43 protein-coding genes, 1 tRNA gene and 1 pseudogene (2 of these 45 only partly in view) are annotated in these 57,671 nt (G+C 46.4%); 22 read left to right on the top strand and 23 right to left on the bottom strand.

Translation table 11 applies throughout. The features are described from left to right. Window positions 1-1,091, bottom strand: partial view of an FAD-binding oxidoreductase gene (locus QZ327_RS03020; RefSeq protein ID WP_294616997.1) — the 5' portion only. Its footprint begins 133 nt before the window's first position; 1,091 of the gene's 1,224 nt are visible here — the first part of the coding sequence; the start codon lies at window positions 1,089-1,091; its stop codon lies off the left edge, out of view. A gap of 132 nt (window positions 1,092-1,223) precedes the next feature. After that, entirely contained in the window at window positions 1,224-2,366 is a 1,143-nt protein-coding gene (locus QZ327_RS03015) for an OmpA family protein (protein WP_294616995.1), read from the bottom strand. A 408-nt stretch (window positions 2,367-2,774) separates the two neighbouring features. Between QZ327_RS03015 and QZ327_RS03010 the strand changes: the two genes are divergently transcribed. From QZ327_RS03010 to cbiB, 8 genes are all read left to right on the top strand, one after another. Further along, the gene (locus tag QZ327_RS03010) at window positions 2,775-3,797 is read left to right on the top strand and encodes a hypothetical protein (RefSeq protein ID WP_294616993.1); all 1,023 of its coding nucleotides are present in this window, start codon (window positions 2,775-2,777) and stop codon (window positions 3,795-3,797) included. Between the two features lie 224 nt (window positions 3,798-4,021). After that, entirely contained in the window at window positions 4,022-5,131 is a 1,110-nt protein-coding gene (locus QZ327_RS03005; protein ID WP_294616991.1) for an isochorismate synthase, read from the top strand. 7 nt (window positions 5,132-5,138) lie between these two features. Continuing rightward, window positions 5,139-6,806, top strand: a complete 1,668-nt coding sequence (menD, locus tag QZ327_RS03000) for a 2-succinyl-5-enolpyruvyl-6-hydroxy-3-cyclohexene-1-carboxylic-acid synthase (protein ID WP_294616990.1) — start codon at window positions 5,139-5,141, stop codon at window positions 6,804-6,806. Between the two features lie 3 nt (window positions 6,807-6,809). Further along, on the top strand, window positions 6,810-7,634 hold the full coding sequence (menB, locus tag QZ327_RS02995) for a 1,4-dihydroxy-2-naphthoyl-CoA synthase (RefSeq protein ID WP_294616988.1): 825 nt from the start codon (window positions 6,810-6,812) through the stop codon (window positions 7,632-7,634). A gap of 7 nt (window positions 7,635-7,641) precedes the next feature. After that, window positions 7,642-8,676 carry an o-succinylbenzoate synthase gene (locus QZ327_RS02990; protein ID WP_294616986.1) on the top strand — a complete coding sequence of 345 codons (1,035 nt, stop codon included), beginning with the start codon at window positions 7,642-7,644 and terminating at the stop codon, window positions 8,674-8,676. 9 nt (window positions 8,677-8,685) lie between these two features. Further along, on the top strand, window positions 8,686-11,262 hold the full coding sequence (locus QZ327_RS02985; RefSeq protein WP_294616984.1) for a cobyric acid synthase: 2,577 nt from the start codon (window positions 8,686-8,688) through the stop codon (window positions 11,260-11,262). Window positions 11,263-11,275: 13 nt separating this feature from the next. After that, entirely contained in the window at window positions 11,276-12,307 is a 1,032-nt protein-coding gene (locus QZ327_RS02980; RefSeq protein WP_294616982.1) for a threonine-phosphate decarboxylase, read from the top strand. A 43-nt stretch (window positions 12,308-12,350) separates the two neighbouring features. After that, window positions 12,351-13,322 (top strand): adenosylcobinamide-phosphate synthase CbiB, encoded by a 972-nt coding sequence (cbiB, locus tag QZ327_RS02975; RefSeq protein ID WP_294616980.1) that lies wholly within the window; start codon window positions 12,351-12,353, stop codon window positions 13,320-13,322. A 15-nt stretch (window positions 13,323-13,337) separates the two neighbouring features. On the opposite strand, the gene cobC is transcribed toward cbiB, so the two are convergent. From cobC to cobU, 4 genes are read right to left on the bottom strand one after another with little or no spacing between them, the layout of a single operon-like run. Then, window positions 13,338-13,868 carry an alpha-ribazole phosphatase gene (cobC, locus tag QZ327_RS02970; protein ID WP_294616979.1) on the bottom strand — a complete coding sequence of 177 codons (531 nt, stop codon included), beginning with the start codon at window positions 13,866-13,868 and terminating at the stop codon, window positions 13,338-13,340. Between the two features lie 18 nt (window positions 13,869-13,886). Continuing rightward, window positions 13,887-14,687 (bottom strand): adenosylcobinamide-GDP ribazoletransferase, encoded by an 801-nt coding sequence (gene cobS / locus QZ327_RS02965; RefSeq protein WP_294616977.1) that lies wholly within the window; start codon window positions 14,685-14,687, stop codon window positions 13,887-13,889. A gap of 47 nt (window positions 14,688-14,734) precedes the next feature. Further along, window positions 14,735-15,772: a nicotinate-nucleotide--dimethylbenzimidazole phosphoribosyltransferase gene (gene cobT, locus QZ327_RS02960; RefSeq protein WP_294616975.1), complete on the bottom strand. Its 1,038-nt coding sequence runs from the start codon at window positions 15,770-15,772 to the stop codon at window positions 14,735-14,737. A 25-nt stretch (window positions 15,773-15,797) separates the two neighbouring features. Then, window positions 15,798-16,310 carry a bifunctional adenosylcobinamide kinase/adenosylcobinamide-phosphate guanylyltransferase gene (gene cobU / locus QZ327_RS02955; RefSeq protein ID WP_294616973.1) on the bottom strand — a complete coding sequence of 171 codons (513 nt, stop codon included), beginning with the start codon at window positions 16,308-16,310 and terminating at the stop codon, window positions 15,798-15,800. A gap of 147 nt (window positions 16,311-16,457) precedes the next feature. Here cobU and QZ327_RS02950 point away from each other — a divergent pair. The 7 genes from QZ327_RS02950 (at window position 16,458) to QZ327_RS02920 (ending at window position 27,375) form a co-directional block, all read left to right on the top strand. Next, window positions 16,458-16,530 (top strand) — tRNA-Gly (locus QZ327_RS02950). A 349-nt stretch (window positions 16,531-16,879) separates the two neighbouring features. Then, complete coding sequence (locus QZ327_RS02945) at window positions 16,880-17,476, top strand: RNA polymerase sigma-70 factor (RefSeq protein ID WP_294616971.1); 597 nt, start codon at window positions 16,880-16,882, stop codon at window positions 17,474-17,476. A 68-nt stretch (window positions 17,477-17,544) separates the two neighbouring features. Next, the gene (locus QZ327_RS02940; RefSeq protein WP_294616970.1) at window positions 17,545-18,552 is read left to right on the top strand and encodes a FecR family protein; all 1,008 of its coding nucleotides are present in this window, start codon (window positions 17,545-17,547) and stop codon (window positions 18,550-18,552) included. Window positions 18,553-18,801: 249 nt separating this feature from the next. Beyond that, window positions 18,802-22,191 (top strand): TonB-dependent receptor, encoded by a 3,390-nt coding sequence (locus QZ327_RS02935; protein ID WP_294616968.1) that lies wholly within the window; start codon window positions 18,802-18,804, stop codon window positions 22,189-22,191. A gap of 12 nt (window positions 22,192-22,203) precedes the next feature. Next, entirely contained in the window at window positions 22,204-24,204 is a 2,001-nt protein-coding gene (locus tag QZ327_RS02930) for a RagB/SusD family nutrient uptake outer membrane protein (protein WP_294616966.1), read from the top strand. Between the two features lie 13 nt (window positions 24,205-24,217). Then, on the top strand, window positions 24,218-25,939 hold the full coding sequence (locus QZ327_RS02925) for a DUF5123 domain-containing protein (RefSeq protein ID WP_294616964.1): 1,722 nt from the start codon (window positions 24,218-24,220) through the stop codon (window positions 25,937-25,939). A gap of 50 nt (window positions 25,940-25,989) precedes the next feature. Continuing rightward, on the top strand, window positions 25,990-27,375 hold the full coding sequence (locus QZ327_RS02920) for a pectate lyase (protein ID WP_294616962.1): 1,386 nt from the start codon (window positions 25,990-25,992) through the stop codon (window positions 27,373-27,375). A 146-nt stretch (window positions 27,376-27,521) separates the two neighbouring features. Here QZ327_RS02920 and QZ327_RS02915 read toward each other — a convergent pair whose 3' ends face one another. From QZ327_RS02915 to cdd, 6 genes are all read right to left on the bottom strand, one after another. After that, a complete protein-coding gene (locus QZ327_RS02915; protein WP_294616960.1) occupies window positions 27,522-28,034 on the bottom strand; it encodes an ECF transporter S component in 513 nt (170 codons plus the stop codon). A 42-nt stretch (window positions 28,035-28,076) separates the two neighbouring features. Then, window positions 28,077-29,969 (bottom strand): TonB-dependent receptor, encoded by a 1,893-nt coding sequence (locus QZ327_RS02910; RefSeq protein WP_294616958.1) that lies wholly within the window; start codon window positions 29,967-29,969, stop codon window positions 28,077-28,079. A gap of 64 nt (window positions 29,970-30,033) precedes the next feature. Then, window positions 30,034-31,422, bottom strand: a complete 1,389-nt coding sequence (locus QZ327_RS02905) for an aldo/keto reductase (RefSeq protein WP_294616957.1) — start codon at window positions 31,420-31,422, stop codon at window positions 30,034-30,036. 82 nt (window positions 31,423-31,504) lie between these two features. Further along, entirely contained in the window at window positions 31,505-33,034 is a 1,530-nt protein-coding gene (locus QZ327_RS02900; protein ID WP_294616955.1) for a 4Fe-4S binding protein, read from the bottom strand. Between the two features lie 81 nt (window positions 33,035-33,115). Beyond that, on the bottom strand, window positions 33,116-34,717 hold the full coding sequence (locus tag QZ327_RS02895; protein WP_294616953.1) for an ABC-F family ATP-binding cassette domain-containing protein: 1,602 nt from the start codon (window positions 34,715-34,717) through the stop codon (window positions 33,116-33,118). A 243-nt stretch (window positions 34,718-34,960) separates the two neighbouring features. Then, a complete protein-coding gene (gene cdd / locus QZ327_RS02890) occupies window positions 34,961-35,443 on the bottom strand; it encodes a cytidine deaminase (protein ID WP_294616951.1) in 483 nt (160 codons plus the stop codon). Window positions 35,444-35,542: 99 nt separating this feature from the next. Here cdd and QZ327_RS02885 point away from each other — a divergent pair, with 99 nt between their 5' ends. The 5 genes from QZ327_RS02885 to QZ327_RS02865 all read left to right on the top strand — a co-directional run bounded on the left by QZ327_RS02885 (window position 35,543) and on the right by QZ327_RS02865 (window position 41,691). Next, window positions 35,543-36,463: a glucosaminidase domain-containing protein gene (locus QZ327_RS02885; protein WP_294616950.1), complete on the top strand. Its 921-nt coding sequence runs from the start codon at window positions 35,543-35,545 to the stop codon at window positions 36,461-36,463. A 469-nt stretch (window positions 36,464-36,932) separates the two neighbouring features. After that, a complete protein-coding gene (locus tag QZ327_RS02880; RefSeq protein ID WP_294616948.1) occupies window positions 36,933-38,180 on the top strand; it encodes an HlyD family efflux transporter periplasmic adaptor subunit in 1,248 nt (415 codons plus the stop codon). Window positions 38,181-38,380: 200 nt separating this feature from the next. Beyond that, entirely contained in the window at window positions 38,381-39,046 is a 666-nt protein-coding gene (locus QZ327_RS02875; protein ID WP_294616946.1) for an ABC transporter ATP-binding protein, read from the top strand. Window positions 39,047-39,127: 81 nt separating this feature from the next. Then, the gene (locus tag QZ327_RS02870) at window positions 39,128-40,420 is read left to right on the top strand and encodes an ABC transporter permease (RefSeq protein ID WP_294616945.1); all 1,293 of its coding nucleotides are present in this window, start codon (window positions 39,128-39,130) and stop codon (window positions 40,418-40,420) included. A 32-nt stretch (window positions 40,421-40,452) separates the two neighbouring features. Beyond that, window positions 40,453-41,691 carry an ABC transporter permease gene (locus tag QZ327_RS02865; protein WP_294616944.1) on the top strand — a complete coding sequence of 413 codons (1,239 nt, stop codon included), beginning with the start codon at window positions 40,453-40,455 and terminating at the stop codon, window positions 41,689-41,691. A gap of 68 nt (window positions 41,692-41,759) precedes the next feature. Here the strand turns inward: QZ327_RS02865 and QZ327_RS02860 are convergent, their stop codons facing one another. Beyond that, entirely contained in the window at window positions 41,760-42,995 is a 1,236-nt protein-coding gene (locus tag QZ327_RS02860; protein WP_294616942.1) for a fucose isomerase, read from the bottom strand. A gap of 211 nt (window positions 42,996-43,206) precedes the next feature. Here QZ327_RS02860 and QZ327_RS02855 point away from each other — a divergent pair, with 211 nt between their 5' ends. Together QZ327_RS02855 and QZ327_RS02850 are read left to right on the top strand one after the other, a co-directional pair. After that, the gene (locus QZ327_RS02855) at window positions 43,207-44,406 is read left to right on the top strand and encodes a pyridoxal phosphate-dependent aminotransferase (protein WP_294616940.1); all 1,200 of its coding nucleotides are present in this window, start codon (window positions 43,207-43,209) and stop codon (window positions 44,404-44,406) included. Between the two features lie 48 nt (window positions 44,407-44,454). After that, on the top strand, window positions 44,455-45,699 hold the full coding sequence (locus QZ327_RS02850; protein WP_294616938.1) for an ABC transporter permease: 1,245 nt from the start codon (window positions 44,455-44,457) through the stop codon (window positions 45,697-45,699). A gap of 16 nt (window positions 45,700-45,715) precedes the next feature. On the opposite strand, the gene QZ327_RS02845 is transcribed toward QZ327_RS02850, so the two are convergent. The 10 genes and pseudogenes from QZ327_RS02845 to QZ327_RS02800 all read right to left on the bottom strand — a co-directional run. Further along, on the bottom strand, window positions 45,716-46,888 hold the full coding sequence (locus QZ327_RS02845) for a glycosyltransferase (protein WP_294616936.1): 1,173 nt from the start codon (window positions 46,886-46,888) through the stop codon (window positions 45,716-45,718). A gap of 46 nt (window positions 46,889-46,934) precedes the next feature. Further along, window positions 46,935-47,606: a dethiobiotin synthase gene (gene bioD, locus QZ327_RS02840; protein ID WP_294616935.1), complete on the bottom strand. Its 672-nt coding sequence runs from the start codon at window positions 47,604-47,606 to the stop codon at window positions 46,935-46,937. 12 nt (window positions 47,607-47,618) lie between these two features. Further along, window positions 47,619-48,431 (bottom strand): malonyl-ACP O-methyltransferase BioC, encoded by an 813-nt coding sequence (gene bioC, locus QZ327_RS02835; RefSeq protein ID WP_294616933.1) that lies wholly within the window; start codon window positions 48,429-48,431, stop codon window positions 47,619-47,621. Next, window positions 48,431-49,201 (bottom strand): pimeloyl-ACP methyl esterase BioG family protein, encoded by a 771-nt coding sequence (locus tag QZ327_RS02830; RefSeq protein ID WP_294616931.1) that lies wholly within the window; start codon window positions 49,199-49,201, stop codon window positions 48,431-48,433. Before QZ327_RS02830 ends, bioC begins: the two co-directional genes overlap by 1 nt. Before the next feature lie 54 nt (window positions 49,202-49,255). Further along, window positions 49,256-50,419 (bottom strand): 8-amino-7-oxononanoate synthase, encoded by a 1,164-nt coding sequence (locus QZ327_RS02825; protein WP_294617013.1) that lies wholly within the window; start codon window positions 50,417-50,419, stop codon window positions 49,256-49,258. Between the two features lie 20 nt (window positions 50,420-50,439). Next, window positions 50,440-52,704, bottom strand: a complete 2,265-nt coding sequence (bioA, locus tag QZ327_RS02820; RefSeq protein ID WP_294617011.1) for an adenosylmethionine--8-amino-7-oxononanoate transaminase — start codon at window positions 52,702-52,704, stop codon at window positions 50,440-50,442. Window positions 52,705-53,161: 457 nt separating this feature from the next. Next, a complete protein-coding gene (gene nrdG, locus QZ327_RS02815) occupies window positions 53,162-53,662 on the bottom strand; it encodes an anaerobic ribonucleoside-triphosphate reductase activating protein (protein WP_294616929.1) in 501 nt (166 codons plus the stop codon). Between the two features lie 50 nt (window positions 53,663-53,712). After that, a complete protein-coding gene (locus QZ327_RS02810; protein ID WP_294616928.1) occupies window positions 53,713-55,920 on the bottom strand; it encodes an anaerobic ribonucleoside triphosphate reductase in 2,208 nt (735 codons plus the stop codon). A gap of 408 nt (window positions 55,921-56,328) precedes the next feature. Then, window positions 56,329-57,429, bottom strand: coding sequence for a TlpA disulfide reductase family protein (locus QZ327_RS02805; RefSeq protein WP_294616926.1), 1,101 nt, complete (start codon window positions 57,427-57,429; stop codon window positions 56,329-56,331). A gap of 124 nt (window positions 57,430-57,553) precedes the next feature. Next, window positions 57,554-57,671 (bottom strand): annotated as a pseudogene (locus QZ327_RS02800) (30S ribosomal protein S16) (it continues 414 nt past the right edge of the window).

Raw genomic sequence — 57,671 nt, 5'->3', positions numbered from 1 at the left:
AAAAATGTCCGTTCTTTGCCGGGCCAGTTACCAATGAAGGGCAATCCATCTTTGGTGGTACTGAATGTGCCGCACCATGCCATTTCCGTCTTGAAAGGAATATCGGGCAGTAACTTTTTGAATTTCTTCTCCAAAATACCGATTTTCTTTCTGAGCAGTGAGTCACGGCGTTGCGGGTCACTCAACTTTTCATCCTCGCCGCCTACGATAATCCGGTTGCCGTCGGTGGTACGGATGTACAGATAAGGATCGGCTGTTTCCCAAATGAGGCAACGTGTCGGCCATAGATGTTCCGGAGTTACCGGATGTGATATGAGCGCATAAGTAGAGGTCAGGTCCATGATTTTCCGGGGTAGGAATTGTCCGGCCTCAAATCCTGCGGCTACGATTATATATCCGCACGTAATTTTGTTTCCTTTATTTGTTGTCATGACACAACCGCCAGACGTTTCGGTATACTCCTTTATACCGGTATGGGTGAAAACTTTCAGTCCGTTTTCTTTCATATTATAAGTAAGCAGTCCGGTTGCGGCTCTATAGGCATCCATTTGCGCGGATGCTTTGTTTACCAGAGCGTTGCCCGGTACTTTCACATGATATTGTTCTACGGTTTCCTTTTTTTTAAGCAGGCTGACCGGTAACCCATGCTTTTGCCGTATTTCATATTCTTGTTCCAGTAGTTTGTTGTCTGCCGCATTGCTGGCATAGAAGAGGCTGGGTAATTGTTCGTAGCCTGCATCGATACCTGTTTCTTTCAATACGGTTTTAATATCGGTAATGGATTGCAGGCATGCATGATAGGCTGTTGCTGCGTTTTCTTCACCGATAATTTCCGTCATCCGGCAGAGTGGAATGTCTATCTCATATTGCAGTAGGGCCGTACTTGCCGCAGAACTACCGGTAGCGATGCTGCGCTTGTCAATTATGCAACATTCTATTCCGGCACGACACAACTCATGCGCCATCAAGGCACCCGTTATACCGGAACCTATGATGACGACGTCTGTTGACAAATCATCCTCCAAGGGATGAAAATAGTCAAACAGGGAGTTTCTGATAATCCAATAAGGTAATCCTGAATGTAAGTCCATAATATATATTGATGTTTAGAGGGTGTATCCAAACACTGAATGACAATATATTAGGTCTTTCAGAGTTTCGATACACCCTCGTGAAAAATAGAGTATTTATTCTGTAGGAATTTGTCTTCCTATGACAGTCGCTTATTTGCTTTCGTCGATAGTACAAATACTTACGCGGTTCCAATCCGGTTCGGAGAACATATCGCCAATTCCTTGTCCTTCGGCAGTGATGCGGGTATCGTCAATTTTATACTTTCTTACAAGTATGCTTTTTACGGCTTCGGCACGCGCTTTTGCCAATTTTTCATTGAAAGCAAGTTTACCTTCGGGAGAAGCATATCCTTTGATGATAACTTTGGCATCAGAATGTTTCTTCATGTAAGTTGCCACACGTTCCACATTAGGCAATTGAGAAGCGTCAACCGTTGATTTTCCTTGTCGGAAAGTAACAATGGATTCTGGAATCCGGTTGGTCTTTACTACGGTTTCTACATTGGCAGCTTGAGCTTTGCAATCAGCCAATTCTCTTTGTAAACTGTTTGCATGTTGCATGGCATTGCTCAGTTGCATGTCTTTGTCGCTCAGTTGTGAACGCAAGTCGTTGACTGCACCGTTCAGCTCTGCCACTTCTGCTGCATCGTAGGGTTTTGCATTTGTGAAATGATGTTTGCCGTTGCTACCCATGAAATGATAAGTCAGTCCGGCAGTCAGTTCGAAGCTTGCATGGTTGGCATTGAAACGGCTTTTGGCTTTGCTGAAGTCTCCTTGCATATCATATACGACAGCAGGTTTGATGCCGAATGTCCATGCTTTTTCTTCACCCAGATTGAAGTTCAGGTTTAGGCCAAGGCGCGTAGACCAGGAATTCGTGTCGCCGGGGCCATTCTGATAATAATGCAGCCAGCCTATACCCGTCACGGTTTCAATTTCAAAGACACGTGGCTCGCCCGTATATCCTCCGAAGAGATTCATCAGATTTGCCTTACCGAGTACGCTTACTTCGGAAGCATCGAATGCGGTTTTGCTGGCTGAGGTGTTTACATATCCCATACCTTGAATGCCCAAACCGAATATAGGCGTAAGTTGTTTACCAATCCCGAATCCGAATGCCGGTCGGGCATTTTTGAAAAAAGCGCTGTGAGTAAGAGGTGTCACGGCACCGGTTTTCAGTTCAATAGACCAATTGTCGCCAGGGCGTGTACCCTCAAGGACTGTACGGTCATTTTGCGCATGCAGGGTAAGAATGCCCATGCTTAGTGCTAAAGCAAAGATAGATTTTTTCATAATTAAAAAATAAATTAATAGTAATACAATAAAATGTCACACACAGTATATTGTCAGTTGTATAGTTATGATTGTATACAAGGCAATGAATTACTTTGTCACTGACCTTTGCCTAAAAAACAGTCCGTAAAAACAGATAGTTCGGAAAGAGGGAGAGGTTTTAACATCTATTTAAGAATTCAAAAGTATATAGACTTCGTATTGGTTATAAAAATATATTCCTGATGGCAGGGTGGATGTTCCCTGAAGTCATATATAACACCGCCCAATCTACTTTTATATATTCGTTCGTGCGCTTTTTAACACAAATATTTATGGTAATGACAAACATTAATCAAACAAATGCTCTTTCAACGCTGTTTGTTTTATGAAATATCAAACATAGTATTAATTAAAAACCTAACAATTATGAAAAAATTAAGTTTTATAGAACTGAGGGGCAGAGTGTCCTGGGGAAGTGTTTTAGGAGGTGTCATGACCGTCTTGGCGATATCCGTGTTGTTGTCCATTTTGAATTCGAGTATCGGATTATTTATGTTCGACCCGTTGTCCGAACATCCTGTTTCGGGCATAGGCGCTGCTGTCGGGATTGGTTCCGCAGTTATTTTGGTTGTCGGCATGGCTGCCGGTGGTTTTGTCGCCGGAAAGTTGGCCGGTATGGATGGCATAATACATGGATTTCTGGTTTGGGCCACTACATTGATTGTTGCCGTAATATTGGGAATTTTCTTAGCTGTAGGTACGGCAAAGATGACGGCGAACGCACTTGGGGCTGTTTCTTCTGTTACGGGTAGCGTTCTGTCCGGAGCAGGCAATGTTGTCGGAAGCGGAGTGTCCGCATTGTCTGGAGAAGCAGAGAAATTATTCGGTAAGGTTGATTTCAATGCAACCCTGAAAGATGGGGATATACCGCAGAATATCCGTACCGCACTTGTCAAAAGCAATGTAAAAGAATTACAACCGGACTATTTGAAGAAACAGTTGGAAGAGGTGAAAAATGACTTAAGTAAATCCATCAAGACAATTGTTGCTTCTCCTCAGGAAACGGATGAAACGCTCAATGGATTTTTGGGGCGCTTGAAACAACGTGCGGAAAATCTTAGCAAGAACATAGATCGGGAAGATTTGTCGAAAGCCATAGCCAACAATACCAATATGTCAAAGGCGGAAGCAGACAAAACGGTAGAACAGTATATGGATCTGATAGATGATGCCAAAGTACAGATAGATAACTTGGAAACCAATTTGCAAAAAGCGGTACAAGAGTGGGAAGAGGTCAAGCATAAAGCATTAGTGGCTGCCGATAAAGCGACGGACGCAGCCGCACGTTCTGCTTTGGTTTCATTCTTCGCTATTTTGTTCGGAGCTGTATTGTGTTGCGTTGCCGGTGCTTATGGCAGCAGAAAAACACAGGAAAGAGTAGAAATCTGATTTTGAATGGTTTCAATAAGGTAAATTCTTTATGCCGATATGGGGATATTCATCCATATCGGCATTTTTTTGTGCTTTCTTTGTTTTATTCATAAAAAGACAACGCAAACAATTTTTCGCTTTATATATTCTATGAAAAAGGATTTTGTATCTTTGTCATCCGAATTAAAATTATGTAGCGTACACCCGAATGTTGCAGTAATTTTATTCTTTTATGGAACAAGATGATTGACAAAGAGATAAGTAATCTGACAGTTATTGATAGATTGATTCGGAAAAAACAGCCTTTTGCTGTTTATCGTATTCCCGGAGAGACTGTTCCCCGTCTGTTGACACAAGAAACGGGAAGCGTCCGTTTATTGTATGAGTTTAAGGAACTGGATGGGGAAAGAGGTTTCGTCATAGCACCTTTCAGAGTAAACGAGGCGTGTCCGATTGTACTGATACAACCGGAGCAGTGGGGGCAACCTTTATCCCTTGGTGAGTACACGGAAGAAGAACGGGAGGTTTCCCGTTTGCTTCAGGAAGAGGAAACCTTTTCGGATACTTGTACGGAAGAATATGAAACGTGTTTCCGTACATTCATAGAAGCTTTACGCAATAAGAGGTTTGAAAAATTAGTTCTTTCCCGTAAGTCCGTCATTGGACAAATTTCGGGCTTTTCTCTTTCGGCAGTATTTCGTGCGGCATGTAAGCATTACATTCATTCTTATATATATTTATGTTACACTCCTCAAACCGGTATTTGGATGGGCAGTACCCCTGAGATTATTTTGTCCGGAGAGAAAAACGAGTGGAATACGGTTGCATTGGCAGGAACCCAGCCTTTGCAAGATGGTAAACTTCCGCAGGAATGGGGTGAGAAGAATCGGCAAGAACAGGATTATGTAGTATCCTATATCCGCCGTCAGCTCCTTTCTGCGGGTATTCACCCTACGGAAAACGGTCCGTATGCTGTTTATGCCGGAGCATTGTCTCACCTGAAAACAAGTTTTCATTTTACTTTGGAAGATAACAAAAGATTGGGAAGTCTTTTGGACACTCTGCATCCTACTCCTGCAGTGTGCGGATTACCGAAAAAGGAGGCATATCGGTTCATATTGGAAAACGAAGGATATGACCGATGTTATTATTCCGGTTTCATCGGATGGCTCGATCCTGATGGAAAGACGGATTTGTATGTGAATTTGCGGTGTATGCACATTGAAAACGGACAGTTGTCTTTTTATGCCGGCGGCGGGTTGTTGGCTTCTTCGGAATTGAATGATGAGTGGTTGGAAACGGAAAAGAAACTGCAAACTATGAAACGTCTGATTATTAATCTTAATCATTAACTTCACCATGTATACAGACAAAAAGAATATACTTCAACTGGTGGCGCTTCTCAAAGCGCATGGTGTAACCAAGGTTGTGTTGTGTCCGGGTAGCCGTAATGTTCCTATTGTGCATACTTTGTCTGAGCATCCGGATTTTGTATGTCATGCAATGACGGATGAGCGGAGTGCAGGATATTTTGCTCTTGGTTTGGCTTTGAATAGCGGTAGGCCCGTTGCGGTTTGTTGCACTTCGGGAACAGCCTTACTAAATCTTCATCCTGCTGTGGCAGAGGCTTTTTATCAGAAAGTCCCTTTAATAGTAATTTCCGCCGACCGTCCGTCTGCTTGGATTGGACAAATGGACGGACAGACGATTCCACAACCGGATGTGTTCCGGTCGTTGGTGAAGAAGTCTGTCAGTCTTCCCGAAATTCATACGGACGAAGATGAATGGTTCTGTAACCGATTGATAAATGAGGCATTGCTGGAAACGAATCATCATGGAAAAGGACCGGTACATATCAATGTACCTATTTCCGAACCTCTATTCAATTTTACGACAAATACCTTGCCCGAAGCACGTGTTATCACTCGTTATCAGGGATTGAACATTTACGATCGCGATTATAACGATCTCATCGACCGCATGAATAAATACCGGAAGCGGATGATTGTGGTAGGGCAGATGAATCTTATCTACCTGTTTGAAAAACGCTATACTAAATTACTATATAAACATTTTGCATGGTTGACGGAGCATATCGGTAACCAAACGGTTCCTGGTATTCCCGTGAAGAATTTTGATACGGCACTTTATGCCATGTCCGAAGAAAAAATGATGCAAATGGCTCCCGAACTGCTGATTACCTACGGCGGACATATCATTTCCAAACGATTGAAAAAATTCCTTCGTCAACATCCGCCTAAGGAACATTGGCACGTATCACCGGACGGAGAAGTGACCGACCTTTACAGTTCATTGACTACGGTAATTGAAATGGATCCGTTTGAGTTTCTGGAAAAGATAGCAAACCTTTTGGAAAACCGTACTCCTGAATATTCCCGTATCTGGGAAGATTATTGTAAGGCTGTTCCTGAACCGGAGTTTGCATATTCGGAGATGTCGGCAGTGGGCACATTGATAAAATCTTTGCCGGAAGCATCTGTGCTACATTTGGCAAACAGTTCGGTGGTGCGTTATGCTCAGTTGTATGCTGTTTCTCCCACAGTTGAGGTTTGTTGTAACCGGGGGACCAGTGGCATTGAAGGTTCGCTCTCCACAGCGGTAGGTTATGCGGTGGCTTCCGATAAACTGAATTTTGTAGCTATCGGAGACTTGAGTTTCTTCTATGACATGAATGCGTTGTGGAATGCCAATATCGGTTCTAACCTGCGTATTCTTTTATTGAATAATGGCGGTGGAGAAATCTTTCATACATTGCCGGGGCTTGATGTGTCGGAATCTTCGCAGAAATTTATCACGGCAGTTCACAAGACCTCGGCAAAAGGTTGGGCGGAAGAACGGGGATTTCTTTATTTGCGTGCGGAAAATGGAGGACAACTGGCAGAGGCTATGCAATCTTTTACTTGTCCGGAAACAGCAGAACAGCCTGTCTTGCTGGAAGTATTTACCGATAAGGGCGAAGATACCCGGATGTTGAAGAGTTATTATCATCAATTAAATAAAATATAGATTATGCTGACACAAAGAGAATGGACAACCATCAGGGAATATGAAGATATTCTTTTTGATTACTATAACGGAATTGCCCGTATCACTATCAACCGCGAACGTTACCGAAACGCGTTTACTCCGACTACTACGGCCGAAATGAGTGACGCGTTGCGTATTTGCCGCGAGGAAGCGGATATTAGTGTGATTGTCATTACCGGAGCCGGAGACAAAGCTTTTTGTTCGGGAGGCGATCAGAACGTGAAAGGACGTGGTGGATATATCGGCAAGGACGGTGTTCCCCGTTTGAGTGTATTGGATGTGCAGAAACAAATCCGTAGTATTCCGAAGCCTGTGATTGCTGCCGTAAACGGTTTTGCCATCGGTGGCGGACACGTGCTCCATGTGGTATGTGATTTGTCTATCGCTTCGGAGAATGCCATTTTCGGGCAGACAGGTCCGCGTGTGGGAAGTTTTGATGCAGGATTTGGCGCATCTTATCTGGCGCGTGTGGTAGGTCAGAAGAAAGCGCGTGAAATCTGGTTTCTCTGCCGGAAATACAATGCGCAGGAAGCATTGGAAATGGGATTGGTTAATAAGGTAGTACCTTTGGAGAAGCTGGAAGATGAATATGTGCAATGGGCGGAAGAAATGATGTTGCTTAGCCCGTTGGCTTTGCGCATGATTAAGGCAGGACTGAATGCGGAATTGGACGGGCAGTCCGGTATTCAGGAATTGGCAGGCGACGCGACATTGCTGTATTACCTGACGGATGAGGCTCAGGAGGGGAAGAATGCGTTTTTGGAGAAGCGTAAACCGAACTTCAAGCAATATCCCAAGTTTCCTTGATTTCGTAATGAATTACAGGATAGAGATTATTCCCCGGTTACTGCACTTTAAGCAACCGGCGGGAACTTCCCGGGGGGTGTACACGACACGGAAAGTGTGGTATCTTCATCTGACCTCTCCCGACTATCCGGGCAGGGTAGGAATAGGCGAGTGTGCTCCTTTGCCGGCATTGAGCTGCGATGACTGTCCCGATTACGAAAAGATACTCGCAAAGGCTTGCCGTCAGTTTGAAGAGTGTGGGGGAGAACCGGATGTGAATTCTTTACGTGATTATCCTTCCATTCTGTTTGGATTGGAAATTGCCGTCCGGCATTTTCGGACAGGCAGTTGGGCATTGTATGATACGGCTTTCTCGCAAGGACAGGCAGGAATTCCGATAAACGGGCTTATCTGGATGGGAGACTTTGACAAGATGCTCTCCCGGATAGAGGAAAAGATGACAGCCGGATTCCGTTGTATCAAACTGAAGATTGGCGCTATCAACTTTGAGGAGGAATTGGCTTTGCTTCGTCATATTCGTACTCATTTCTCCGCTAAGGAGATAGAATTGCGTGTGGATGCTAACGGCGCTTTTTCTCCATCGGATGTAATGGAGAAGTTGAAGCGCTTGTCCGAATTGGACTTGCACTCTATCGAGCAGCCTATCCGTGCGGGGCAGTGGGAAGAATTGGCGCGTCTTGTTTCCCAATCTCCGTTGCCGATAGCTTTGGATGAGGAACTGATAGGATGCAATACACCAGAAGGGAAACGGAAATTACTTTCGGTTATCAATCCACAATATATTGTTCTCAAACCTTCTCTTCATGGAGGGATATGCGGAGGAAACGAGTGGATTGCCGAAGCGGAACAACGGCATATCGGTTGGTGGATTACTTCTGCTTTGGAGTCGAATATCGGCTTGAATGCCATTGCCCAATGGTGTGCCACATTCGATAATCCGTTACCTCAGGGCTTGGGAACCGGACAGCTTTTTACGGACAATGTAAAGATGCCTCTTGAGATAAGAAAAGATTGTTTATGGTTTTGTAATGATGATATTTAAAGGTATTCAATGATATTCGACCGGCAACGTCAGCGCCTGCTGTTGGAAGGAAAAGAGTATACTCCCGAGGATATATCCCGGCTTGTGGCGGAAGGGACAGGGAACTGTCAGCCTGCTTTATGGGATTTGTATCTTTTCTTGAATGAATGGTTTAACGCTTCTCCGGTTATCACCGTCCGTACTTCAGGATCCACGGGTATTCCGAAAGCGTTGGTGGTGCGTAAAGACCGGATGATGCAAAGTGCGCGCCTTACTTGTGAATTTTTGAATCTGCAAACGGGAGATACTGCTTTGCTGTGCATGAACCTTCGTTATATAGGGGCGATGATGATGGTGGTACGTTCTTTGGTAGCAGGGCTGAATCTTATAGTACGTCCGGCTTCCGGTCATCCTCTTTCCGATATAGAAGTACCCTTGAAGTTTGCGGCGATGGTTCCTTTGCAGGTTTATAATACGCTTCGTGTTCCTGAAGAGAAGGCGAGGTTGAAGCAGATGGATATCCTGATTATCGGTGGCGGGGCGGTAGACGATAGTTTGGAAGCGGAAATAAGAACTCTTCCGACAGCGGTCTATTCTACGTATGGAATGACGGAAACATTGTCTCATATTGCCTTACGCCGTCTGAACGGAGATACTGCTTCCCGACACTATCATCCTTTTCCTTCGGTTGAGTTGTCTTTATCTGCCGATGATACATTGGTCGTGAAAGCTCCTTTGGTTTGTGATGATGTTTTACAGACTAATGATATCGCTTGTATCTACCCTGATGGAAGTTTTACTATCGCAGGGCGGAAAGATAACGTCATTAATAGCGGCGGAATCAAGATACAGGCAGAGGAAATGGAGAAGAAACTCCGGCCGTTTATTCCTGCACCTTTTGTTGTTACTTCAGTTCCCGATTTGCGTTTGGGGCAAGCACTCACTCTGCTGATAGCCGGACAGCAGGATATCAAAGAATTGCAAAGTAAGTTGCAGCCGGTATTGGAAACATATCATCGTCCTAAACATATCTTTATAACAGAATTGATACCGCAAACGGAGAACGGCAAGGTTGACCGTGCCGGGTGTCGCATTTTAGCTCAACAAATGAAACAACTTCATCCTCTGATGTTTGCCGGAACCGGCAGTGATGTTGGTAAAAGCATTATAACTGCCGCTTTTTGCCGCATATTCAAACAGGACGGACATCAGCCTGCCCCATTCAAGGCACAGAACATGGCTCTTAACTCGTATGCCACTCCCGAAGGGTTGGAAATAGGGCGTGCACAAGCCGTACAAGCGGAAGCTGCCGGTGTGTTGTGCCATACGGACATGAATCCGTTGTTGTTAAAACCCCAGTCGGACCAAACTTCGCAGGTGATATTGAACGGTCGGTCTATCGGTAGCCGTGGCGCATACGACTATTTCCGCAAGGAAGGACGTGAGGAGTTACGCAGGGAAGTTTGTACGGCCTATGACCGTCTTGCTCAGAAATATAATCCTGTTGTTTTAGAAGGCGCGGGAAGTATTTCCGAGATTAATCTGAGAGAGGTGGATCTCGTGAATCTTCCTATGGCGATGTATGCCGGTGCCGATGTTATCCTGGTAGCGGATATTGACCGTGGTGGCGTTTTTGCCAGTGTGTACGGCTCGGTGATGTTGCTTACTCCCGAAGAACGTAAACATGTCAAAGGTATTCTTATCAATAAGTTCCGGGGAGACATACGCCTGTTCGAGTCCGGTGTCAAGATGTTGGAAGAACTGTGCGGAATTCCGGTAGTGGGGGTGGTTCCCTATTATAAAGATATATATATCGAGGAAGAAGACTCCCTTGTCCTTGCTTCTAAATCCTTGCAGGCAGAACAAGGTAAGGTGAATATAGCGGTGGTTCTTTTACGTCATCTCAGTAATTTTACAGATTTTAATGTACTGGAACGTGACCCTCGCGTACATCTTTTCTATACCAATAATACGGATGAACTGGCGAAAGCGGATATAATCATTCTGCCCGGCAGTAAAAACACTCTTGATGATCTTTATGAACTCCGCCGTAACGGAGTGGCACAAGCCGTTGTTCGTGCTCATCGCGAGGGTGCTACCGTCTTGGGGATTTGCGGCGGTTATCAACTGATGGGACAGGAAGTGCTTGATCCAAACCATGTAGAGGGAGACATAGAACGATTGCCCGGTCTCGGACTGCTGCCTGTATGTACAAGGATGACAGGAGAGAAGGTGACAAGGCAAGTACGATTCAAATTAATTGGAAATGGAAAATTGGAATTTCCTCTGTCCGGCTACGAAATACACATGGGCAGTACTGTACCTGCAGAGGGAGTTTGCGTTTCTCCATTGAACCAATTGGAAGACGGGCAGCATGACGGATATATTGTAGACCGTACATGTATGGGGACTTACATTCATGGCATTCTTGATAATTCGGAATTTATTGACTTTCTGCTTGAACCGTTTACCGATAAATTATCGGGAACGGCAGGAACGTTTGACTATCGGCAGTTTAAGGAAGAACAGTATGATAAACTTGCCGACCACGTGCGGCAGCATGTCAACATGCCGCTTATTTATAAGATATTGACGGGAAATAATTAAAATCGGACAAGATATGATTGACGGACACGGAGACGATGCTTATAAATTCAGTCGTCCGCTAACGGCTAATTTTAGTTCTAACATTTATAGCAAGATAAATCTTTCCCGGTTGAAAACCCATCTGTGCGAATGTATCGGGGAGATAAGTAATTATCCCGAACCGGAACCTTATACATTGGAAGCGCGTATAGCTTCGCGCTATCATCTGCCGTCCGGTACTGTTTGTGTGACTAACGGTGCGACAGAGGCTATATATCTCCTTGCACAGACTTTCCGGGGAACAAATACGGCAATCCTGCAACCCACTTTCAGCGAGTATGCGGATGCCTGCCGTATGCACGGACATCGGGTGGGGTCGCTCTATCGGTTACCGGAGGAACAAGGAGGTTATCGCCTGCCGGATGATGTGCGGATGTTGTGGATTTGTAATCCCAACAATCCTACAGGAACGGTAATTGATAAAGAGTATATGCGCGGATTGATTGAACATAATCCGCAGGTTTGTTTTATTATAGACCAATCCTACGAGTTCTTTACGTTGTGTCCGCTCTTTTCTCCGGCAGAGGCGGTAACATATCCGAATGTACTATTGCTGCATTCCATGACGAAAAGGTATGCGATTCCCGGTTTACGGCTTGGATATGTGACAGGTGATTCCGGTTTGTTGGAACGGTTACGTACCAACCGTATGCCTTGGTCGGTCAACCGGCTTGCCATCGAAGCGGGGCTTTTCCTGTTGGAGAATGATTTGTCCGAACCATTGGATGTGACTGCCTACTTGCAGGAAACGGCACGTTTGGGCAAGGCGCTTAAGGCTGTAGGCGGTTTGGATGTTTGGGACACGCAGACGCACTTTATGCTGATACAGCTTCGTGTGGGTAAGGCATCTGCCTTGAAAAAGTATCTTGCCGGGCAACATGGCATACTTATTCGGGACGCGTCCAATTTTGCAGGTCTGAACGAACAGTTTTTCCGCATAGCCACACAAACTCCCGAAGAGAATGACAGGTTGGTGGCAGCGATAACGGAATTTATGCAAATCTGAAGTTGGAAGTGTGTGTCTAAACTCCGATTAACGTATTATGCTTATGGAAGAGATAATCATTATTTTAGGTATTGCTTTTAATTTGAACCTGCCATTGCTCACGGCGTGGTTACTTGATTATTGGCTGGGCGACCCTGTTTGGTTGCCGCATCCGGTGATAGCTTTTGGTAAAGCTATCTCTTTCTGTGAACATCGTTTGAATAAAGGGAATGCCCGTTTTCTGAAAGGGGCTGTCGTTTCATCGATGCTTGTAGCAGGCGTTTATCTGCTCACTCTGTTCTTACTGCGTTTGGCTGCGTACTATTCTTCCGGTTTGCTTTTGGCTATGCAGGTGTTGTTCATATTCTATTGTCTGGCAGGTACTACTTTGGTGCGTGAAGTCTGCGAGGTATTTAATGCCGTAGACCGTTCACCGGAAGAAGGCAGGAAACAGGTGGCACGTATCGTAGGGCGTGATACTTCCGAACTATCTGTTCGGGAAATCCGTACGGCGGCGTTGGAGACATTGGCGGAGAATTTGAGTGACGGTGTTATCGCTCCGTTATTTTGGTATATTCTGTTAGGCGTTCCGGGAATGCTTGCTTATAAGATGGTGAACACGCTCGACTCCATGATAGGGTATAAGAATGAACGTTACCGTCGGTTCGGTCGTTTTGCGGCACGTTTGGATGATGTAGCCAACTATATTCCCGCCCGCCTGACAGCTTTTCTCATGGTAATGGTTTCCGGCAGATTTTCATTGTTGTTTTTTGTCGGGAAATATGGTAGCCGGCATGCCAGTCCCAATTCCGGCTATCCGGAAGCGGCACTTGCCGGAATATTGAATTGTCGTTTCGGTGGTCCCCACTATTATTTTGGCGAGGAAGTATGGAAACCCTATATAGGTGACAATGAACGAACTTTGACAACCGAAGATATGCAAGTTGCCATACGTATTAATCGCAATGTAGAACGGATGATGATAATTATCGTTATTGCGACTGCCACTTGCATGTATGGTCCCTTCTTTCTTTAAGAGCTTGTTTATATTTTAAAGGACAATCCTGATGATTCCGCCATAAGGTGTCAATGCGCCGAATGCTTCTTCAGGCTTGATGATACCGGCATATATTTGCGCGCAAATCAAGACACCGCCGTGTGCAAAGACGGCTACCCGTTGATAGGGCTTTTCTTTCAGTTCGTTGAAGAAGCGGCTGACACGCTGGTATTGCATGGCAAATGATTCGCCGCCCGTAGCCGCTACATTCAGATAGTCGGCATACCATTCCTGTAGCCGTGGGTCGTCATTGCAATCGAAAGGTTTCATTTCCCAATCACCGAAATTAATTTCCATAATCCGTTTATCCCGTTCCGCATCGGGATAGCCGCAGTAAGTGGCAAGTCGTGTACAACGCGTAAGCGGACTGGTATATACATGGCAGAAAGGTAAAAAGGCTTTCAGGTTCTCTTTCGTAACCGCAGCTTCCTGCTCAAAGGTCGGCTGTAAAGGAACATCCGTTTGCCCGTAGCATACACCGGGAGGCACATCGACAGAGGTGTGGCGAATCAGTATGATTTCCATAACTTTCAGGTTAAATGTTTAATGAAAATAAAAAGGAACGGAGACATATTCCGTTAGAAAATCAATGCCATAGCCTGCATAGATATAAATCATCACAAGGCTGCCTGTGTAGAACGAAAGTTCGCAAAGCAGGAAGGTCGCTCCGCAACAATCACCCGTATATCCCTGCAAGCGGCGTTTCATAAGGCGGCATAGCAGTACGAATGTAAGTAACGGGAAGAGGGAGGCAGCCCACATCTTTACGGGCAGGAGCAAGACGAGCGGTATTAATCCGCAGGCAAATGCCGATATCAGCTCTTTCAGATTCATACGGTTATATACAACTTTTGCCTTGCTGTCTTCTTCCTTTCGGGCGTACGGCAGGTAGTTGATAAGTTGGGATGCGCAGAACTTAGACCAGCAGTCGCCGCAGAAGACGAGGATACAAAGGAAATTCAGAGGAAGATTGCGCATTTGAAGCAACAGCAAGAAGTAGAATATCAATCCGATAACTCCGTAGCTTCCTATATGGGAGTCTTTCATGATGGCGAGTGTGCGCTCACGGGTGGTGCCGCCACCGAAACCGTCCAAAAAATCCGCCAATCCGTCCTCATGCAGGCATCCCGTAGCAAGCAGGCGGGCAATGATAGCCATAATCCAGGCAAGGGATACGGGCAGCATCTGTCCGGTCAACCATAGTGTGCCTGCCATGATGCCTCCCGTCAGCCAACCGGCAAGCGGCCAGTAGGGCACTACGTGTTTGAAGCATTCGGCGGGCACTTCCTTGACTTTCCAAAAAGGCAACCGTGTGAAGAAGATAAATGCAGCCAGTATATTCATGTTATATTGTTTTTAGGATTTCCGTTCAGGAGTATTGTTTTTCGGATTCAAAAGTATTTGGTAATGGAAGCGTGTGCAAAGTTGTCCATTTCATTAATCATGCGCACAGCCGAGTCTACAATGGGGTATGCACAGATTGCTCCCGTACCTTCTCCAAGTCTTAATCCTAAGTGCAATAACGGATTAGCGTTCAATGAATCAAGTACAAGTTTATGTCCGCACTCGTCTCCACAATGTCCGAATACGGCATAATCCAACACCTCGGGGTATAACTTGGAGGCGGCAAGTATACAGTTTGTCATGATAAATCCGTCTACCAGAATAATCATTTTCAGTTCGGCGGCTTGCAGCATGGCACCTACTGCCATTACCATTTCCAGTCCGCCAAAATAGCGGATGATGTCGCGCGGCGTTCCGTCTCCTTTATAATTGTCCAACGACTGCTTCAGTATTTCGTACTTATGGCGGATACCCGCATCGTCCAGCCCGCTTCCCGCACCGACACACTCTTTCAGCGGAATACCGGTGAAACGGTTCATCCATAAGGAAGAAGAAGAAGTGTTGCCTATTCCCATCTCCCCGAAGCTGAGTATGTTACTGCCTTCTTCGTGACAATGGCGCACTACTTCGGCGCCCCGCTCAAGACAAAGCTCCATTTCCTCTTCGGTCATTGCCGCTTCGTGCAGATAGCTTCGTGTGCCTTTGCGCACTTTCATGTTGATGATACCTTTTTCATAGGGTAAGTCATAATCTACTCCGGCGTCCACTATCTTTAGTGTAAATCCATGTTGGCGGCACAGGAAGTTGACACCCGCACCCCCGTGAAGAAAATTACTGATTTGCTGCCAGGTGATTTCTTTGGGTGAAAGGCTGACACCTTCTTCTACAATGCCGTGGTCGGCAGCGAAGATAATGTTTTGCGGATGTTGCAGGGTGGGAGATAAGGTTTGCTGGATGAACCCAATGTGTAGCGCAAGATTTTCCAGCGTGCCTAAAGAACCTTTCGGCTTGGTCAGATTATTGATTTTATCAAGCAGTGCCGGACGGATAGCTTTGTCGGGACGGGAGATATGAAACGTTTTCATTGTATTCTTTCAGTATTTAATATTCTTAATTTTTGATTTTTACGGGAATGCCGGATACCATTAAGATGACCTCATCGGCTTGCGTAGCTATGTATTGGTTCATCCATCCCTGCATATCCGTAAACTTCCGTTGTATTTCATTTTCGGATGTGCCGCCCATGCCTATCTCGTTGGTGACAAATATAAAGGTGGCATCCTGTGCGGTAAAGCGGTCGAATTCCGTTTTGGCAGCGGCAAGGGCTTGGCGTGTATCGCCGTTCAGGTCAAAGAAAAAGTTGGTACACCACAACGTTACGCAGTCTGTCAGCACAACACGTCCCGACAACGAATGACGGCTCAATTCCTTGTCTTCTTCTATATTCGTCCATTCCGGTCCGCGTCTTTCTTTATGGTGTATTACCCGTTTGCGGAACTCTTCATCCCATATACGCGCCGTGGCAAGGTAGACGGGATTGGGCGAGAGGTCAAGCGCCAACTTCTCCGCATAAGTACTTTTGCCCGAGCGGGCTCCGCCGGTGATGAGTATGATTCGTCTCATTGGTTTGTTTGAAGTTTACGGGAAGCAAATGTACATGATTTCTGCATCAGTGGCAAGGAACGAACATTTTTTAGCGTTTTCCTTTTTTCTTTTTTAAAGATTTCATTACCTTTGCCAAAGTTTTCGGAACAGAGGAAAACAAAATTTGCGGCAGTAGCTCAGTTGGTAGAGCATCAGCTTCCCAAGCTGAGGGTCACGAGTTCGAACCTCGCTTGCCGCTCAATATGAAAATCAAGCAGTTGCATATGTATGTGACTGCTTTTTTTGTTAATACTCTTCTTGTAATGCTACAATTAGCTGTATTTAATTACGTGAAAAGTAAATCAAATTCTAAGTCAAATATTAAACGATATATTTTTCTTACTAAGAAGTAATCGTCCGATATATGTTTCCTTTTCGTTTGACAGCTGTTTTCCTTTTGTCCGACAACTGTCAAACGAAAGGAAAACAGCTGTCAAACGAAAAGAGTTTAGTATGCAAAAAATATCTTTCTCTGAAAAATTCTCTTAATGATTGCGTGTAGTTATCCAAGTTTCACTACTTTTGTTCTTCTATAGATAGAGGCGGCTATGAAAGACACATTAATCATTGAACAGTTACGTAGAGGAGTGGAGGGTGCTTTTAAGAGCATCTACGAGCGTCATTATGTTCTGCTTTGCCGTTTTGCCAATCAAATCTTGAATGATGCGGCTCTTTCGGAAGAGGTCGTGGATGACGCTATATTTTATTTATGGGAACATCGTGAGGAGATAGAAATAACATATTCCATTCGTGCCTATTTGATGCGTGCTGTACGTAATCGTTGTTTGAATGAGCTGCAATCTTTGAGCCGCCGCGAAGAACTGCATTTCTCCTCTTTCATGTTGCCTGAAAATATGGAATTCCTTGATTCTGTTTTTGTGGAAGAGAACCAGCCTTTGGGGATATTGCTTGAGCAAGAACTGGAAGATGAACTTACCCGTAGTATTGAAGAACTGCCTGCGGAATGCCGGACTGTATTTAAGAAAAGTCGTTTCGAGCAAAAAAAGTACGAAGAGATTGCTTTGGAATTAGGTATCTCTATCAATACGGTCAAGTATCATATAAAGAATGCCTTATCCATTCTTCAAAAGCGTTTGGACCACTATTTGCATCTATTGATTATTTATATTTTTATGGATATTTGAAAAAAAATATATTTTTCCGACTACCCTCATTCTTGATTTTTTTGTCTTATATATAAAGCAACAGAATTATGCGACTGGAAGAACATACTGATATGGATTTATTGATAACCCGATACCTTTCGGGAAAAATGGACAAGGAATCCTTTGCTGAACTGAAACGCCGGAGTTTGGAGTCTGAGTCTAACCGGAAATATGTACGGAATAAGTTGGAGGTATGGTTTTCTTCGGGAGTTGCCAATACTGTTGTGCAGTTTGATAAGGATAAGGCATTCTCATTGTTTAAACAACGTGTTGCCGAGTCTGAGAAGAGACGGAAACGAGCGCTTCGTTTTTCGTGGAAGACATTTATGCGGGTGGCTGCCGTTGCATTGGTTCTGATAATTCCGTTTGCTGCTTATTGGCAAGGAAAACAGGCAGTGAAGCAGAATTTTGCGGATATGATTGTAGAGGCGCCTATGGGAGCACATACCAAACTCTATTTACCGGATGGAACATTGGTATGGCTGAATGCCGGATCGAAAATTGTATACTCGCAAGGGTTTGGAGTGGACGACCGGCGCTTGAGGCTGGAAGGAGAAGGGTATTTTGAGGTAACGAAGAACGAAGAATTACCTTTTAGAATAAAGACGGAAGAACTGAGCTTGCAAGTATTGGGCACAAAATTCAATTTCAGAAACTATCCGGATGACGAGGAGGTGACTGTAAATTTGCTGGAAGGAAAGGTTGCCTTGCAGAATGGCGTCAGGGAAATGCCGGAACTTTATCTGATTGCGAATGAGAAGATGGTTCTCAATAAAGTGACCGGTCAAATGGTGAAAAGTTGTACAAGGGCGGATAAGGCTAATGTCTGGATTAATGATGAACTTTTCTTTGATGAGGAATTATTGGAAGATATAGCTAAAAAACTGATGCGCAGTTATAATGTAAAGATAGAAGTTGCCGATTCTTTACGCGACAAGCGCTTCTATGGAAGTTTTGGCATTTCGGGCAATACGATTGACAAGATTTTGGATGTGATGGTTTCTACCAGGCAGATGAATTATAAAATTGAGAACGGTGTATATATACTATATTAATGTTGAACTTAAAAAATGAAATATGAGGAACATGAATTGTATGAGATTTACTTTTTCCGGCTGACATTAGTATTTTATTTTCCGGATAATAGTCCGGGAGTCAGCGCCATAGGGTGATTTATTACCACCACTTATTTCTATTCATTAATTATAAATTCAAAAAAGTTTATGGGAAACTTCAGTAAGGCTATTTTAATAGCCTCGGTAGCTCTTTGTCTTCATCTTTCTGCTTTTTCGCAAGATATATCTTTGAAAACTAAGCAAATAACGGTGAAGGATGCAATAGAGCTATTGAAAGAAAAAGCAGGCTACTCATTTGTGTTTTCATCTGCCGATGTAGATACGAATAAGCAGATTTCAATATCTGCGGATAAAGCGACCATTGATGAGGTCATTCAGCAAATTTTTCAGGGACAAAATCTGACTTATGAAATCCGGAATAAGCGGATAATAGTGAAGAAAGCACGGTCGGAGAACAATAAAAAAATAAAAAGACTCAGAGCCGTTGGCAAGGTTGTGGATGATGCGGGAGAGGCAATAATTGGCGCGACTGTCAGGGAACATGGAACAACTAACGGGGCGATTACCGGCATTGATGGCGGTTTTTCGTTGGAAGTTGCGGATAATGCAATTCTGGAAATTTCGTACATTGGCTATCAGACGCGTAAGGTAAAGGCTTTGCAGGGCAAGAAACTGGATATTACGATGCACGAGGATGCGAATGTATTGGATGAGATTGTAGTATTGGGATACGGCAATATACGTCGTAGTGATGTGACGGGGTCTATTTCGTCTGTGTCGTCCGAGGCTATATCCAAAGTTGCTTCGGCTTCCGTGGCAGATGCTTTGGCGGGCAAAATGGCAGGTGTACAGATTACTACTACGGACGGCGCATTGGATGCCGAAATCAGTGTCCGCGTGCGTGGCGGCGGTTCCATTACCCAGGATAATTCCCCGTTGTTTTTGGTGGATGGTTTTCCGGTAGATGATTTAAGCGGCATTCCTCCGACGGATATTGAGTCTATCGACGTGTTGAAAGAAGCTTCAATGACAGCTATTTATGGAGCAAGGGGGGCAAACGGCGTTGTCATTGTGACTACCAAGAATCCTAAAATGGGTAAAACGAGTGTACAGTTCAACAGTTATCTGCAAATGCGTACGTTGGCGCGTAAAATTCCGGTAATGGATAACTACGAGTTTGTTATGGCCGAATACGAATATCAACAAATCCGTAAAGGATCGGATGAGGGTTTTATCAAGAATTTCGGTTATTATGATGACATTGATTTGTATAAATACACGAACACTACTGATTGGCAGGACGAGATTCTGGGGGGGAATCCTATTTCGCAATATTATAATGTGACTGTCAATGGCGGTAATGAAAAGACTAAATTCAATTTGAGTTATACCCGCAATAAGGATGAGGGACAGTTGATTGGTTCGGGACTGACACGTAATAACATTAATCTGAAATTGAATCATGAGTTGTTCAGGAACTTGAAACTGGAAACAAATGCGACTTATCGTACACGCGTTATTGACGGTGCCGGAACTTCGGGGACAAACATTGTTACGGCGCTTCGCTTTCGCCCTACCAACGGACTGTCGGCAGGAGTTGCTATCGATCCTGAAGATGACGAAGAAAACCTGGATGAAGATGGAAACTCTCTGAATCAGAAGTATACTCCGGTAGAAGAGAACAAACAAAATTATAGAAAACGGGATGAACAGTCCGTCAGCCTGAAGGCTGCGTTGGTATGGGATGTGATAAAAGGATTGCAATTTCGTTCCGAGTATGGGATAAGTAAAGCTAATTCGAATGATAATCAGTTTTACGGACCATTGTCCAGTACGGCTTCTGCCGCAGGTATGAATAATATGCCTTCGGCTAAACGTACTAAAACCCATAAAGAATCTTATCGTCTGGCAAATACGTTGACTTACCGTAATCTGTTTAAGAAGTCTCATAACGTCAACATAATGTTGGGACAGGAAATTAACCATGTGCAGAACGATAACATCTTTATGAGTGCCAAGTTTTTCCCGGTTTCAGTAACGGCAGAGGCGGCATTGGAAAATTTTGCTTTGGGAACTCCTAATCAGAGTACCAGCTATAAAAGCGCTCCCGACAGGACCGCTTCTTTCTTCGGGCGGGCATTGTATGATTATAAGAGCCGTTATTATGCAACTCTGACGGTTCGTGCCGACGGGTCTACCAAGTTTGCTCCTGGTAAGCAATGGGGGTATTTCCCGGCCGGTTCTGTTGCTTGGAGAATTTCCAATGAGAAATGGATGAAGCCTATAAGATTTATTTCAGATTTGAAGTTAAGGGCCAGCTACGGTTTGGCGGGTAATAACCGTATTGGAAATGACTTGTGGCACAACATTTATAGAGTGTACAGCGGAACGACTGCTCCGGCTTTCGGCAATGAGGAATATAATTATTATCAGTTTGCCGACCAGACCTATCTTTATGACCCCGACTTGAAGTGGGAAACAACAATAACCCGTAATATCGGTGTGGATTTCGGTTTCTTCAGAAACCGTTTGAACGGTACGATTGATGTGTATTGGAATACGACTAAAGATTTGTTGGTTCCTTCCATTATCCCCAATTCATCCGGTTACTCCCGCCAGATGACCAATGTGGGGCAGACGTCAAACAGAGGAGTTGAACTATCTTTAGATGCAAAAATTGTGCAGACAAAGAATTTTCAGTTGTCGGCAAATTTCAATGTTGCGTTCAACAAGAACAAGGTAGACAAACTTGCTACCGGTGAGGCTGAATGGAAAACCAAAGCCTCGTTGTCTAACTGGTATGGAACTTATAACTATAAAATGGAAGTAGGCAAGAGCATGGGGTTGATTTACGGATTTGTCAATGACGGTTTCTACAAGGTAGATGACTTTGATTTTGATGCGACTACGAAAAAATGGACATTGAAGCCGGGCATACCCGATAATTCATCATTCAGTTCCGGTAACTTTGCCTTTAAACCGGGAGCCATGAAATTCAAGAAACTGTCCGCTTCGGAATCAAATCTGATTACGGAAGATGACATGACGGTTATCGGTGATACCAATCCTAAAGTGACCGGTGGTTTCGGACTTTCCAGTAGCTGGAAGAATTTAGACTTTACGGCATTCTTCAATTATATGTGCGATTTTGATGTGCTTAATGTGAATAAACTTTATCTGCATTCGGCTGTCCGTCGCAATTATTCCAATTTATCTACGGATATGAATCTTGCCAATCGTTTCCGGTATGTGGATGATGCCGGGGTGAATGTCTCCGGTGATCCTGCTGCTTTGGCTGCATTGAATGAGAATGCCACGACCTATTCGTGGATGTCCGTAACCCAAGGCATAACGATGACCGATCTGGTTGAAGACGGTTCTTTCCTTCGGTTGAGTACGTTAACGGTCGGTTATACGCTTCCTAAACATTGGTTGGGCGCTTTGGGAGTCGTTAAGAGTTTGCGTTTGTACTTTTCCGGAAGTAATTTGTTTACGATAACAGGATATAGCGGTTATGATCCGGAAGTGAATATCCAAAAAGGTCTGACACCGGGCATTGACAATAATGTGACTCCGCGCAGCCGTGTTTATACAGTTGGTGTTAATTTGAATTTCTAAAATATATTGTATATGAGAAAATATATATTGGTGATTGCGAACATATTATTGTTTGCGTCCTGTTCTGATTATCTGGATGTGAATTCTCCGTCTACGTTTGATAAGAATTATGTATTTGGCAGTGAATCCGAAATCGCTACCGCTGTTAATGGAATGTATGTACCTATGGTAAGCGGAAAGGGATGGGTAGGGGTCTTGCTCAAAAAAATGTTGTTTAATACAGATGTGGAGTTCAGCGGGTTGTCTGCTGCGTCCAACCTCAATGAACGTGCATTTGTACCGAGTACAGGCGATATAAAGTCGTACGGTGATATTTGGACGGGAATGTATGACGGGGTGAACCGGACAAACGATGTTATAGAGGGTATTGAGCAGAGCCCGCTATTTGAGGTTGCCGATAAGACCAGACCGTCTCGTCTGATGCATTATTATGGAGAAGCGAAAGTTTTGCGTGCCATGTATTATCTGGAACTTGTCAGGAACTGGGGCGATGTACCTTACAGGAGAAAGCCTGCCGGAAACAAGGAGGAATTGTTCATTGGGGCTACAGACCGTAATACGATATTGACGGACATGATAAATGATTTGATAGAAGTGGAGCCCTTGATGCTGTATGCCGAAGAGTCCGACAGGGGAGTGGAAGCCGCGTCAAGAGAATTCTGTCAGGCATTGATAGCCCGTATGGCTTTGCAAAGAGGCGGCTGGAGCCTCAGGCCGGATTATGATAATCCTGCGGCTGTAGGTGCAATGGAACGCAGCGATGATTGGAAAGAGTACTATGAAATAGCCGAAGAATATGCCGGAAAAGTCATTTCCGAAGGCAAGCACTCTTTGACCCGTTCTTTCCGTCAGGTTTGGGTAGATGAATGCAACTGGATAGTACCGGTCAATGATGATAATATTTTCGATGTACCGGCTAAAGTCGGCGGTTCCGGGGAATTGGCCTATTCTTGGGGAACATACATTGTGTCGTCAAAGAACTCGGAAGGAGTTAATGCTTCCAATGCTCCACATGGATATTCATCCGGCGGTGCCAGGTTGGCGCTGACTTATATGCTGTCTTTTGACAGGGCTGATTTGCGTAGAGATATAACCTGCGAAATGTTCCGTTATGAAAATTCCGGGATGAGTTCTATCATTCAGAAGCCTTTTTCCGAACTTAACGTTGGCTGTGGTAAATGGAACCGCTTGTTTATGCAATCACCGTTGGGCAGCACGTCCAATAAAGGAACCGGAATCAATTATACCTATATGCGCTATGCCGATGTGTTGCTGATGTATGCGGAAGCTGCCAATGAAAATCATGACGGACCAACTGCCGGAGCTAAAGATGCCTTGAAACAGGTACGCAAAAGGGCTTTTGCACAGGAAGATTATACGGAAAAGGTAGATGCTTATGTAGATGCTTTAGGCACGAAAGAGGATTTCTTTACTGCCATTGTGCAGGAACGTGCATGGGAATTTGGCGGAGAGAAACACCGGCGTTATGATTTGGCACGTTGGAACTTGTATGGAAAAACGCTGTATGATTTGTATTTCGGTTGGATTGAATTGGGTAAAGTGGCTCGTACCAAGCAGTATGAAAATACGACAACTCCTTTTGAGAATCCTACTTACGATGCGCGCTTTGATGCTTACCCTGCCGTAGCTTACTATAAGATGGTACCGGCAGATAAATCATTGTTCCCTGTTTGTGTGGCGGAAACAATGGATTGGTACAGGGACGGTAAAATCAATTCTTATGATGAAGCGCTATCTTCGTATCCTTCCTCAACTCCTTCCGGCTATTCGCGTGTGGATATGTGTAATCAGTATTGTACGCAGGTCAAAAACTCCAATCCGCGTCAGTGGGAACCGTCTGTCCGTATCCTGCATTCTTTCTACGGGTATATCAACGCTTCGAATGCGGGTTCCGTAAATCCCGCGACAGACCCTGTACGCTATTTGGTGCCTATACCGCCGGACGCATTGTCAAGCCATCAGGGATTATTGAAAAATTATTATGGATATTAAAACTGATAATAGGATGAAAATAAGATATATTGTACCGTTTTTACTGTTCTGTCTGTCCGCTTGTGTGGCATGTGAGGATGATACGGCAGAAATGCCCCGTTTGTTCAGACCCTCTTTTATTGTTTCTTCCTGTTTTGCGGAGGGCAATACAATAACATTGGCTTGGAGAACATCCGGCGAAGCAACTTCGTATACGGTAGAACTTTCTCAGGATGCCACTTTCCAATCGGAGAAATTTGAAACACTGACGGTGGGAAAAGGCAAATGTACGTTTACTAACTTACGTTATGAAACTAAGTTTTATGCTCGTGTCAGAGCCAATAACGAAACTTTGGCTATAACCTCGAATTGGACGGAGATGGGTTCTTCTATTTCAACTTTGTCCCGCACCATTCCTAAAATTTTGTATGCGGTAGAAGGTTCACGGATTAATGAGACTTCCGCAGTAATCCGTTGGGTGGTATCTGAACAAAATCCGGTTGACGGACTGGCGATATGGGAAGAAGGAACTACGGAAGAGAAACAGATAGGTTTGGAAAATGCTTCTGCAGGACAATATACAATTACCGGTTTGGTTCCCCGTACTACTTACTGTGTGGCTTTGACAAACAGTGCGGCGCCGGAAGGTGCCGAGAAATATAATCAACAGAAGTTTACTACTGCCGGAATGCCTGCCGGTGCGGTTTTGGTAGAAGACGGAGTTGATTTGATGAATAAGATTAAGACCGGCATGGAAGATGTGGATAAGCAGGCACTTGTCTTCCAGTTGAAAAATGGGGCGGATTACTATCTGACAGAAGATGGAGCCGTAGCGGCAAAAACCGGTGAGATAAAACTGACTAAGAGTATTGCCTTGCTTGCTAATCCGGGCGAACGCCCTACTCTGTATATTCGTGAAGGATGCTTCATTGTAAAACCGGAAGTCGGCAATATGCCGGATATTGAATATTTCATTGTCGAGAATGTGAATATTAAAGAAACATATACTGATAGCAAACCCAGTAAAGGTAGTAAAACGCGTTTACTGAATATCGGGAAACATAATGCCGGTACCGATTTTACAATAGATAGGTTTGAAATTAGAAATTCGGACATCGTTTTACCGTCTGCGGTATTGATGATGAGCGACGCCAGTGAAGGGGTAACTACAATCAACCATATCCGTATAGATAATTGTCTGGTTTCCGGTATTAACGATACCAAAAATGTAACGAAGCAATTCGGCTTTATTCATGCTGTAAATAAGGGCTCTGATGTATGGCGCGATGTGTCTGTTACCAATTCTACATTCTATGAGTTTTATATTTCACCCGGTGTATTTGGAGTACCGGCTGCTGATGTTCCTGTCGTTGCCGGCAATAAGGTGGTTATATCCAATTGTACTTTCTGTAATTGGGGCTCCAACAAGGACACAAGTAAAGCCGCTTATAGGGCGGTCGGTAATTTCTCCAAACTCACTGCGCCGTTGAATTTGTCAGTAAGTAATTGTGTATTTGGCAGCAGTTTGGGAAAGGTACTTGACGCAGGCTGTATTAATTTAGATTCGAAGAATAATTATTGTACATCGGATTTTGAAAAAATGTCTGATGCAGGTCTGCCGCTTATCTCATTGGATATGGACGATGCTTCATTATTCCGTAATGCCGAGACAGATGACTTTACTGTGGTTGATGCGGAATCCGTTATCTATAAATCAGAATACGGTGATCCGCGTTGGATTAAGGTCTTGGATTGATTTTCCGGCAATTTGACAAAAACTAATGACTCTGATTAATGAGGTGTGATATGAATATAATAGGACTTTTTTGTCTTGCATGGGCATGTTTGTCTTGCAATCGGGAAAACGTGAAAGACAACCCGAACGTCTCTTTTCCGGATTATGGTGAAACGCTTGCTTTTCCGGGTGCAGAAGGTTACGGACGTTATGCTACAGGCGGCAGAACCGGTGAGGTGTATCAGGTGACGACTTTGGCAGATTTCGGTGAGGGGTCTTTACGTGATGCTGTCAGCAAACCGAATCGGATTATCATATTTAGAGTGGCAGGGGTAATCAGGCTGGAGTCTCCTCTGAGTTTCTCGAAGAACCTTACCATTGCGGCACAGACAGCTCCGGGTGACGGGGTTGTCGTGTATGGCAATCGGGTTTCCTTTTCGGGAGCGGACAATTTGATATGCCGCTATTTACGTGTGCGAATGGGGATTAACGGACGGGAAGGCAAAGATGCGGCCGGTGTTGCCTATGGTTCGAATATGATTTTCGACCACATATCCGTAACTTGGGGACGTGATGAATGTTTTTCTATCAATGGAGATCCTAAGAAGCCTGCCGACCAACCGCGGAATATTACAGTGCAGAACTCATTCATAGGGCAGGGGCTGCAACCTCATTCTTGTGGAGGGCTTGTCCAAACTGCAATAAATGACGGGGTTACGTTATACCGGAATTTGTATATAGACAATAAAACCCGTAATCCGAAAGTGAAAGGTTTAAACCAGTTTGTCAACAATGTCCTTTATAACTGGGGAAACGGCGGGGCTTATATTATGGGCGATACCCAACAAAAATCGGATGCTGATATTCGGAATAATTATTTTATTGTGGGACCTACGGATAATTATGATGGTAAGAAGTTGGGGGCAACAGCCCCTTTCACCCGATTTAACCAATATTTCAATGCCTATTTGTCCGGCAATTTCTATGATGATAATAAGGACGGAGTCTTGAATGGCCGTGAATTGAATCGGGCGGATTGCATGAAAAAAACGGTTGTAGCAGGAGAGGAGATTATAACTGCTCCTACGTTTCTTGAACGTCCGTCTGATGTGCATCCGGAAATCAAGGGGTTGATGACTGCGCAAGAAGCTTACGAATGGATTGTTGCCAATGGCGGAGCTTCCCTTCCCACACGCGATGAGGTTGATTCTTATCTTATCAATGAACTGACCTCATTGGGACAGAAAGGATTGATTATCCATACGGAAGAAGATATGCCGACAAAAGGACCGGGTACTATAAAATCTGCAACCGCTCCTTTGGATACCGATAATGACGGTATGCCGGACGAATTTGAGGATAAATACCATCTTGATAAAAATAATCCGGCAGATGCCATGAAGATTGCATCTAATGGATATACGAATATAGAGAATTATATATTTCTGATTGAATAGAGTACGGATAGTGAAAGAATAATGTCTTATTTAATTCAGGATATATATATTAAAAAAGGAGATGTGAACATTCCGTCACATCTCCTTTTCTATGTATAAAGAAAGTATCTTTTTTCAGACTTCCTCTTTAATCTTTCTGTTGAGTATCAAAGCGAAGCACTATACTTTATCAGCACATATCCACCCGCTACCTGCATAGCCATTCCCGGCAGACCGATGCGGAAATCCTGTACGGCTTGGAAGAAATTGCCAACGATGGCCCATTCACCTAACGTGCCGGTTACCTGATAGAACAGTACCACAGCCAATAGGATAGGAAGGGAGACGCGATTAAAACGATGTGCCGCCCAACCTGCTGCCACAGCCAACAATACAGACTTCAACAGGATGGCGGGAAGCGCTACCGGAAGGGGCATTCCGAACAACAGGGAATTGATGACAGGAGAGAGGAGTGCAGTCAGTAACCCCACTTTCCAGCCGAACTTGTAGGCACCGATAAGGGTAAAGAAATAGATGGGCAACCACGTGATGCCGCCTTGTGGCACAAGGTGGAAAAGTTGGGGTAATGCCAAGTTGCCTGCAATGAATAATGCGGCAATCAAATAAGTTTTTGCATTGCTGTAATCCAGCGAATAGAGTTTTACTGTTTTTGTTTCCATGTTCTTATTAGTTTATAGAGTAATTTTTAATGCTTTGATTAGTTAGAAACTGATATTCACCCCGCCCATAACGGTAGCTTTAGGCAGGGGGAAACCGTCGTTGATTTCGTAACGTTGCGCCAATAGATTCTCACCCTTTACAAATAGACCGGCATAACGGCATAGGCGATAATTGGCACGCAGGTTCCAAAGGACGAAACTTTCTTGCTTCTCCTTGCCTTTACTTACGTTTGTGTGTAGGTTCTTTATATATTGCACACCGGTTGATACACTCCAACGGTTTTGTGTGAAATCGGCACCCGCATAGAACTTGTGTTCGGGAGCGGCAACCACCGGGTTCTTCATGTGCAGTCGACTATAGTTGGCGTTTACCGACCAGTGAGAAGTGATACGGTAACCGATATTGGCTTCAACGCCCCAGTTCTCGATCTTACCGGTATTCAAATTCTTGGGTTTGCCATCAATAGGGACGGTCATAATCATATTCTCACCATTGATATAGTAGAGATTTATACCATAAGACAAAGCACTGTCCAATGTCCGTTGTGAGAAAGACAACTCATAATTCATCAGACTTTCCGCCCTTAAATCGGGGTTCTGCGGCGGGAACATATACATTTCGCGAATGGTGGGATTGCGGAAACCCTTGCTGACCATCGCTTTCATCTCCACCCGTTTGGGCAGATGGAATGAAAGACCGCCTTGCGGTATCCATTCCGTGCCTACGTGCGAATGGTGGTCAATGCGGATGCCGGCATCCAAAGAGAGCCATCTGCCAAGGTCTTGACGGAAGTCGATGTAACCGGCATATTCATTCATTTGTTTATCAACGCCTGGAATGTGTTCGCCGGTAGCTATCATACGGTTCCATGACTTGCCGCCGAAGTGCTGGTAGTCAAACCCGACAGTCAGGCGATTGCCGGTGAAAAGCGTTGCGCTTTGATACCACGATACACCCAGCATCCGGTCTTTAGAGTTGAAGTGAGACTCTTGTGGTGTACCGCCGGGATGATATCCATCGTTAATTTTATGGCGTCCCCAGTTGTAGAAGAAACTCAGGGCACCGGAACTTCTTTCGTAACGGTTTTCGAGCGCGAACGAAGTCATGCCACGTGTAATGCGGGAATCGTTGTCTATATACGGATTACCGATTTCACCCGGATTGGAAGCATTGAAACGGGTGATATTTACATCTCCCCACAACTTCCAGGCATTATTGAAGTCATATCCCAGTTTGGCATAACCGCCGTATTGCTTAAACTCCATATTATCGCGATGTCCGTCGGTGCGGTTGTACGAGCCAGTGACGACACTGCTGAAACGACCGTTCCTGATGCGGTTGGAGACTTCCGTCTGCAACGTGTTGTACGAGCCGTAGCCAACCTGCGCATGGGTCTTTATCCCGTCTTCCTGCATCTTACGGGTTACAATATTTATAACGCCTCCCATTGCATTGGAACCATATAATACGGATGCCGGACCGCGAATGACTTCCACCCGGTCAGTCATCATAGTCTGATAGGCATCGGCAATGGGATGACCCATCAGACCCATATATTGGGGATGCCCGTCAATCAGTACCAGCAAACCGGCTGTAGGGCTTCCGCCGATGCCGCGAAGACTCATTCCGCCTGCCGCTCCTGTGGACACGCCGTATCCTATGATACCGCGGCTTGTGGTGAACAGTCCGGGCACTTGTTCTGTCAGCACGGGCAAGACGGACGATTGGAAACTTTGTTCCAGTGCCTTGCGTCCTACTACGGAGATAGTCATCGGCAGATGCCGTATGTCCGTTTCGTTTCTCGTTCCGGTCACCACCACTTCATCTATAGTGAGGTTTCGGGCAATACGCGTACTGTCTTTGGCTGTTTGTGCAAATCCTACCGTTGCCCAAATGGCGGCTATCAAAAAGAGTAATATGATTTTTCCTTTCATTTGTATCACTTTCTTTCTCATTTGGCACGTCAAAGATAGGGCGTATTTTCGTTTTTCGTTTGTACTATAGTCTCTCTTGTTTTAGATTTTCTACAAATAGGTCTATTTCCCGTAATTTTTTGGGGATATCGATGCTCTGCGGGCAGTGCGGGTTACATTGGTCGCATCCGGTGCAGTGGCTTGCTTGCCGGAGTTTCGGCACACTGCGGTCATAGCCGATGAGGAAGGCGCGGCGCGCTTCGCGATAGTTCTCGTCCTGGCTGCTTTTCGGTACATTGCCTTCGTTGATACAACGGTTGTAATGTAGCAGAATGGCAGGGATATCCAATCCGTAAGGGCAAGGCATGCAATATTTGCAGTCGTTGCACGGAACGATGGGGTAGGCGAGCATCCGCTGTGCCGTATCTTCCAGTAGGGACAGTTCCTCTTCCGTGCAAGGGTCGAGCGGGGAGTAGGTACGGAGATTGTCCTGCAGATGTTCCATATACGTCATGCCGCTTAGTACTGTCAGTACACCGGGGAAACTTCCGGCAAAGCGGAATGCCCAGGATGCCACGCTGTTTTGTGGACGCTGTTGTTTCAGGCGTCCCACCAAGTGGTCGTTCAGTCTGGAAAGGCGTCCGCCCAACAACGGCTCCATAATAATGGCAGGTATGCCACGTTTTACGAGTTCTCCATACAGATACTCGGCATTTACATTTCTGCGTGAAGCATGTCGCCAGTCGGCATAGTTGAGTTGGATTTGTACAAAGTCCCAATGTATTTGGTCGTGCATCGCCAATATCTCATCGAACACTTCTACCGTCCCGTGAAACGAAAATCCCAGGTTGCGGATACGTCCGGCTTTTCGTTCTTCCATCAGGAAGTCAATCATACCGTTGTCGATGTAGCGTGCCCGGAATGTCTCGATGCCACCATTGCCGACAGAGTGCAACAGATAATAATCAAGGTAGTCCACCTGCAAATCTTCGAACGATTTCCGGTACATCGCAATGGAATTTTCACGGGTGTAATTGGAGAAGTTCGACAATTTGGTGGCTATCAGCAATTTCTCACGCGGATGGCGCTTTAGTGCTATGCCCGTAGACTTTTCCGACCAACCCTGTACGTACACAGGCGATGTGTCGAAATAATTCACACCGTGGGCAATGGCATAGTCTACCAGTTCGTTGACGGCTTCTTGGTCTATTTCATCCCCGTTTCCGTCTGCGCGTTTCCGGGTGGGCCAGCGCATGCAACCATATCCCAACAGTGATACCCGGTCGTTCGTAGTAGGATTGGTGCGGTAGACCATTTGGTCAGTAGGTATCTCACCCAATGCCGCCGTTTCGCTGTCCGAACTGTTGCCTTTGCCGGAACAACCATATATAGCGGCTGCCGATGCGAGTGTTCCTGTGCCGGCAAGCTTGAAGAAGTCCCGGCGATTTATTTTGTTGTTATTGTTATTTTCCATATTAAATAGGTGTTGAAAATTGGTTTCTATCATTGACTATCTGTCATTCAGAACATGGCGAAGAATGTTTAAATCACTAATCTTATACTGTTCTGTGCATGATATGCCCTTCCACATAGATAGCACTAAACGGGCGCGACGGGCACAGGTTTTCGCACGCTCCACAACCGATGCACCGCTCGGCATTGACTACGGGTATTTTTCTGGACTTTGCATTCTCCGGATCCGAAGCTACCATTTGTATTGCATTGACCGGACAGTGACGGGCACAGTTTCCACACTCCACGTCATCGGTGATGCAGATGCAATTCTCCTTAATCCATACAGCGTGACCTATCTGAATGGCAGATTTGTCAGCTTTCGTTATTGGCCGGATAGCACCTGCCGGACATACTTCCGAGCATTTGGTACATTCGGGACGGCAATAACCACGTTCATAGGATACTTCCGGCTGCATCAGCTTCGTCAAGTCGGAAGAGGGGCGCAACACTTGGTTGGGACATACTGCCACACAGAGTTGGCAAGCCGTGCAGTGCTGTGCAAAGTTACGTGTGCTCAATGCACCCGGCGGAACAATGGCAGTGGCACGTGCAGGGATTTTTTTATTTTCGATAGCAGCGAGTCCGCCGTCCACTTTCTTTTCTTGTGCTTTCAGTGCGGTTGTTGCAGCCAACAGTGCTGTTGCGGAAAGGAAAGCGCGCCGGGTATCATCCACCTGTGGGGCAGAACCTACGGTTTTCCGGTTTTTATTCTGAACGGATACTTCTGTCGTGCCTGCTACTGTATCTGCTTTGCGGCGAGTATAGCTGATAGCTCCCTGTTTACACTTATCAAGACAGTTCATACACGACACACAGCGGCTGTAATCTATCTTGTGTGCTTTGGAGTTAATGCACGATGCCTTGCAATTACGGGCACAGAGTCCGCAACCATTGCATTTTGTGGTATCTATTACCGGTTTGAAGAGGGAATATTTGGACAAGAAGCCAAGTATCGTGCCCACCGGGCAAACTGTGTTGCAATAGGTTCGCCCGTTTCTCCATGCCAATACAATGAGTGCGATAAAAGTAATTGCCGCTATGATGAAGACAGGCAGGTTCTTTATCCACACCTCTGTTTCATAGAAGGCGTAGCTGTCCGCGCGCTCCGCTAAATGTGCCAGCAGGTTATTGCTCCATTGATAGACAGGGGCAAAAAGATTGGAAGCGATACGCCCGTAGGAACTATACGGTTCGAGCAACGAAACGACTGCATGAAAGCGTATCCCTGCAACGAGAGCAAGGGCAAAGAGTGCCAGCATACCGTAGCGCAACCATTTCAATGCAGGAGAATAACGGAAACGGTTCTTTTTCCGTTTGCCTGCAAATCGGGAAATGATATCTTGGAATACACCCAACGGACAGATGACGGAACAATAGACGCGTCCGAACAATAAGGTTAATACAATAAGCAGCAACACTACACCTGCATTCAGTGCAAGCAGTGCGGGGATGAATTGTATCTTTGCCATCCAGCCCATCCAACCGTGTAGCGTTCCGGTGAAATCAAGGAACAACAGTGTGATGAACGTAAAGAATACAATCGCGAGTGTCAGTCTGATAGTACGTAACATAATTATAATAGTTTTGTCGTCACAAAAATACGGAGTTTACGATTAGTTTATGTACACTGATTACGGGTGTTTTTGCTAATTTTACGGAAAAAAGCTTATTTCTTGTTCAATTCCTGTCTCTTTCAGAAACTCCCGGTCATGCGAGACCACTAATATGGTACCTTGATAATCGCGTATCGTAGCGGTGATGATTTCAATACTTTCGAGGTCCAGATTATTGGTCGGTTCGTCCAGTATAAACAAATCAGGCGTATTGTCGGCAATCATCAGGCAGCAGAAGGCAAGCCGCATCTTCTCGCCACCGCTCAGTTTGCCACAAGGCTTGTTCCATACGTTCTGCGGGAAGAGGTAACGATTCAGAATAGTTTTTATTTCATGTTCAGGCAGGTGTCGCAGGTTGAATGCCTCCGTCTGTTCCAAAACGGTACATTCGTTTCGGATGAGGGAATATTCTTGGTCCAGATAGACATAGGTAAAGTCTGCATGTTCCATGACTCCGGCGGTAGGTGCCAACTCGCCGGTGATTAGCTTCAACAAAGTTGTCTTGCCACTACCGTTGTTTCCTTTGATACATAGCCGATTACCGCTGCGCAACTGTAAACTCAGGGGGATACGCCAAAGGTCTGCGCTACTGTCGGGATAACGGAAGTTAACTGCTTGTGCCGTGACAAGTATTTTGCCTGCGTGCAGAGTGGAAGCGTTGAAGTTCGTCTTCAGTTTGTCCGTTTGCGGCAAGGAATCTTTCAGGCCAGTTATCTCTTGTCGGAGTTTACCCGTTTTTTCAGCATGTACATTACTGAGTTTGCTGCTACTGTTTTCGGCATGGTTTTTCAGGTTACCCATCATAATGCGTGGAATACCTTTCTTTATAGACGCTTTTCCACCCCGTACGTTTTGTTTGGCTTTTCGCTCTTCTACTTCGCGGGCGGTCTTTCGGGCAAGGCGCAATGCTTTTTCCTTCTCTTCCAGTTGTTGCAAAAGAGCGGTTCTGTGTATCTCCTTTTGCGTTTTGTAGAAATCGTAATTGCCGCCATAGTAACTCAGTCCGTTGTGTGAGAGTTCACAAATGGCGGGTAAGAGGTTTAGCAGAGTACGGTCGTGACTGATAACAAACAGGGTTGCCGATGTGCGGCGTACGAAATCATACAGGCGTTCCCGTCCGATGGTGTCCAAGTGGTTGGTCGGTTCGTCCAGCAAGATGACATTAGGTGATTTCAGTTCCATGCCGGCAAGGAACAGGCGGGTTTTCTCCCCGCCGCTTAGCCCTTCCAGCGGATGAAGAAGAGGCATACCGTCCAATCCCCAGGCTCCAAGGACGGCTTGTGCACGTTCCTCGACATTCCAGTCGTCATCGAGCCGGATGAAATGTTGTTCCGACGCATCGCCTTCCAAAATGGCGTGCAGTGCCGATAATTTATGGTCTATGCCCAATGCTTGCGCAACCGTCAGGTAATCGTATTGTCCGAAATGTTGGGGTACATAGTACAGATGTCCGTAGCAATTGGCAAAGCCGCCGGTCGGCAGCATTTCTCCTGCAAGAATGCGCATCAAGGTGGACTTTCCACACCCATTGTTGCCAGTCAAGGCAACTTTTTCTCCGGAATTGATAATCAGGTTGAGGTTGGAAAACAGAACTTCCTTGTCAGTATGGATGTAACTGAGGTTTTTGATAATAATACTCATAAAAAATACTGTGTTTAGGGTAAATACATAATGTGTCCGCATGACACATTTTCAATTCTTACGAAGTTGGGGGATACAGACAAACACAGTAAAGGCTAAACATCTACGTTTCGGGTGATGCTCAGCGTTCTGATAGGAAAAGCATGTGATAAAAAGTGATGTTTACCGAAATGTGTTGTCTTTATTTGAATATTCTCATCGGTGGTAATTGTTAGTTAGCGGGTGCAAAGATACACATTTTATTTATAACATGGAAGAGGCATCAAACGAAAGTGGCAATAATGCTCCTACACTCTTTAATTCATAAATACCTTTTTCGCCGAATAGCAGGATGCGCATGGGGTGTTTGAAGCGTGTCTCCGTTTCGAGCATTACTTGCCGACAGGCACCGCACGGCGGAATGGGCTCGGCAAGAAATTCTCCGCATTCATTGCGAGCGGCTATGGCGAGCGTTTCTACCGGCTGGTCGGGATATTGGGAGTTGGCATAGAACAGGGTAGTACGTTCCGCACAAAGTCCCGACGGATATGCGGCGTTTTCTTGATTAGTGCCTGTGATAACCATGCCGTTTGCCAGCCGGGCGGCGGCACCTACCGAAAAGTGAGAATAGGGGGCATAACTGCGGTTGGTAGCTTGGCGGGCGGCGTCTATCAGTTCGCAGTCGGCGGTATTCAACTCTTCGTAATCGTATATCTTGATGGCAATTTTTATATTCAAGTCTTTCATGGAGTAATGGTTTATTGTAATTAATGTTACAAAGATAGGAAAGAGATTGGTTTTTTCAATTCTTTTGCAGACTTTTGTGCCAAATTCAACATTCGAAGTATGAAACTTATTTTCAGATCAGTCGCTGTTATAGCACTTCTTTTCATATCTGTAGCCTTGCAGGCGCAACGCAGGAATGCCCGTTACAATGAATACATCAAGCAATATGCTCCGCTTGCCGTAGAGCAGATGAAGCGGCATAAGATACCTGCCAGTATCACGCTGGCGCAAGGTCTGCTGGAGAGTGGTGCGGGACAAAGCACGTTGGCGCGTAAGAGCAACAACCACTTTGGCATAAAGTGCGGCAGCAACTGGCGGGGACGTAGTGTGAGACACGATGACGATGCCCGTAACGAATGTTTCCGTGCTTATCGCAATCCGAGAGATTCTTATGAGGACCATTCGCTCTTCCTGACCCGGGGGGCCCGCTATGCTTTCCTGTTCCGACTGAAGATTACGGATTACAGAGGTTGGGCGCGTGGATTGAAAAAAGCGGGATATGCTACCGATCCATCTTACGCTAACCGTTTGATAACCATTATCGAAGACTACGACTTGTATAAGTATGATGCTCGTGGCATGAGCAACCTGGATACTCGGAACTGGGAGAAAGAGCTGAAAAAGAAACCTTGGCTTGCCAATCCGCATCAGGTGTATATTGCTAATGGTATAGCTTATGTAGTGGCACGCGATGGCGACACTTTTCAGTTCTTGGGCAAGGAGTTTGATATGAGTTGGCGTAAACTTGTGAGCTACAATGACCTGCACAAAGACTACACATTGGAGGCGGGGGACATTATTTACCTGAAAAGTAAACGCAAGAAAGCATCCAAGCCTTATACGGTTTATATTGTAAGAGACGGTGATTCCATGCACTCTATTTCACAGAAGTATGGCATCCGTCTGAAAAACCTGTATAAGATGAACCGCAAAGATGCGGAATATGTGCCCGAAGTGGGCGATAGATTACGCTTGAGATAATGCTTTGGAATGTTGTTTTTAATTTCTTGGTGTTCAATTAGAATAGGTGCGTAAGGAAATACCGTGGTTGGATACAAGGAGTACTTGCCGTAGGTATCGTACCCAAGTATGGTATATGCCCTATCAACGGCAGGCATCTGTCATACTGTGGTAAGGCACGAGCGATAATGTACGTTGTCTTTTTTTCTGTTTTCCTGCTTTTTTATTTGGTTTTAATCCCCGTTTTTCTATTCGAAAATGCACAGGGTGTTCGTTTTCGGACACTCTGTGCATTTTCTTTTATGCTTTCTTTCAATTGCTTACGTTTTTGGCACAGATTTCGCAAATATAGAGGTGTTGATTTTCTGGTGTCCGTTTTTGTAGTTGACAGAAAGGGATAGATAGGGACAGGATTTACTATATGCAGGATTTTACTGAGTACCAATGATTAATTATTTTACACTTAATTTTTAAATATCTACTTATATATATGGACAGAGAAATTTCCAAAGAAGTTCGCAACAAGGAACGTAATAAGAAAATTATCCGTTATGGCAGTATGGCTGCTTCAGGCATTGTTATCATTAGCGTACTCTTCTCATTAATGCGTACGGGGGTAAAAGAAAAAGACCTCGTGTTTTCCCAGGTAAGCACAGGTACAATCGAGGTTAGTGTGAGTGCTTCCGGAAAAGTGGTTCCGGCGTTCGAGGAGATTATAAACTCACCTATCAATACCCGTATCCTGGAAGTGTACAAAAAAGGCGGCGACAGTGTGGACATCGGCACGCCGATTCTGAAACTGGACCTGCAGAGCGCCGAAACCGATTATAAACAGAAACTGGACGAGGAACAGATGCGCAGCCATAAACTGAAACAACTCAAGCTTGAGAATATGACCAAGCTGAATGACTTGGAGATGAAAGTGAAAGTATCGGCCATGCAGCTGAACCGTAAGAAGGTGGAGCTGCGCAACGAGCAATATCTTGATAGCCTTGGTTCGGGTACTACTGACAAGGTGCGTCAGGCGGAACTGAGTTATAACGTGGCAGAGTTGGAGTATGAACAACTGAAGCAACAATACGCCAACGAAAAAGAGGTACTGAATGCCGAATATCAAGTACAGGAACTGGATTTTAGTATCTTCAGGAAAACACTTGCCGAGACGAAGCGTACGTTGGACGATGCGCAGATTCGTTCGCCCCGTAAGGCAACCCTTACCTATATAAACAACCAAATCGGCGCACAGGTGGCGGAAGGCTCGCAGATTGCGGTCATTTCCGATTTGAGCCACTTTAAGGTAGAGGGGGAGATAGCTGACACATACGGTGACCGTGTTGCCGCTGGAGGCAGGGCAATAGTCAAGATAGGTGGAGAGAAACTGGAAGGTATGATAAGTAGTGTCACTCCATTGTCCAAGAATGGTGTTATTTCCTTTATTGTACAATTGAACGAAGATAACAACCGTCGTCTACGTTCCGGTTTGAAAACCGATGTGTATGTGATGAATGCTGTGAAAGAAGATGTAATACGTGTTGCCAATTCCTCATATTATATGGGTCCCGGATTGTACGAATTGTTTGTCCGTAATTCCAATAAGGAGATTGTGAAATGTAAAGTGCAGTTGGGTGATTCGAATTTTGAATTTGTGGAAGTGGTGAGCGGTCTGCAACCAGGTGATGAAGTGGTGGTGAGTGACATGAGCCAATATAAGAACAAGAATAAGTTGAAATTGAAGTAGCGTAAGCCTTTGGGTTAATCAATATGGAAATCATAATAAAATCATACTTGAAACAAGCAGAATTGTGTAGCTCGATACTTCGTATGTTGTGGGTGTGAAGCCGCCGGCTATTAACATGTTAAGTGAATTTAGATAAATGTGTAACGATTAATTATCTTATACCATACGGTCATATAAATTAATTTTAAATACTAACTATTATGATTAAATTAACAGGTATCAATAAGGTTTATCGTACCAATGAGATTGAAACCGTAGCATTGGAGAATGTAAACCTCGAAGTCAATAAAGGTGAATTTCTAAGCATCATGGGACCTTCCGGCTGCGGTAAGTCTACTCTGCTGAACATTATGGGGCTGTTGGACACGCCTACCGGCGGCACAATCGAGATAGCGGGTACCAGGGTGGATGGCATGAAGGATAAGGAACTGGCGGCTTTTCGCAATCGGAAATTGGGCTTTGTGTTCCAGTCTTTTCATTTGATTAACTCATTGAATGTGCTGGATAATGTGGAATTACCTTTGTTGTATAGAAAAGTATCTGCCAAAGAACGTCATCGCTTGGCAGAGGAGGTCTTGCGAAAAGTAGGTCTGAGCCATCGTATGCGCCACATGCCTACGCAGCTTTCCGGTGGTCAGTGTCAGCGTGTTGCCATTGCGCGTGCCATCATCGGTAATCCTGAGATAATCCTTGCCGATGAGCCTACCGGTAATCTGGACTCAAAAATGGGTGCGGAAGTAATGGAACTGCTGCATCGGTTGAATAAAGAGGACGGACGCACCATTATTATGGTGACTCATAATGAAGAACAGGCCAAACAGACCAGCCGTACGATTCGTTTCTTTGATGGCCGTCAGGTGGAATAATGGAACAAGTAGGAAATATCTCGTAATTTGAAAGTCGGGAAATAGGTTATAATATCGTATCGTTAAATCGTGAATGAACAGATGATAAAACAGTATTTTATACAAGCATGGGCACAGCTTCGCCAGCAACCGTTAATCAGCGGGGTAAGTATAGCCGGAACATCACTTGCCATCTTCCTCATTATGTTGTTGGTGATGATGCAGCAGGTAAAGGTGGCTCCTTTTGCACCCGAAAGTAACCGCAACCGTTTTTTGCATGTCAAGTGGATGGGGATCACTAACTCAAATTGGAAATACGGGATGAGCAATGGTGCGATGAGTGCACGCACTGCCCGTGAATGCTTCCAATCGCTGAGTACGCCGGAAGCTGTCACCATTTACACCTATGCCGTAGTATCAACTCCCGTATCTTTACCGGGAAATCCGTCGGTCAGTGTGGATTTGCGGCAAACGGATGATGCCTTTTGGCGTGTCTTTGATTTTTCATTTATCGGAGGGAAACCTTATGATAAAGCAACATTCGATGCCGGACAACCGATGGCGGTGATTACAGAGAGCGTGGCACGCAGTCTTTTCGGTACGACCGATGCCGTGGGACGTGACTTTCTGCTTAGTCATGCGCCATATCGGGTGGCGGGAGTGGTGAAAGATGTGTCTACACTGGCAGAATGTGCTTACGGGCAGGTGTGGGTACCGTTTACTTCGACCGGTGAGGATAGTAATACTTGGAACTACCAGTTCATGGGTAGGATGAGTTGTACGATTTTGGCGAACAGCCGGGATGATTTCCCTGCCATCCGTCAGGAAGTGGAACGCCGTAAGGCGGAGTACAATACGTCTATCTGCAAAGATGGATGGGAACTGATATATCGTAACCGTCCTTACGACCAAGAAAAACATGCCATAGATTCCTCAGCCAATATTGAGCCGGATGTGAATGCCGCCCGTCGTCAGCGGTTTATTATCTTTGCCATTTTGCTGATAGTGCCTGCCATCAATCTTTCAAGCATGACGCAGAGCCGTTTACGTCAGCGGGTATCGGAGATTGGAGTGCGCCGTGCTTTCGGCAGCACACGCGTAGAGTTGATGGGACAGATTATAGCGGAGAATCTGGTGGTGACTTTATTGGCGGGTGTGGTCGGTTTGTTGTTGAGCATAGGCTTTGCGTATGTAGGTAACACGTTACTCTTTGCGCAGGCGTTTAGTCAGACCTTGAATCCGCCTGCAGTGGATGCTTCCATGCTACTTCACGCTTCTACCTTCGTTTGGGCATTGCTTTTCTGCTTTTTGCTGAATTTACTGAGCAGCGGATTGCCGGCATGGAAGGCGTCTCATATCGGGATAGTGAATGCATTAGGAGGACGGTTGCACTAAATGTTTATCGTTAATTATTAATCACAGAAAAAATGACTAAGAAACTTTTAGCACAGATAAAGAATGAATGGCGCAGCAACCTGTGGTTGGCTTTGGAATTGCTGGTTGTAAGTGTTGTGATGTGGTATGTGGTGGATTATCTTTATACACGTGCGGCAACCTATATGGAACCGCGGGGCTTTGACATCAGCCATTGTTATAACATTGAAATGGGGAAACTTACCGATAAGAGTCCCGATTATATTGCGGACCGGACAACTGAAGAAGAAAAGGCGGATATCCTTGAATTGGTGGAACGTCTGCGTCGCCGTCCAGAGATAGAGGCGGTAAGCCTTTCGGAAAATTCATATCCGTATAACGGCAGTAACTCTTCGCAGCCAATTTTTTGTGATACGTTGGCATCTCCGGAGTGGACCATCCGACGTATGGTGACTCCCGATTTTATGCGGGTATTCCGTTATCAGGGTGCAAATGGCGAAACGCCCGACCACCTTGCCCAGGTATTGGAAAGAGGAGAATTCATTGCTTCCAACCACCTTTTCCAAAAGTACGACCGTCCGTTAGGCGAGTTCATAGGCAAAGGATTCTATCTCTTTAGCGATACAACGCGAACCTATCGGTTGGGAGCAACTGTGAAACCGGTGCGCTATTGTGATTTTATACAAGCTTGTGAATCTTATACTTACCTTTATAAACTCGATTGGTATGGTGTGAGACACGAACTTTGTGTCCGTGTCCGTGAAGGTCAAGACCATGACTTCATACAACGTCTGAAAGCGGACAGCGAGAAGCAGTTCCGTCTTGGTAATATCTTTATCTCCGAGATACGCTCTTTTAAGGATATTCGCCGTAATTTTCAGCAGTCGTGGAGTAATGATGTACGTAATTATGTGATGGGAATGGGATTTCTGTTACTGAATATTTTCTTAGGGCTGCTCGGCACTTTCTGGTTCCGTACGCAGCAACGCCGTTCGGAGATTGCCTTGCATAAGGCACATGGAGCCTCGGACATGGAGATATTCAGTCGTTTGATCAGTGAAGGGTTGCTTTTACTGTTGCTTGTCACGCCGATAGCATTGATTATCGACTATAACCTGGCAAATGTGGAACTGAATTCGTGGCGTAACGGTACCACTCTGGAGTGGGGGCGTTTGCTACTTTGTGCCCTTATTAGCTTTGTCCTTATTGGGTTGATGATTCTAATCGGCATCAGCATTCCGGCGCGTAAAGCAATGAAGATACAACCGGCTGAGGTTTTACGCAGCGAGTAGTATTCCGCATTTTACAAGAACAATACGGACAGAATCCGGTAACGGCTTTGTGTGATGATTAACTGTTATTATTCTGTCCGCTTGCATCCGTTCGCTTGCAGGAATTCGTTGAGCATTTGCTCATGATTACCATGCAACATGATGTGATGGTTCCCCAACGGATTTCTTAGGAAATATTCCGCTGGGGTATTCATCTTTATACGTACCTGCGTGCGGCACATATTGATGTAGTTGGTGTTTTCGATGAGCGTGCCTGTGCCGAGATAATATTCGTCCAGGCACTCTCCACCGCATTTCACGATTGTCACGTCTCCGGCAGGCAGTATACCTTGTATGCCGATGCCGCTTTCCGTCTCAAAGTGATTACGGATGATAATTTGTTCGGTTTGGGCGATGCCGATGGTGCAATGCGCCAGTATGATTTCGTTGGTACGTGCATTAATCATGGAAGGGTTTGCCATGAAAGCTGGTTTTCCGGTAAGCACTTTGGCGGCAAGCATGGTGAATACGGATTGCAGGTCACCTTCGCATCCGGCAATGATGCCTTCATCGTTCAGTAATGACAGTGCCAGGCAACCGGTGGTGCCCGTTTGTTCTATCAGGCGGAAGCAACTCAGGGTGATTGCACTTAAGTGGTCTTCTTCTACTATCCTATGGATGGCACGGTACAGACGCATGGCTTTTATCATGTCTTCGGGAGATGCTTCGCGGCAGGCAAGCGCTTTTCTGGCAAGACGGGCACAGGCTTCACCCACTTCGTCGTCGGTAGTCTGGTGATAGTATTCGTAAATACGTTCCAAAGCGACATTGGTGTATTCCACTCCCCAACGTCGTTTGGCAAGCAGGTAGTCTACATTGCTGGCGATGAGCCAGTTCGATGGGGTACCTATTACCCCTATACGCATGCCGGAGAGGCGGCGTTGTGCCATGAAGTTGCCATTCAACACAAAAATGCGTTTGATGATTTCAGACAGTTCGCCGTGAAGGATTTCGCTTTTCATTCCGCGCGCACGCAACCAGGAAGATATTTCAAGGGCGGCGGCAAGCGAATTCTGCATGCCGTCCGCCAATATGACAGCAGGGCGAGGCAGGGATTCGAAGTGCTGGATGACGAGCCGTTCTACACCGCCGGTGGCGATGAACAAGATACTGAAATCATTGGGGGACAGCTTGTCGATATCTTGATAATTAATGAAGTTGACGGTAAAGTATTTCTCCAGTTCGGTTAATATGATTTCATGTGAACTACGGACAGATGCTTGCTTATGCAGCAGTGAAGCAAAAGTTATGAGGTTGATGGTCATGGTATTACTTACAGTTTTTTTAATTGGTCTATGATACAACAGTTGTAGTTGTCTGTTTGTTTGCTCTTTCAAAGGTACGAGTTTCTTTTTAAAATAGCATAGTGTTTTTAATATAGATAAGGTTTTTAAAGTTTTTATGTCCAGGCTTCCCTTTGGTATCAAATAAATCACTACATTTGCGACTCAAATGATAAAATGATATAAAAAACTCATGCCGACAATTTCTATTCGCGGAATGGAGATGCCCGCATCTCCTATCAGAAAGCTGGCTCCTTTGGCGGATGCCGCCAAGCAAAGAGGAGTTCATGTATTCCATCTCAATATCGGGCAACCTGATTTGCCTACACCGCAAGTGGCAATAGATGCCATTCGAAATATCGACCGTAAAGTGTTGGAATACAGTCCAAGTGCAGGTTATCGCAGCTATCGTGAGAAGTTGGTGGGATATTATGATAAGTATAACATCAAACTTACTGCCGATGATATAATCATTACGTCCGGCGGTTCGGAAGCTGTGTTGTTCTCTTTCATGGCATGTCTCAATCCAGGGGATGAAATTATTGTACCGGAACCGGCGTATGCCAACTACATGGCATTTGCCATTTCTGCCGGTGCTAAAATCCGTACCATTGCCACTACCATCGAAGAGGGGTTCTCACTGCCCAAGGTGGAAAAGTTCGAGGAGTTGATTAACGACCGTACCCGTGCCATTCTGATTTGTAATCCCAACAACCCTACCGGCTATCTGTATACCCGCCGCGAAATGAACCAGATACGCGACCTTGTGAAGAAGTACGATCTTTTCCTCTTCTCCGATGAGGTGTACCGTGAGTTCATCTACACGGGTTCTCCATACATATCTGCCTGCCATCTGGAAGGAATCGAAAACAATGTGGTTCTGATAGACTCCGTCTCCAAGCGCTATTCCGAATGCGGTATCCGCGTCGGTGCACTGATAACGAAGAACAAGGAGATACGTGATGCCGTCATGAAGTTCTGTCAGGCGCGTTTAAGCCCGCCGCTGATAGGACAGATTGCCGCAGAAGCATCATTGGATGCCGGAGAGGATTATCTGCGTGATACTTACGATGAATACGTGGAACGCCGCAAATGCCTGATTGACGGTTTGAACCGCATTCCCGGTGTGTATTCGCCCATTCCTATGGGAGCGTTTTATACCGTGGCGAAGCTGCCGGTAGACGATTCGGACAAGTTCTGTGCATGGTGCCTTTCCGAATTCGAGTATGAAGGGCAGACCGTGTTCATGGCTCCGGCTTCCGGCTTTTATACTACTCCGGGTTCGGGGCGTAACCAAGTCCGCATAGCCTACGTGCTGAAAAAGGAAGATTTGATGCGTGCGCTGGTAGTATTGGCGAAGGCGCTTGAGGCGTATCCGGGACGGACGGAGTGAGGTATACTTGTCTCATGTTTTAACCTATTATTTTATACTTAAAAAAGAATGTCTCTTCCTCTCTTCCTCGCTCGTCGTATTTATAGTGACGGTGATACCGGAAAGCAAGTATCCCGTCCTGCTGTACTGATTGCAACTATCGGTGTGGCTATCGGTCTGGCGGTGATGATAATTGCCGTGTCGGTGATTATCGGTTTTAAGAGTGAGGTTCGCGATAAGATAGTAGGTTTCGGAGCTCATATCCAGATTAGTAATTCGGACGCGGCACGTTCTTTCGAGACCCGTCCTATTGCGGTGACGGACAGTATGATGGTTGCTTTTGCGGGCAATCCCGAAGTGAAGCATGCACAGCGATATTCCACCAAGCCGGGCATGATAAAGACATCTGATGCTTTTCAAGGCATGGTGCTGAAAGGAATCGGTCCTGAATACGACACTTCTTTCTTCCGCTGCCATCTGGTAGAGGGGGAGTTCCCGCAGTTCAGCGACTCAGTTTCCACCAATCAAATTGTCATTTCAAAGGCGATAGCCGACAAGATGGAGTTGAAACTCGGTGACAAGATAGATACTTACTACATACAGGATGACGTGCGTGCCCGCCGTTTGACGGTTGTAGGCATTTACCGGACTAACTTTTCCGAATATGACAACCTGTTCCTGCTTACCGATTTATATTTGGTGAACCGACTGAACAAGTGGCATCCCAACCAAGTGAGCGGAGTGGAGTTGGAACTGCACGATTATGGCAGACTGGAAGAAGCTACCTACCGGATAGCCGATGAAATAAGCAGATATACAGATGCTTATGGGGCAGATTACTGTGTGCGTAATGTGGAGCAACTGAATCCGTCTATTTTTGCATGGCTCGATATATTGGATGTCAATATATGGGTGATTCTTATCTTGATGCTTGGCGTGGCAGGTTTTACGATGGTTTCGGGATTGCTCATTATTATCATTGAACGTACCTCCATGATTGGTGTCCTGAAATCTTTGGGTGCCGATAATCTTACTATCCGCAAACTGTTTCTTTGGTTGGCGGTGTTTCTTATCGGAAAGGGTATGTGGTGGGGAAATGTAATAGGGTTGGCTTTTTATTTTGTCCAAAAACAATTCGGTCTGTTCCAACTCGATCCGGAGACGTACTATATGGACACCGTTCCCGTATCTTTTAATCTTTGGATTTTCTTGTTGCTGAATATCGGTACATTGCTGGCTTCGATCATAATGTTATTGGGACCATCGTATCTCATCACACGGATTCATCCGGCAAACTCCATGCGCTACGAGTAGTCTTCTTTGAGGATTGTCACTTCCTTAAGAATCCGCTTCTCTTCCTAAACAGGCAGTAGAGTTTCCAGCGGAGAGATTGCAGGGGTTGAAGCATGTCGAACGCAGGCAGTGTCCAGTAATACCTGCGTTGTTCGTTCAAGTCTTTTGCAGTACGGTTGATGACGGTTGCCTGCAAGATGAAACGGAGTATCCATAGAAGGAACGCAATGCTTGCCGTCAACCAATGGAAATTCAGCATCCCCGTTACGAATGTTGCTATCCATGCGGCATAGAATGCTATTCGCGTAGTGGTTTCCCCTCCCGACAACCAACGTTGTGCACCGCGATAGAGACGGGCGGTAGATGCGTAACCTATCTTTTCTTCCCGCCAGTCTTTGGAGCGTAATACGGGCTGCATGCGTACGATGGCATTCGTATCGGTCTCCACGCGGGTATTTTCCACCGTTGCCACATGGTTGATGAATAGGTCATCATCTCCCCGTTGCAGATTGAGGTGAGCAGAAAACCCTTTTTCCCTGTAGAACAGTTCCTTGCGGTAGGCAAGGTTGCGCCCGATGCCCATATACGGGCTTCCGGCAAGCGCGAAACCGAGGTAACGCATGGCGGTGAAGAGATTGTCGAATGCCACACGTTTATGCAACCAGCCTTTGCCACGCTCATAACCGCTGTATCCCAGTACGATTTCCGTGCTCGAGGTGAAGTTGCGTGCCAACAGGCGCAACCATTGGTTGCTTTGCGGGCGGCAATCGGTTTCGGTAAATACGAGCCAATCGTATTTGCTCGCTTTCACACCAAGGGTGGCGGCAAGTTTTTTCCGGCTGATGTAGCGTGAAGAGTCGGGTACAAAGCTATGGTAGAGGTGGGGATATTTCTCTTCCAGCAAGGTGAGATAGTCTTCACTTTCATCCGTTTCGCCATCGTTGATAACAATAACCTCGAACTGCGGATAATCCTGCTCCAGTACCGCCGTCAGGTTGCGGCGCAGACTCTCGGACTTCTCGCGGGCGCAGATGATGACCGATATAGGGGGCAACTCTTGCGAGAAAGACACACTATTTCGTTGCACGGCACGATTGTGCGCGTGGATACGGTTGTACAGACAAAAATAGTAAAGGGCTTGAACGAGAAAAAGTACTCCTGTTGTTGCGAGTAATATCTTTTCGGTGGTGTCGAATGTAAATGCCTCCATGTTGTGTCGTATGACGTTTTTAGAATGTGCAAAGTTATGAAATTTGCTATAGAATCGTATGGCTTGGTGCGGATAATTTCATTTCCGGAACCACTTCGAATCTCGTTTCGGGAAAATATACGGACAGGTAATTTCGTATATATCGCATCGTATCATCCTGTATGGTTTTGTCCTCTACTGTAGGATAAAGGTTGTACAATACGGTGTCGAGTATAATTTTCCGGTGCCGGATTGCCTCAAGGCTTAGAAGGGTGTGGTTAATGCTGCCTAACTTGCCGGACGTCACGAAAATAAGGGGGTAGTTCTTTTCGGCAATATAATCAATAGTGAGGTACTCTTCCGTCAGTGGCACCATCAGTCCGCCGGCACCTTCCACAAGTACAATATCATAGCGGCGTGCCAGTTCGTGCGTGGCGCGTTCTATCTTGTCAAAGTCAATAGGGCGGTTGTCAATACGTGCCGCAAGATGGGGAGAGCAGGGGTAAGAAAAAATTTCGGGCATCGTGAGCCTCTCTTCATCCTCGGGCAGATAACCCGTGCCCATGATGCGGCGGTGCAGGTCAATGTCCTCGGAGCGGCCGGTGTTTCCGGTTTGGATAAACTTCTGGGTGATGACGCGCAGTCCGTTTTGGGATAGTTTATTGGCGTACCAGGCGGTACAATAGCTTTTTCCGGCATCCGTGTCAATGCCACTAATGAAATAAATGTTTGGTTTCATGATTTTTTATGTTTAATTCTTTCTTGCAATTACATAAATCGGGTGGTAAGTCAACTGCACGCTGTTATCGGCATTGCCACACATCCGCACATACTCGTTGCAGAAATTTTGCAGGTGTCCGCGGGTCCAAATTCTTTTTTCCGTACCAGTCACTCCGGTCTGCTTCAAGTGATGTAGCACTTCGAGTGGAGTGCTGAAAGGCAGCGATACAATCTCCTCTTCAGCATGAAGCACTTTGAAGTGGGGGGAGAGCAGGGCTGTCAGGCTGTCGAGCGACAGATATTCCAAACCGTGTCCGGTCAGGGTATGTATCTCTCGCATGTTTTGCTTGCCGAAAGTACTGAACGCAAGAATGCCGCCGTCCGTGAGAAAGTGGTGGCAACGGGCAAAGAACCGCTCCGCATCGGTAAACCATTGCAATGTGGAGCAGGAAGTTATTAAGTCTGTGCCCGGCGGGAAGTCAAGTGTCTCCGCATCACACGGCAGAAAACTGATGTGCCCTTGATGGTCCCGATGGCAGATGTCGCTTATACATTCTTCCATTTCGGGGCAGATGTCGTTGAGTAACATCGTCTCCGGTTGCAACGCGTGCAGTAGCAGGCGGGAATAGCAGCCCGTTCCACACCCGAACTCCGCAATATGGTGGAAAGGCGAGGTTGCGGTGGGCGGGCAAGCATGCTCTGTGAGTAGGTGTAACATTTTCTCCGCTACTTGTTGCTGCACACGGGCTTCGCGGCCGTACGTGTTTCGTGCATGGGCAAATCGCCTTGCAACGAGATTTTTATCAATGGATTTTGGGGTAGTCAAAGTCATGTTTTCAGTCATTATGCCAGATACTTATTTTTAAGAAGACATAAGAAGTCGTCGGCAGGCATCTCCCACATTTCTTGCAGTAACAGTCGGAAGATGGTTTCGTCATAGTGTGCACTGTCAGTCAAGATTATAGTGCTGTGATTATGACATCCGTAGTTGCATTTTAGATTCTCGGGCGGAAAGATACGATCGTTATTACCGATAATCACATAGTTGTATTCGTAACGGCATTGAGGGCGGCATTCATCACTTTTTTCATCGGGAGTGGTGTTGCCGTCTTTATTTGTATCTCCGCTCGTTGCGAAATATTGTTCCCGAATGAGTGCCAGTTCCTCTTTTATCTCATCGAAGTTCCGTCGGGGAGTGATTTCCATGAATGCTTTGTAGGCTTGACTGTCTTTACACATGCGGCGCAAGAATTTCTGGAGTGTGACGGGAGTGAGTCCGTCAAGCGTACCCTGATAGATATTCAGCGGAATGCCGTGAACATCGCTGATGGGGTGTGTACTGCCGTTGAAAGCAAAACTAAGCACGTTGTTTTTGGGCATGTTGCTCAGGATGAGGGAAGCCGCCCACACGCCCATAGACCACGCCACTACGTTTACTTGCCGATAGCGGGTGAAGACGGATTTGTCGAAATCGGGCGTACGATAGTCGTAGCAAATCATGTAGTCCATATCTTTGGGACGGTATTGTCTGAAAAGTGTTTCGTCCGTTGCCCAACCGGCAAACAGCAGGAGCAACTTCGGATAGTTCTCGTGTATGATGTAAACTTGTTTCATTCTTCTTTGGTTCTGTCTTTCTTTGGTTATAAGCGGGTGTTTCAGTGGTAAGTTTCAATCATGAACACTGATGTAATCACTCAGTTTCTTTATTTCTTCTTTCTTGATTTCCGCTGTCAGTGAGAAGCGGATGCGCGATGTCCCTTCCGGTACCGTGGGCGGGCGTACGGGTAGGGCGTAGAAACCGTGCCGTTGCAATGCTTCTGCCTGTAGGACAGCATCGGCACTCTGTCCCACTATCATCGGCACGATGTGGCTTACGCTGGGGCACGCATATCCTCGTGCCTGCAAGGTTTCGCGCAGCATCCGGCTAACCTGTGCCAAATGTCTCCGCCGGACTTGCATATCCGCCAACCGGCGCACAATGAACAGTGTCCATGCTATATTTACGGGGGGAAGCCCAGTAGTGAAGATGAGCGTGCGCATACGATTTACGAGATATTCGCGTATCACTTTGTTGCATACAATATAGGCACCTGCGGATGCTGCCGCTTTGCCGAACGTGCCTACCAGGAAGTCGATGTCGCCGATGCACTCCAGTTCCTCGGCACAACCGAGCCCTTGCCTGCCGCGTACGCCGAAAGCGTGGGCTTCGTCTACATAGAGCAGTACATTGCTAAAACGGCGTTTCAGTTCTACCAAAGCCGTTAGATTGGCTTCGTCGCCGTCCATACTGAAGATGCTTTCGGTGACGATGATGATTTGGCGGAAAGCGGCGTGATGCTCCGCCAACAACCGCTCCAGTTGCTTCAGGTCATTGTGACGATAGCGGATACACTTGGCGGCGGAAAGGCGGATGCCGTCAATCAGGCTGGCGTGGACAAGCTTGTCGGCAAGTATCAGTGTGCGCGCATCGCTCACAGCGGGCAGGATGCCTGTGTTGGCGTGGTATCCGCTGTTGAAGATCAGTGCGGCTTCCGTGCCGAAAAGATATGCCAGTTCGGCTTCCAGTTCTTCGCAGACGGTAAAGTTGCCCGTCAGTAGGCGTGAAGAGGAAGCGCTCGGCAAGAATGTGTCCGGGGTGAGCGTGTGCAGAAACTCTTCACGTAGCGTACGGTCGGATGCCAACCCCAGGTAGTCGTTTGACGAGAGATTCAGCATACGCCTACTATCTATGATGACATCCCTTCCGTCGTGTGTCATTGAGGGCAGGTGGCGTAGGTTGCTATGTTCCTCAAGGAATTGCAACTCTTGCTGCATTGGTGAGAATATGGTCATGGTATGAATATTTGTCATGTTTATTCCTCCCGGATTTCTTTTACAATCTTAATCAATCCTTTTGTTAGTTTCTCAAGTTGTTCCGGTTCAATGATAAAAGGCGGCATCAGATACACTAATTTGCCGAACGGACGCACCCAGATACCCTCTTCGACAAAACGGCGTTGCATCCAAGCCATGTCCACAGGCTTACGGGTCTCGATGACACCGATGGCTCCGAGTATGCGCACGTCTGCCACTTGCGGCAAGTGCCGGGCAGGTTCCAACTCTTGTTTCAGTTGCGCCTCGATGCGCGCCACTTTCTCCTGCCAGTTGTATTCGGGTGAGGTGAGTAAGCGTATCGATTCGCACGCCACGGCACATGCCAATGGATTTCCCATGAAAGTGGGTCCGTGCATGAATGCCCCCGGGGCATGGTTGGAGATAGTGTCTGCCACCTCGTTGGTGGCGAGTACAGCCGACAGTGTCATGTATCCGCCGGTCAGTGCCTTGCCAATACACATGATGTCCGGTTCCACTCCGGCGTGTTCCCAAGCAAACAGCTTGCCGGTGCGTCCGAAGCCGGTTGCTATTTCATCGAAGATAAGCAGTAGGCGGTGCTTGCGGCACAACCTTGCCGCTTCGCGCAGGTATTGCGGATGATAGAACCACATCCCGCCTGCACCCTGCACCACAGGTTCCAATATCAGGGCGGCAAGTTCATCGGCATGCTGTTCAATGAGTTCTTCCAGCGGTCGGATGTCTTCGGGGTTCCACTCGCCGTCAAAACGTGAGCGGGGTTGCGGCACGAAATAGCGTACAGGCAGTGCCGAGCCGAACAGTGAGTGCATTCCCGTCACAGGGTCGCAGACTGACATGGCGTTCCACGTATCTCCGTGGTAGCCGTTACGCAGGGTGACGAAGTTCTGCTTCTTGTTTGATGCGTCCGGTTGCGAGCCGTTCTGCCCTTTGGCATACCAGTACTGCACCGCCATCTTCAGTGCCACTTCCACTGCTACCGAACCGGAATCAGCATAGAATATCTTCTGCATGGAAGGGGGCACCAACGGTAACAACAGTTTGCCCAGTTCGATGGCGGGGGCGTGCGTCAGTCCGCCGAACATGACATGTGACATTCTGCCAAGTTGTTCCGTTGCGGCTCGGTTTAGTGCCGGATGGTTATACCCGTGCACGGCACACCACCATGAGGACATCCCCTCTATCAGTGTCTGTCCGTTTTCCAATGTGATTGTTGCTCCGGCGGCTTGCTTCACCTTGTAGACGGGCAGCGGATTGGTGGTCGAAGTATACGGATGCCACAGGTGTTCACGGTCGAACTGCGAGCTGCAGAACTCGTATCCGGCTTCCTCTATCAACTTCTTGTCTTCGGACACTTTGGAACCGAGCGTTGTCAGCAGGTCTCCTACGATGGCGGAGTTGATTCCTATATGCAATGCTTTCCTCACCACATCTTTATCCAGTTGCGAGCGTCCGCCCGCAAAGCGCAGAGAGGCGGTGGGGTTGATGAAGCGGAACAGGGCGATTGTGACCAACACCTCTTCTTCTGTCAGCGGCGGTACGTTCTCTAACGGAGTGCCCGGAATGGGGTTAAGCAAGTTGATGGGAATGGACTGTACGCCCAGTTCCTTCAACGTGAAAGCGAATTCGATGCGCTGTTCCATCGTCTCGCCCATGCCGATGATGCCGCCGCTGCAAATGTCCATGCCTGCGTTGCGGGCGGCTTGCAGGGTACGCAGCTTGTCTTCTTGCGTATGTGTGCTGCACAGGGCGGGAAAGAAAGAGGGAGCGGTTTCGAGATTACAGTGGTAACGTGTGACGCCGGCGTCGTGCAGGCGCCGCAGTTCGTTTTCATCCAGTAGCCCTAAAGAAGCGCATAGCTGTATGGACGAGTGGCGGCGGATGTGCCACACTGTGTCACAAAGTTGTTCCAATTGTCGGGAAGAGGGTTTTCGTCCGCTGGTGACGAGGGAGAAACGATTGATGCCTTGTCGTTCGTTGTATTGCGCTTGCCTGAGACATTCCTTGGCGGGGAGCAGGTCGTAGGTATCGACCGTGGTGTGGTGGTGGGCGGATTGTGCGCACCATTTGCAGTTTTCGGGGCAGTGTCCCGACTTGGCATTGATGATGGAGCACATGTCAAACTCATGCTGTGCACACTGTACGGTAATTTCGTGTGTAGCGGCATATAGCGCTTCACGGTCGGCGGTGTTCGCCAGCCAGGCGGCTTGCTTGGGCGATATGTCTATGCCTGCCAATACCTGGGCTTTCAGTTCATTAATAGTCATGGTGTGAATGAAATAGGGGAGAGTCTGAACCGCGTCTTGCTTCCGTAGCGAGCTGTCTGCCACGTTTTTGCGCAGGCAACCGATGGTGACGCACCTGCCTATGCTGGCAAATGCAGCGTATGCTTTCCGGCTCCAGCGCCGGAAACGTATCGTCTGTCTGTGGTTCGGTTGTTTTCGTTTCACGGTTTCAGCGTCTCGTTGTAGGTTCTTTGTCTTAACGGCTGCAAATGTATGGAAAAACCGTGATATAACCATCGTAAAATGGAAGTGGCATGAAAATATTCCTCGTCCGTAGGGAACTATATTTTTGTTTCCATCAATCTTTTCGTCCGACAGTCGTTTTCTTTTCGTCCGACAACTGTCGAACGATAATTCAACAGCTGTCGAACGAAAGGGAAATATATGTCGGACGATTACTTTTTAGTAAGGAAAAGATAGATTACCGCTTTTTACATTTTTAAATGCCCGGATTGTATTGGTAACTTACGGTCTCATTTGTTTTCAATGACGCCTGTACGTCAATCAGCCGCTGGTTTCGGCTACCGCGAAAGCAGAGATCTTCATCGCGCAGCTCTTTTTTGAACTTGCCGTCTACCAGCACATCGATATACTCTAATAGTTTTGCTTGGCGGGGATTGCGCAACAAGGTTTCGAAAGTATATCCGGTGTAACACCAGATGCTTTTCCGGCTTTGCTGCTTGATGGCTTGCGCCAGTTCGGTGAAACCTTCCGGCTGGAACATCGGGTCGCCTCCGCTGAACGTGACGTCTGCGAAACTGTCGGCAAGTACTTTTTGCAATATTTCATCGGTACTCATCCAACGACCGTGGTTAATGTCCCACGACTCCGGATTGTGGCAGCCCGGACATCCGTTGGGGCATCCGGCTGCGTAGATGGCAGTGCGGAAACCGGGACCGTCTACCGTGGTATCTTCTAATATGTCGAGAATGGAAAGCACTTTTTTTAATTGGGAATTAAGGATTGAGAAATAATACTTCCGTTGTTTTTTTAGTTGTGGATGACGCGGTCGTTGAGTTCGGCAAGCTTGGCCTGATTCCAACGGTCGGTAGTGCCCACTAAGTAGCCGGTGATTCGTTGCAGCTTGTCGATATGGGTGCTGCCGCATTTGGGGCAAACTTCCAGGTTGGCGGTGGAGTTTTCGTATCCGCATGCCAGGCAACGGTTGCGATTGTGATTTACCGAACCATAGCCGATGTTGTAATGGTCCATCATGTCCACTACCCGCATGATGACTTCGGGATTATGGGTGGCATCGCCATCTATCTCCACATAGAAGATGTGTCCGCCACGTGTCAGGTCGTGATAGGGGGCTTCAACTTCCGCTTTGTGACGGGCGCTACATTTGTAGTACACGGGTACATGGTTGGAGTTGGTGTAGTAGTCACGGTCCGTGATGCCCGGCAGGTTGCCGAACTTCTTGCGGTCTACGCGCGTGAACTTGCCCGACAGACCTTCGGCTGGAGTGGCAAGCACACTGTAGTTGTGCTGGTAGTGGTCAGAGAACTGATTGGCGCGGTCACGCATGTACGTTACGATTTTTATTCCCAGTTCCTGTGCCTCTTCCGACTCTCCGTGATGTTTGCCCAATAGAGCCACGAGACACTCTGCCAACCCGATGAACCCGATGCCCAATGTACCTTGGTTGATGACGGACGAGATGTCATCATTCGGTTTGAGCTTGTCGCAGCCTATCCACAGGGAAGACATCAGCAGAGGAAACTGTTTGGCAAATGCCGTCTTCTGAAACTCCATGCGTTCGTGGAGCTGGCGTGCGGTGATATCAAGCATGGCGTCCAGTTTGGCGAAAAAGTGAGCAATGCGCTGCTCCTTGTCCGCCGTACCCATACATTCTATGGCAAGGCGTACGATGTTGATAGTGGAGAAAGAGAGATTGCCACGCCCGATGGATGTCTTGGGTCCAAAACGGTTTTCGAATACGCGCGTACGGCATCCCATCGTTGCTACTTCGTGTTCATAGCGTTTAGGGTCGTCTGCTTTCCAGTCATCGTTACGGTTGAAGGTGGCATCCAGATTCAGGAAGTTCGGAAAGAAACGACGTGCAGTTACTTTGCAGGCAAGCTGGTAGAGGTCGTAGTTGCGGTCCTCAGGCAGATAGCTTACGCCGCGTTTCTTTTTCCATATCTGAATGGGGAAGATAGCGGTTTCGCCGTTGCCTACTCCTTGATATGTGCTTTTAAGTAGTTCGCGGATGATGCAGCGACCTTCTGCGGAAGTGTCCGTGCCATAGTTGATGGAGCTAAACACCACTTGGTTTCCACCGCGCGAATGTATCGTATTCATGTTGTGTATGAAGGCTTCCATAGACTGATGTACACGTGCCACAGTCTTGTTCACGGCATGTTGCACGATGCGGTCGTCGCCCTCCAACCCGTCCAGCGGCTGCTTCAGATAGTCTGCCAGTTTTTTGCAATAGAGGTGTGAGTAGTCCTTTCCGTTGAGTTCTTCGAGGTTCTTTACCTCTTCAATATAACTGTTGCGTACGTAGGGGGCGAGGTAGAAGTCGAAAGCTGGAATAGCCTGTCCTCCGTGCATTTCGTTTTGGGCGGTTTCCAACGAGATGCATCCCAGGATGCTGGCGGTCTCAATGCGTTTGGCAGGGCGCGATTCTCCGTGTCCGGCAGAGAAACCGTAGGTGAGGATATGGTCCAGCGGATGCTGTACGCAGGTCAAACTCTTGGTAGGGTAATAATCTTTGTCGTGGATGTGCAGATAGTTGTTGCCAACGGCATTCAGTACTTCTTCACTCAGCAGGTAATCGTCTACGAAAGGCTTGGTGGTTTCGCTGGAAAACTTCATCATCATGCCTGCCGGTGTGTCGGCGTTCATGTTGGCGTTTTCGCGGGTGATGTCATTGGATTTGATGTTGATAATCTCCAAAAACATATCCCGCGTCTTTGCTTTGCGGGCTATGCTACGCTGATTGCGGTAGGCGATGTATTTTTGTGCGACATCCTTGCGGCTACTCTTCATTAGTTCCATTTCCACGAGGTCTTGGATGGCTTCTACCGTCATTTGGGCATCGCCTTTGAAAGAGATGTGGTCGGTAATCTGGCGTATCAGTTGCATGTCTTCTCCTTTGTCCGTATGAAGCATGGCTTTGCGGATGGCTGTTACTATTTTTTCTTCGTTGAAGCCGACGATGCGTCCGTCACGCTTGAGTACCGTTTGTATCATGTTGATTGTATATTTTTTTGATTTTACAATAGGCTTAATTACGAAACAAAGGTAGGGGAACTTTTCATAAGTTTTCTGTTTTGGAAAACTTTTCTTGGGTTAAAAACGGTTAACGTATTGATAAACAGTGGTTGTTTTATGCGGAATAGAAAACTTTCCGAGTTTTGGCGTTTGCGTAGTTGTACTGTTTCAGTAATTGTATGGGATGGTATTGTGTAGGTTTGGGGTTGTAAAATCACTATCGCATTAGTTTCCCAATCTGCCTGGAAATGGTATGTGTCATAATGTTCAAACACGGATTTCACGGATTTTACGGAACTGCCATCTGGCAAAATCCGTATCGTCCGTGTAATCCGTGTCTGTTCTTTGTTCTTTTTTCTTTTTTCTGTCGGCTTTCCTTTCTTTGCCTTATTTCAGGATTTCCGCCAGCTTATCTTGCAGTTCTTTACCGTGCAGACCGCGTGCGAGAATGGTGCCGTCGCTACTTATCAGTACCACATGCGGGATGCTGCTCACGGCATACAACTTGGCGCCTTCGCAGTTCCAGTATTTCAGGTCGGACATTTGCGGCCAGGTGATGTTCAGCCGTTTGATAGCTTCTTTCCAGGAGTCAGCGCTTTGGTCTAAAGAAACACCTACGATTTCGAAGTTTTTATCTTTGTATTTGGCGTATGCCTCTACTAAGTTCGGCATTTCGCGGCGACAGGGACCGCACCAGCTTGCCCAAAAGTCTACGAGTACAGTCTTGCCTTTACCTGCATAGTCGGACAGTTTCACGGTTTTGCCTTCGGGTGTCTGCATTTCGAAGTCGGTGAACTTCTGTCCCACGGCGGTGGCTTTCATCTTTTCCACATTCTCTTTGATGCGGATGATGGTTTCGTCAACGGCGTATGCTTCGGGGATTTGAGGCATCAATGGATCAAGCTCTTCTACACTCATGTAGTAATGGTTCTTCTTGAGCAGGAATACACCCACCGCATTGTTGATATTCTGTTTGATACCCTCTTTGGCGACAGCGGTGTACTGCTTTTCCAACTCGTTCATTTGTTTGGCTTTGGCTTCGCGTTGTTCGTCTGTCAGGGCTGTGTCGGCTATGGATTGGTAGATGACATTAATCTGTCTGTTCAGTTCATTTTGACGGTCGCGGATACTTTGGTACAAGTCATTGTTGGTTGTACCTGTGGCAGAGTCGTTTTCACCGGAACTGAGTTTGATGTTGACTGTTCCGTTCTCAAGGAAGAAGTCCATTAGCATGCCTTCTTTGCCCGATGGGCGGCAGGTGATGTAACGGTTGACAGCTGAGTCTTGCGTACCTTTGAAGGTAAATGTTCCATTGGTGATGACTGCGGAGTCGAGCTTTACGAGTTGGCGTCCTTCTGCGGTTTGCAGGAAGACAGTGTCTCCATCGGCTGCGCCTTCTACTGTTCCGGTTACGGTATAACCGTTGTTTCCGCTGTTACAAGCTGCGAATACGGCAGCGGCAGCGAACAAGTAAGTAAGTTTTTTCATTGCTTTGTTTTTTAGGTGAATAATTTATGCGGACAAAGATAGCAATAAAAAATCCCCATCGGTATAACCGATGAGGATTTTATGTTTTTTGTCCCTTTTTCATAGGGGTAACCGTGCACTGGTCTTATTCTGCAGCAGCTTCTTCGGCGGGAGCTTCGGTAGCTTCTACTTCGGCAGGTGCTTCAGCGGCAGCTTTAGCAGCTTCTTCAGCGGCTTTCTTTTCTGCCAGCGCTTTGGCTTTC

This window comes from uncultured Bacteroides sp., assembly GCF_910578895.1.
Lineage (GTDB): Bacteria > Bacteroidota > Bacteroidia > Bacteroidales > Bacteroidaceae > Bacteroides.
Note: the sequence above shows the minus strand (reverse complement) of the source record. Positions and strands in the feature narration are given on the sequence as shown.

Excerpts from the sequence above, each read along its gene's own strand:
- QZ327_RS02920 (WP_294616962.1), top strand. The coding sequence starts at position 25,990 with ATGAATATAATAGGACTTTTTTGTCTTGCATGGGCATGTTTGTCTTGC.
- QZ327_RS03010 (WP_294616993.1), top strand. The coding sequence starts at position 2,775 with ATGAAAAAATTAAGTTTTATAGAACTGAGGGGCAGAGTGTCCTGGGGA.
- QZ327_RS02875 (WP_294616946.1), top strand. The coding sequence starts at position 38,381 with ATGATTAAATTAACAGGTATCAATAAGGTTTATCGTACCAATGAGATT.
- QZ327_RS02860 (WP_294616942.1), bottom strand. The coding sequence starts at position 42,995 with ATGACCATCAACCTCATAACTTTTGCTTCACTGCTGCATAAGCAAGCA.
- QZ327_RS02850 (WP_294616938.1), top strand. The coding sequence starts at position 44,455 with ATGTCTCTTCCTCTCTTCCTCGCTCGTCGTATTTATAGTGACGGTGAT.
- QZ327_RS02945 (WP_294616971.1), top strand. The coding sequence starts at position 16,880 with ATGAAAGACACATTAATCATTGAACAGTTACGTAGAGGAGTGGAGGGT.
- QZ327_RS02910 (WP_294616958.1), bottom strand. The coding sequence starts at position 29,969 with ATGAAAGGAAAAATCATATTACTCTTTTTGATAGCCGCCATTTGGGCA.
- QZ327_RS02825 (WP_294617013.1), bottom strand. The coding sequence starts at position 50,419 with ATGACCATATTCTCACCAATGCAGCAAGAGTTGCAATTCCTTGAGGAA.
- QZ327_RS02985 (WP_294616984.1), top strand. The coding sequence starts at position 8,686 with ATGATATTCGACCGGCAACGTCAGCGCCTGCTGTTGGAAGGAAAAGAG.
- QZ327_RS02880 (WP_294616948.1), top strand. The coding sequence starts at position 36,933 with ATGGACAGAGAAATTTCCAAAGAAGTTCGCAACAAGGAACGTAATAAG.
- cdd (WP_294616951.1), bottom strand. The coding sequence starts at position 35,443 with ATGAAAGACTTGAATATAAAAATTGCCATCAAGATATACGATTACGAA.
- cbiB (WP_294616980.1), top strand. The coding sequence starts at position 12,351 with ATGGAAGAGATAATCATTATTTTAGGTATTGCTTTTAATTTGAACCTG.
- bioD (WP_294616935.1), bottom strand. The coding sequence starts at position 47,606 with ATGAAACCAAACATTTATTTCATTAGTGGCATTGACACGGATGCCGGA.
- QZ327_RS02885 (WP_294616950.1), top strand. The coding sequence starts at position 35,543 with ATGAAACTTATTTTCAGATCAGTCGCTGTTATAGCACTTCTTTTCATA.
- bioC (WP_294616933.1), bottom strand. The coding sequence starts at position 48,431 with ATGACTGAAAACATGACTTTGACTACCCCAAAATCCATTGATAAAAAT.
- bioA (WP_294617011.1), bottom strand. The coding sequence starts at position 52,704 with ATGACTATTAATGAACTGAAAGCCCAGGTATTGGCAGGCATAGACATA.
- QZ327_RS02810 (WP_294616928.1), bottom strand. The coding sequence starts at position 55,920 with ATGATACAAACGGTACTCAAGCGTGACGGACGCATCGTCGGCTTCAAC.
- QZ327_RS02915 (WP_294616960.1), bottom strand. The coding sequence starts at position 28,034 with ATGGAAACAAAAACAGTAAAACTCTATTCGCTGGATTACAGCAATGCA.
- QZ327_RS02870 (WP_294616945.1), top strand. The coding sequence starts at position 39,128 with ATGATAAAACAGTATTTTATACAAGCATGGGCACAGCTTCGCCAGCAA.
- QZ327_RS02930 (WP_294616966.1), top strand. The coding sequence starts at position 22,204 with ATGAGAAAATATATATTGGTGATTGCGAACATATTATTGTTTGCGTCC.
- QZ327_RS02845 (WP_294616936.1), bottom strand. The coding sequence starts at position 46,888 with ATGGAGGCATTTACATTCGACACCACCGAAAAGATATTACTCGCAACA.
- QZ327_RS02830 (WP_294616931.1), bottom strand. The coding sequence starts at position 49,201 with ATGAAACAAGTTTACATCATACACGAGAACTATCCGAAGTTGCTCCTG.
- QZ327_RS03015 (WP_294616995.1), bottom strand. The coding sequence starts at position 2,366 with ATGAAAAAATCTATCTTTGCTTTAGCACTAAGCATGGGCATTCTTACC.
- QZ327_RS02855 (WP_294616940.1), top strand. The coding sequence starts at position 43,207 with ATGCCGACAATTTCTATTCGCGGAATGGAGATGCCCGCATCTCCTATC.
- QZ327_RS02805 (WP_294616926.1), bottom strand. The coding sequence starts at position 57,429 with ATGAAAAAACTTACTTACTTGTTCGCTGCCGCTGCCGTATTCGCAGCT.
- menD (WP_294616990.1), top strand. The coding sequence starts at position 5,139 with ATGTATACAGACAAAAAGAATATACTTCAACTGGTGGCGCTTCTCAAA.
- QZ327_RS02940 (WP_294616970.1), top strand. The coding sequence starts at position 17,545 with ATGCGACTGGAAGAACATACTGATATGGATTTATTGATAACCCGATAC.
- QZ327_RS02895 (WP_294616953.1), bottom strand. The coding sequence starts at position 34,717 with ATGAGTATTATTATCAAAAACCTCAGTTACATCCATACTGACAAGGAA.
- cobC (WP_294616979.1), bottom strand. The coding sequence starts at position 13,868 with ATGGAAATCATACTGATTCGCCACACCTCTGTCGATGTGCCTCCCGGT.
- menB (WP_294616988.1), top strand. The coding sequence starts at position 6,810 with ATGCTGACACAAAGAGAATGGACAACCATCAGGGAATATGAAGATATT.
- QZ327_RS03005 (WP_294616991.1), top strand. The coding sequence starts at position 4,022 with ATGATTGACAAAGAGATAAGTAATCTGACAGTTATTGATAGATTGATT.
- QZ327_RS02865 (WP_294616944.1), top strand. The coding sequence starts at position 40,453 with ATGACTAAGAAACTTTTAGCACAGATAAAGAATGAATGGCGCAGCAAC.
- QZ327_RS02990 (WP_294616986.1), top strand. The coding sequence starts at position 7,642 with ATGAATTACAGGATAGAGATTATTCCCCGGTTACTGCACTTTAAGCAA.
- QZ327_RS02905 (WP_294616957.1), bottom strand. The coding sequence starts at position 31,422 with ATGGAAAATAACAATAACAACAAAATAAATCGCCGGGACTTCTTCAAG.
- cobU (WP_294616973.1), bottom strand. The coding sequence starts at position 16,310 with ATGAGACGAATCATACTCATCACCGGCGGAGCCCGCTCGGGCAAAAGT.
- cobS (WP_294616977.1), bottom strand. The coding sequence starts at position 14,687 with ATGAATATACTGGCTGCATTTATCTTCTTCACACGGTTGCCTTTTTGG.
- QZ327_RS02900 (WP_294616955.1), bottom strand. The coding sequence starts at position 33,034 with ATGTTACGTACTATCAGACTGACACTCGCGATTGTATTCTTTACGTTC.
- QZ327_RS02925 (WP_294616964.1), top strand. The coding sequence starts at position 24,218 with ATGAAAATAAGATATATTGTACCGTTTTTACTGTTCTGTCTGTCCGCT.
- cobT (WP_294616975.1), bottom strand. The coding sequence starts at position 15,772 with ATGAAAACGTTTCATATCTCCCGTCCCGACAAAGCTATCCGTCCGGCA.
- QZ327_RS02980 (WP_294616982.1), top strand. The coding sequence starts at position 11,276 with ATGATTGACGGACACGGAGACGATGCTTATAAATTCAGTCGTCCGCTA.